The following is a 56,118-nucleotide window of genomic DNA, read 5'->3' on the forward strand; positions in this document are numbered from 1 at the left end:
CTTCGCAGCGGCCGCCCTTTACATTGAAGGAGAAGCGGCCTGGTTTGTAACCGCGTGCCTTGGATTCCGGGAGTTCGGCAAACCAGTCCCGGATAGGGGCGAACAGGTCCGTGTAGGTGGCGGGGTTGGAACGGGGGGTACGGCCAATTGGAGACTGATCGATTTCGATGATTTTATCGAGGTTCTCTACGCCTTCCAGTCGGTCATAAGGGAGTGGAGACTGGCTCGATTTCATGAGCTGCCGGGACAGTGCTTTGTAAAGGGTATCCACGACCAGGGTGGACTTGCCGCCGCCTGATACACCAGTGACCGCAATAAAGGTCCCCAGTGGGAAATCCACGGTCAGATCCTTGAGATTGTTTCCCTTGGCTCCAACCAATGTGAGTGTTTTGTCCGAGGTGCGTCGATTTTCCGGAACTGGAATAAACTTCCGACCCGAAAGATAGGCACCAGTCAGGCTTTCTTTATTCTTGGCTACTTCCGCAGGTGTGCCGATTGCGATGACGTTTCCGCCCCGCGTGCCAGCACCAGGCCCCATATCGATAAGGTAATCAGCAGCACGGATGGCATCTTCGTCATGCTCGACGACGATGACCGTGTTTCCAAGGCGTTTGAGGCGCTCCAGTGTGCCGAGAAGGCGCTCGTTGTCGCGCTGATGCAGGCCGATGGACGGTTCATCAAGCACATACAGAACGCCTGTCAGACCCGAGCCAATCTGGGACGCCAGCCGGATACGCTGGCTTTCACCGCCAGAAAGTGTGGCGGATCCGCGGGAAAGGGTGAGGTAGTCCAGGCCAACATCATCGAGGAAGTGTAGGCGATCCGTGATTTCGCGAAGAATGCGGCGCGCGATTTCGGCACGTTGTGGGGTGAGGGTAACTTCAACACCGGAAAACCAGTCCAGTGCCTTGCGGATCTGCATATCTGATGCTTCGGCGATGTTCAGGTCATTGACCTTTACGCAGAGGGCTTCAGGTTTCAGGCGTGCGCCATGGCAGGTGTGGCAGGGCTTTTCTGACTGATAGCGCGACAGTTCCTCGCGGACCCACATGCTGTCTGTCTGCGCCATGCGTCGGCGCAGGTTTTTGAGCACGCCTTCAAAGGGTTTTGTAACGGTATGGACCTTGCTGCCATCACGATACGGAATGGCGATGGGCTCTTTGGAACCGTACAGGATCAAATCCCTGGTTTCGGCTTTTAGGTCTCGCCATGGCGTGTTCATGGTGTCCCCGCAATGGCGAGCAAGAGCTGCAAGAGTCTGGTCATACCAGTCCGTGCTGGCACCACTCCAAGGGGCAATCACACCTTCAGAAAGTGTCAGGGTGTCGTCACTGACGATCAGGTTCTCGTCAAAATGGGTTTCCGTACCGATACCATCGCAGGTCGGACAGGCGCCCATTGGTGCATTGAAGGAAAACAGACGGGGTTCGATTTCCTCAATCGTAAAGCCTGAAACAGGGCAGGCGAAACGTGAGGAGAAAACGATGTGGGCGGGGGCAGCTGTTTCTCCCGCACGCCTGACTTCTTCCGCGTAGGCGAGACCGTCGGAGAGTTCGAGGGCTGTCTCAAAGCTGTCTGCCAGACGGGATTCGAGGTCAGGTTTGACGACAATCCGGTCCACCACGACTTCGACATTGTGGCGGGTCTTGCGATTGAGTTCGGGGGCTTCGGCAATTTCGTAAAGCTCACCGTCAATTTTGACGCGCGTGAAGCCCTTGCGAGCCAGGTCTGCCAGTTCGCGTTTGCAATCCCCTTTACGGTCCCGGACGACCGGCGCCAGCAGCATGAGGCGCGTGCCTTCAGGAAGCGCCATGACGCGATCTACCATTTGGCTGACCGTCTGGGCTTCAATAGGAAGGCCGGTTGCGGGTGAATAAGGAACACCCACGCGCGCCCAGAGAAGGCGCATGTAGTCATGGATTTCCGTGATGGTGCCGACGGTGGAGCGGGGGTTCTTTGAGGTCGTTTTTTGTTCGATCGAGATGGCCGGGGAGAGACCCTCAATGGAGTCCACATCCGGCTTGCCCATCAGTTCAAGGAACTGGCGGGCGTAAGCGGAAAGACTTTCCACATATCGGCGCTGACCTTCGGCATAGATCGTATCGAAGGCGAGAGACGACTTTCCGGAGCCGGAGAGACCCGTGATGATCGTCAGGGAGTCACGGGGAATCGTGACATCGATATTCTTGAGATTGTGGGCGCGGGCACCACGGACACGGATCGAATGATTGTCTGGAAAGCTCACGAAAACCCCGGAATGTGCAGAAAAGCGATTGTTAAAAATCGGAACGCGCCTGAACGGCGCTGGATCAATTATAGATGGGCGTTTAGGATCATATGAAAAGAACAATTCGAGAAAATTGGTTGGTACGGAATGGCAGGCAGCGTCAATAAGGTGATTCTGGTCGGGAATCTGGGCAAGGACCCGGAAGTCCGGAACACGCAGTCAGGCGGGAAGGTTGTCAATCTGACGATCGCCACGTCTGAAACATGGAACGACCGTCAGTCCGGTGAGCGCCGCGAGCGTACGGAATGGCATCGCGTCGTCATTTTCAATGATCGCCTGGGCGATGTGGCTGAGCGTTTTCTGCGCAAGGGGCGCAAGGTTTACCTCGAAGGTGAACTGCGGACCCGTAAGTGGACCGACCAGTCCGGCCAGGAGCGTTACACGACGGAAGTGACGATCGATCGCTTCCGCGGTGAGTTGGTGCTCCTCGACAGTAACCGCAGTGGCGGTGATGAAGGCGGTGGCTTCGACGGTGGTGGTTCGTCCTACGGTGGCGGAAGCAACAACGGCGGTGGCTTTGGTGGTGGAAGCCGGAGCGGTAGCAGTGAAGGCGGCTTTGGCGGCGGCTCTCGGAGTAGCGGCGGTAGCGCAGGTGGCGCGTCGGGCAGTCGGGGCGGTGGCTGGGATGCTCCGCCAGATAACGATCTGGATGACGAAATCCCGTTCTAAGGGATTTTCCGGAGAACCGGGCTGGCTAGTGTCAGTCCGGTTTTTTTATGCGTGAAAGGCCCGTTTCAGAGCGCCAGATGAAGGAACTGGTTGAACTTAGAGGCCTGATAGTCAGCGAAAGGTTTACCGAGTTGAAAGCCTCGGGCCTTGTAGAGCTTTAGTGCGGGTTCGAAAGAGGAATTCTGGCCGGTTTCAAGGTTGAGCTTTTTCAGGCCCAGAGAGCGTGCTCTGTGAATGAGATGATCCAGAAGACTGCTGGCGATGCCCTGTCTTAAAAAATCCGGATGAGTCCGCATGGATTTGAGCTCACCGTCCTGAGCACGCAATCGTTTTAGCGCACCAATGCCAGCAACGTGGCCCCGGTGGTGGACAGTCCAGACCTCGATATCTGATGAGGTGAGAGCAGCCAGATCCAAGGCGAAGACGTGTCCAGCAGGGGTGTTTTCGTGCATTCCGGCAAGATGAAGGGCCAAAAGGTCGCGTGTTTCTTGGTCGGAAAAATCGGCTGGGCGGAGAGTGTAGTTCGGGTTCATAAGGTGGAATCCGGAGTGGCCGTGCTTCTGGACAGAATGACAAGTTTATAGCCCGCATGAGCTGTCGGGATGAACGTTGTTTGATCGTAGTGGAGAAGGCCTTGTGTTGGATGTTGAAAGCTCCGCTGCCCTCCTTCTCTGGGGAGGACGCTTTGGTCTTCCCAGAAACGGTTAAATTCCGGACTTTCTCTCTGAAGGGTTGAGACAAGTGTCTGAAAAAGTTCGGTACGGGCACTCGAAACTGTATCGGCCCGAAACTCGGCCAGAAGCCGCTGAGCGCGGGTTAGCCAGTCCGTAAGGAAAATTCGGGCATGGGGGTTCAGAAAAACATAGCGCAGCTGATTGGTCTCTGAGCTGTTCAGCCAGACATCGAAAAGGATTTTGGCTGCGGAATTTGCGCTCAGAACATTCCACATGGGATCGAGCAAATAAGCGGGGTTGGAGATCTGTTCCGGGAGGCTGAGAAGTGTGGCTGGTGCAGTTGGTGCGGTATGATCCCCGTGAGGGTCTCGCAGTTCTGCCAAGGTGAAAAGGTAGCGTCTTTCCGTCATGGACAGTTTTAGAGCCGTGGCAATGCGCGACAGGGTAGCGGCCGAGCATGAGACGTCGCGTCCCTGTTCCAGCCACGTGTACCATGTCGTGCTGATCCCGCAGAGTTGAGCTGTTTCCTCGCGGCGTAGCCCTGGGGTGCGTCTGCGATGTAATGGAGTCAGCAATCCTGCTTCTGATGGGGCAAGCCTTTCCCGGTGCGTGCGAAGAAACAGACCAAGAGTTTTGCGGCTGGACGTAGGCATGGTGCAATTTATACCATGATAAAATAGGATCTTATACCTGACTGTTTGTTGCCTGATGATGATCTCCAAGGGAGAAAAATCAGATGATTAGGCAGGCAGGACAATTTGCTGCGAAGCATTATGAAGACAGGGCATCATCTTACGTAAATAGCGTGGTGCATAATCAGGGCGATGATCTGGATGTGATGGTTCGGGCTGTTCAGGGTCGCGGGTTTGAACGTGTGCTGGACCTTGGCTGTGGCGGGGGGCATGTCAGCTATGCTGTTGCGCCACATGTCGGGCAGGTTGTCGCCTGCGATGTCACGGCCGGAATGTTGGCTGCTGTAAGCAGGTCCGCTCAAGACCGTTGCCTTGGCAACATTGTTGTTGAACGGGGCGCCGCAGAAGCACTTCCATTTGATGATTGTGTGTTTGACGCTGTTTTATGCAGGTTTAGTGCCCATCATTGGGAAGGCTTTGAGGCTGGTCTGAGAGAAGTGCGTCGCGTTCTGAAGCCAGGAGGTCTGGCTATTTTCGGCGATGTTACGGCTCCTGAAGACGCTATGTCCGATAGTTGGCTCCAGACGTTGGAATTGATGCGGGATATCTCTCATGTGAGGGATTATGCCGTGACAGAATGGGTATCTGCTCTCGGAAGATCCGGTTTTGTTGTGGATGGCCTGAGACGCAGCCGTTTGCGGATGGAATTTAAGAGCTGGGTATCGCGAACACGAACGCCGACGGAGCGTGTAGAGGGCATCGGGTCGTTGCAGCGTGGTGCGCCTGTAGCTGTCCGTGAAAGACTGGGGTTGGAAGAAGACGGCAGTTTCCTGCTGGACGTGACCGTTTTTCAGTCTCACAGGCCATAATGGGGTGGGTGTGGCATGTAGGCCGCGCATGGGCTATGCTGTGCGGACTGTATTTTAGCGTGGTGGACCTGTCTTGACCGAGCTGAACGAGCCGACCGATATTGTACCTTCCGATCGTCTTCCGGTGACGATCGAGGAGGAGATGCGCTCCTCCTATCTGGCCTATGCGATGTCGGTGATCGTCTCGCGTGCCTTGCCGGATGTGCGTGACGGCCTGAAACCCGTCCATCGCCGCATCCTGTACGCGATGCGCGAGAGTGGGTTTACGTCTGATAAGCCTTACCGCAAGTCTGCGCGTGCGGTCGGTGACGTGATGGGTAAATACCATCCGCACGGTGACAGCTCGATTTACGATGCCATGGTTCGTATGGCGCAGCATTGGTCAATGCGCGTCAAGCTGATTGATGGACAGGGTAACTTCGGTTCGGTCGATGGCGATAGCCCGGCTGCCATGCGTTACACCGAAGCCCGTCTGGCCAAGTCTGCGTCGTTCCTGCTGGATGATATTGAGCGGGACACGGTTGATTTTCAGCCGAACTACGACGAGAGCGAGCACGAGCCTAAGGTTCTGCCAGCGACGTTCCCAAATCTTCTGGTGAATGGCGCTTCGGGTATCGCGGTCGGTATGGCCACGAACATCCCGACGCATAATCCTGGCGAAGTCATTGATGCCACGCTGGCGATGATTGCCAATCCGGCGATTGAGCTGGATGAGCTGATGCAGATCATCCCCGGCCCGGATTTCCCGACCGGCGGAATCATCATGGGCCGCAGCGGTATCCGCAAGGCGTTTGAGACAGGGCGTGGATCTGTTCCGGTCCGGGCTCGTGCTGAGATCGAGGAGATCCGCAAGGATCGCCAGGCGATCGTCATCACCGAGATCCCATATCAGGTGAACAAGGCAACCCTTCAGGAGAAGATTGCCGATCTCGTTCGTGCGAAGGAAATCGAAGGCATCTCCGATATCCGGGACGAAAGTGATCGTTCTGGAATGCGCGTTGTCATTGAGCTGAAGCGCGATGCGACGCCGGAAGTGGTGCTGAACCAGCTCTATCGCTTCACGCAGCTTCAGACGTCCTTCAGTGTCAACATGCTGGCCCTCGATGAGGGCAAGCCGCGCACGATGGGGCTGATGGACGTCCTGCAGGCGTTCATTCGTTTCCGCGAAGACGTCATTCTGCGTCGCGCACGCTTCGATCTGAACAAGGTTCGGGATCGTGGGCATCTGCTGGTTGGCCTTGTGCTGGCTGTTGCCAACATCGACGAAGTAATCGCGCTGATCCGCTCTGCCCCTGATGCCTCGACAGCGCGTGAGCTGCTTATGGCGCGCGAGTGGGATGCGAGCGAAGTTGTGCCGTTGCTGGAGCTGATCCAGGACGAAGGCAATGTCATCTATGATGGCAAGGTTCGCCTCACAGAAGCGCAGGCTCGCGGTATTCTCGAACTGCGTTTGCAGCGTTTAACCGGTCTGGAACGTGAGAAGATCCAGGGTGAGCTGAGCGAAGTTGCGGCCAAGATTGCTGACCTGCTCGATATCATTGGCAGTCACAGTCGTCGCATGGATGTCATGCGCAATGAATTGCTGGCGGCTCGGGCTGAAATTGCCACCCCACGTATGTCGGAAATCTCCGATGCGCTGGGCGATCAGTCTGACGAAAGCCTGATCGAGCCGGGGCAGATGGTTGTGACCATCACGCGTGACGGCTTCATCAAGCGGACGCCGCTTGAGATGTTCCGTTCGCAGAACCGCGGTGGGCGTGGTCGTACGGCGTCTGGCCGTCGTGGCGATGACGTCATTATTCGTAGCTTCAATGCTCATACCCATCAGTGGGTGCTGTTCTTCTCTTCGGGCGGCAAAGCTTATCGCACCAAGGTCTGGCATCTGCCGGAAGCATCTCCGACGTCCAAGGGGCGCGCACTGGTCAATCTGCTGCCGGAACTGGGTTCGGATGCCATTACAGCGGTTCTTCCGTTGCCGCAGGACGAGGAGCTGTGGGAAGATCTGCACCTCACCTTTGCGACGGCCAGCGGCAATGTTCGTCGTAACCGCCTGAATGATTTCCGGAATATCCGGGCGTCCGGTCTGATTGCGATGAAGCTGGATGAGGGCGATTCCCTCATTGGTGTGGCGACGTGTCGTGAAGGTCAGGACGTGTTCCTGGCCACGAAGAACGCGCGCTGTGTCCGCTTCCAGATCACCGATGATACGCTGCGTGTGTTTGCCGGCCGTGGCAGCTCGGGCGTGCGTGGTATCCGCCTTGGTGATGGGGATGCGGTGATTTCACTGTGCATCCTCAACCATGTGGATGCCAGCGTTGAAGAGCGTGCGGCCTATCTGCGGATGGCCAATGCAAAACGTCGCGCCGAGAATGCTGTGTTGGCAGAAGGTGCTGAAGAAGAGGTGGTGTCCGGTGACGAAGACACTGTGGAGATCGCTGGCGATCTGACACAGGAGCGCTTCGAGGAGCTGGAACAGCAGGAAGAAATTCTTCTGACCGTGACGGATGGCGGGTTTGGCCGTCGTTCCTCCGCCTATGATTATCGTGTGTCGGGCCGTGGCGGTCAGGGCATCACGAACATGACCTTCTCGGCCAATCGTCGTGGCAAGGAAGTGGTTGGAACGCTTCCAACGCTGGATGGTACGGATGTCATGCTTGTGACGGATACGGGCCGTCTGATTCGTCTTCCGGTATCGCAGGTGCGTGTCATGGCGCGTCAGGCCAGTGGTGTGACGCTGTTCCGCCTGAATGACACCGAGACGGTGATCTGTGTCTTCCCGGTTGTGGAAGATGACGGGGAAGAAGGCGACCTGATCGAAGGGGATGTTGTGGCAACGCCGGACGGTACAGCGCCTGTTGATGGCACTGTGACGGACGGTGAGGCTTCTGTGGGTGATGCAGCCCCTGATGCCTGAGTGGCAGACTGATCCGCGTGTCGGGTTTTATCCCGGCACGTTTGATCCGGTGACGTTCGGTCATTTGGATATTATCGATCGTGCGTCTGCTCTTTTTAATCGTCTACTGGTTGGTGTGGCGGTCAATGAAGGTAAGCATCCGCTCCTGACACTGGAAGAGCGTCTGAAGATGATGCGGCATGAGGTGTCGAAATTGCCTCATGCTGACCGGATTGAGGTTCTGGGGTTTGACACCCTACTGGTTGCTGCGGTGCGTAAGGCTGGCGCGGGGACAGTTGTGCGCGGTCTTCGCTCTGCGGGGGATTTCGACTTTGAGAGTCAGCTCTCTGGGGCGTTGCGTCGTCTGGCGCCGGAAATTGAGACGGTTTTTCTGCTGTCTTCCGAAGGGCATCGCACGACGGCCAGTCGGATTGTGAAGGAAATTGCCCGTCTTGATGGCGATATTTCCTCCTTTGTCAGCGAAGATGTTGCAAGTCTCGTCTTGTCGAAACTGGGTCGAGGGGCGACATAGGAACCTTCATTGATTTCTGGAAGGTTCCAAGATGTCTGAGACCGCAGTACCCGACGGCAACAAGCTGGTTTTCGAACTCAAGAACGGCAAGGTCGTCATTGAGCTGCGCCCTGATCTGGCGCCGCTGGCTGTGGAGCGTCTGAAGCTTCTGGCGAGCGAAGGTTTTTATGACGGTGTGAAGTTCCACCGTGTAATCGAAGGCTTCATGGCACAGGGCGGCGATCCGACTGGCACAGGCACCAGCGGTAGCAGCTACCCGGACCTGAAGGCCGAGTTCACGGACAAGGCAAAGTTCGAGCGTGGCACACTTGGCATGGCCCGTACGATGGCTCCGCACTCTGCAAACAGCCAGTTCTTCATCATGTTCCAGGACGTGCCGTCTCTGAACGGTCAGTACACGATCGCTGGCCAGGTTGTTGAAGGCATGGAGTATGTCGATCAGATCAAGCGTGGCGCTGGCTCGTCAGGCGTCGTCAAGGATCCGGACACCATCGTTAAGGCCTACGTCGAAGCCTGAACTGCTTAGGCAGCGCTGAGCGCCTCCTTAAAAGGTGTTCAGGCGGCCTTTTGATTGTTCCCTGGTGCGCGCAGGACCGTAGCTCTTGCCGCATCATGAGGATAGGGTGTCCCGCACTGTGCGGTATAGCGCTCTGAAAAAGCCTCTCGTTCAAGGCGTTCACAATAATCCAGATATTTGATCAGGGCTCGCTCGGCACGCGGAGTGCGGCCGTAAATGCGCTTGTAGTGCTTCCACAGGATCAATGCGTTGACGGACCAGGCATCATAGACGTGTTCGTTCAGGCGTCTGCGAATGGATGCTGGAAGCTGGTCGAATGCATCCCACTCGTTTCCCTCAAAGCGTTGCCAGATTTCATGCCGTACAGTGCGATCGTTTAAGGCGCAGTGATTGGTCAGGTTGCTGTTTTTGGAGCACATACGAGGGCTTTTTCAGGCTCTGAATCGGTAATGTTTAATACGTTATAACATAACAAAAAAAATTCTAGTGCTGTTTTCCGGCTGCTGGAGGTTGACCTCCCTAGTGGTTGTGGGGTAGCCATCCGCTCGGATGAACCGGTAGCTCAGTTGGTAGAGCATTCGACTTTTAATCGAATGGTCCTGGGTTCGAGTCCCAGCCGGTTCACCATTTTCCCCAGAGATCGAATGTGTTTGGAAACCTTCGCCTAGGGCGAGGCAGATCCGCATCATTAGCGCGGAAAGCCGTCAAGCTAATATGATCGCCCTATGCCGATATGGGCCGGCTACCTTACGGAACGAAAATCGAAGATTTGTCACGAAGCAGGTTTGCAGAGCGTGGTTTCATCTTTTTTCGAATACTCAGGGCTTTGTCGAGGTGCGTAAGATGCGCATCCATGATCTTTACGGCATCCTTTACCCTATTCTTACGCAGGGCATTCACCAGCCGCCTGTGATTGTCGCAGGATTGCTGCGCGTCCGCCTTGGATTGATACAAGGTAGCGATCAGGACGATTCGGGTTGTTAGTTCTTCAAGAATGTTGGCCAGAATAGAATTGCCGAGTGCTGCGGCTAGGTGGACGTGAAAGTGGCCTAGAAGGTAGCTGCGACGACCCAGATCATTCTCATCAATGGCGCGCTGTTGCTCCAGAACGTGTGCTTCAAGCTGTTTGATAGTCTCGGCACTGATATTTTTCTGTGTCATGAGAAGACCGATTTCTACGGATCGGCGTGCTTCAATTGTTTCGCGAGCCTGTTCAACGGTGGGTTCAATGACGAACCACCCCCTCCGAGGGGAAACCGCAACGATGCCCCGACTGCTGAGGCGCATCATTGCCTCCCGGACCAGTGTTCGTGAAACCCCGAAGATCTCTCCCAGATCTTTTTCTCCGAGCCGCTCTCCGGGGGAGATCTGTTCGGAAAGAACGGCCTGAATAATTTTGTTTTCGATGACATTGCTGCTGGCGGGCTGCATCGATTTTTTCCGTTCTTCCATGTCAGCTTTTATGCGCCTCCTTCTTTTGAGGGACAAGCGCGACATAAGATGTGGAAAAGGAATATTCCGGATTCGATCATTTTTAATGTGGAACAAACATGCTTTGTATTCTATCTGGTATACAAGATTCGCCAACATGGTGAATTGCGACACATCCTGACTGCTTCACATCGCTGATCTGGAAATGCCCGATGTCCCCTGTTTCGCCCTGTCGACCCCGTTTTATTCTCTCTCTGCGCGTGACGCTGCTGTCCACCGCTCTTCTGTCTTGTGTTGGAAGCGCTGATGCCGCTGCAGTGGCAGCGAAGCGGAACGTGCATCCGATCGCCAAGCATGGGGCTGGAGCAGCAAGGCATCGTACAGTTGATGCTTCAGCGGCGAGTAATGAGGTCGTTCACGTTAATGCCCGACGCGGTGTGACGGGCGCAGGTCAGCACGAGGCGCATTCTGAAACGGTACTGTCCCGTCAAGAGCTTCAGAACCGCAACGTCCGTCAGTTGACAGACATCGTTCGTGTTGCGCCAAATCTGACTATTCAGCCATCTTTTGGAAGCTCTGCACTGAACTTTGCATTGCGCGGCGTCGGGTTGATGGATTTCACCCAAAACAACACCCCGTCCGTCATGCCGTATGTCGATGGTGTGGCCTATCCGGTGAGTATCATGACGTCGGGTATGCTGTTTGACATGGATGACATTTCTGTCGCGCCTGGTGCATCTGGTTTCACGCATGGACAGTCTACCACCGGGGGTGAGATTAATTTCCATACCGGTGATCCTACCCCTGAGTTTCATGCGGGCCTGACGGAAGACATTGCCAGCTATGGTCGCAATCGGGTCGAGGGGTTTGTCTCCGGGCCAATTTCCAAGTCGGTTTCGTTCCGTTTGGCAGGGCAGTCCATGACGGGGGGCGGCTTCCAGCACAATTCGCTGGGCGAAGGGTACGGCAACTCCAATATCGGAGCGCTTCGCGGCAAGCTTCGCTGGAAAATTGACGCAACATCGACGCTGGACATCGGTGGGCACTGGACGACGGATCAGTCCGAGACGTCTTCAGGGCATAATTTCTATAACAGCTACGGCGTTCCTGTGACGTCGGATATCATGCAGACCGAATGGGGACTTGATCCGCGGTTTGCGAAAATTATCGGTATCAACGGAGCCAATCAGAAGCCAAGGGAAGACAATATCTTCTGGGGGGCGAATGTCCGCTATACGAAAGACTTTAGCTGGGGCCGGTTGTGGACGCTGAGCGCTTTTGAAGCCGTTGACGAGCACGAACTGACCAATCAGACGAACTCGGTCGCGTCCTATGGCAATATGTTCCGCAATAACCAGACGAATGTCTTCTCTCAGGAAGTCAAGCTTGAGTCCCGGGATCCGCATGCTCGCTTCCACTGGGAAGTCGGCATGTATTACAGCCGTGCACGGATGGCGCAGAATTTCTGGTATGATTCATCAGACCGGCCTGGGACGACGCCGCTGAATGAGACGTCCTATCGTCAGAATCAGCAGAACTTCAATCAGTATGTTCAACTTTCATATCGCATTCTGCCGAAGCTGACCCTGATCGGAGCGATCAGCCATGAGTCGGACGACCGGCAGATGCTGAATGTTGTCAGTGCTGATTACGATCTGAATACGGGTGCCAGAACGCATGTTCAGAACTTCGGCAATTCAGGGGCACTGACAAATCAGTTCGCTGGACGTGTCGGAGCACAATACCAGTTCAATCCCAGTGTGATGGGCTATGTCATGTTCTCCCGTGGCTTCAAGCCAGGAGGATTCTCGGCCAACATCACCCAGCAGGCCAGCCAGCTAAAGCCTTTTAAGGCCGAGCAGGTTCTGACGTATGAGGGTGGTTTCAAAACGATGCTGTTCAACCGGCGTCTGCGCTTTAATGCCGCCGGTTTCTATTATGATTATCGGGACCAGCAGCTGCTCGGGACCATCCTTGTGCCACCGTATGGTGTGCTGGGTGGCTACGTGAATGCGCCGCGTTCCAACATTTATGGTGCTGAGTTCGATATGGAAGCACATCCGTTTCATGGGCTCGTGCTGACACAGAATTTTGGATACCAGAACGGATCTTACTCTCAGTTCCAGAGCCTGAATCGCAGTGCCACAACCGCTCAGTTTGCCTCAACGGGTGTCTGGTCGCCTGTGAATACGAATTATAATGGCTACAACATGGGGCTGGCCAATCTGACCCTTTCCGGAGCGGCCACCTACACCTGGTCCATGTTCCATGATTACAAGATGACTTTTGACGTCGATTATAATTATCGTGGCGCACAGACACAGCCGCAGCATATCGGAGATGGTGGGTTCTACCGTGCTCCAGCCTACTTCCTTGTGAATTCTTTCCTGACGTTTGCGGCGCCGAAACAGCATTGGTCCGTAACGGTTTACGGGCAGAATCTTGCAGATCGCCGTTACTGGCTTTCTGGCGGGACGCAGGCCACTTTCTATGGCGTCATGCCGGGTCTGCCCCGTTTCGTAGGCGCAAAAATGAACGTAACGTACTGAACGAGTAATCAGGACCTGAGCCGGAGTGCAGAACCTCTAGCCGGCGTCAGGTTTTCTGAAGGAACGACGGGAAGAAGGTCTGGATGACGAGCAATACGAGCCTTTCGACAGATGCGAAACGCAGGTTTCGTCCAGGGATTTTCTCTCAGGTTGTGGTTGCAACTCTGATCGGGATTTTGGTTGGTCTGTTCGCACCGCATGTTGCAGGGCAATTCCGATGGCTCACCGACCTGTTCCTTCGTCTGATTCTGATGGCGGTCGGCCCGCTGCTGTTCTGTATTGTCGTGACGGGTATTACGGGTGCGGGATCGCTAGGTGCTGTGGGACGACTGGGGTTTCGGTCCCTGATTTATTTCGAGGGTATGACCACGCTCGTCCTTCTGCTGTCGGTTGGGGCAGCAATGCTTATCCGGCCCGGACAAGGACTGACTTTTACGCCCAGCCCTGAGGATGCCCATATCGTGGCATCCTACGCTGCGAATGCTCACCTTCTGCACGGGCAGGGTTTTACCGGTTTCATTCTGAGTCTTGTCCCACGGTCTCCGGTTGCCGCTTTCGCCGAAGGGAACATTCTCCAGATCCTGTTTTTCGCCATTCTGACAGGATGTTGCCTGAGCCGGATTGGAGACGCTGGTGCACCTGTTACACGCCTGATTGAAAGTCTTTCGACGCTTTTTTCAAGAATGATGCGCCTGATTATCGCTCTGGCACCGCTAGGAGTTTTCGGGGCTGTTGCGACGACGGTAGCAGAGTACGGACTGGATGCCATCGGCCGGCTTGCGTCGTTCGTCGTGCTCTATTTTGCGGCTATTGCAGTTTTTATCGTTGTGCTTCTGGGTGGCTGCCTTTTGGCGTGCGGTGTTCATCCGTGGCGCTTTGCCCGTTATTTCCGTGAAGAGATCCTTATTGTCACGGCGACGACCAGCTCTGATTCAGTTCTGCCAAGCATCATGGCAAAGCTCGAAGCCATGGGCGTTTCCAGGCAGGTGGTCGGGTTGGTCGTTCCTGCGGGGTATTCGCTCAATCTGGATGCACTATCGATCTATCTCGGCTTTGCCATTGTGTTTCTGGCCGATGTGACTGGAACGCCTCTGACGCTGACGCAAATGCTCTCCATGTTGGCGACGGCACTGATTACGTCCAAAGGGGCTCATGGGGTTCCGGGGATTGCGATTGTCGTTCTGGCTGCCACGTTGGCTGCGGCTCCTTCCATTCCGCTCTCCAGTCTTGTGCTTCTTTTGGCGGTAGACTGGTTTATCGGAATTGCACGGGCTGTTGGTAACCTTGCAGGAAACTGTGTTGCTCCTGTTGTTATGGCGGCCTGGACTGGGGCGCTGGATCGTGAGCAGGCCCGACATATTCTGGCTCCTCGTGTGAAAATGGAGCTTCCGTCATGAGCAGCATGACAAAGCTTTTGTATTATCCGGAAGCGTTGCTGTCTCAGCGTGTTCACGCGTGTCTGGTGGAAGCCGGAGCTCAGGATGCAGACGCCGAAGCCACGACCCGGGCCTTGCTTCATGCATCTCGTATCGGGGTCGATAGTCATGGTGTTCGGCTGGTAGGCCATTATGTAAGGCTTCTGCGGTCTGGTGGTGTGAATTCCCAGCCTGTTCCTGTCTTCACCCGAACAGGGCCGGCAACTGGGCAGTTGAATGCTGACGGCGGGCTGGCTCATTCTGCGGCCTATCGCGCCATGGATGAAGCTGTGTCGTTAGCTCGGGGCGCTGGAATTGGCGCGGTTGGAGTGCATCATTCCTCGCATTTCGGAGCCGCTGGCGCGTATGTCGTTGAGGCTGCGAGGCAGGGAATGATCGGTTTGATCATGAGCAACTCTGACGCAGCCGTATCCTTGTTCGGGGGCGCCAGGCCATTTCACGGAACAAACCCTATTGCGATGGCCGCCCCGACCAGTGGTTCTGATCCGTGGCTTATGGACATTGCGACGTCTTCAATTCCATTCAATCGCGTCAAACTCTACCGCTCCCTTGGCTTGTCGTTACCATTAGGTGTGGCTGCGAGTGATGACGGACTACCCACACGGGATGCACAGTCAGCTGCGTTTCTTCAGCCGCTTGGTGGGGAAGAGTTTGGTTTCAAGGGGGCTGCACTGGCTGGGCTTGTTACCATACTGGCAGGCGTTCTGACGGGGGCGGCACTGGACCCGGTTATGGTGGGCACTGATGAAGAGCAGAGCGACCGGAAGCGACAGAACGTTGGTCACTTTACAATCGCCATAGATCCAGCAAGGTTTATTGGCCAAGCGGCCTATGATCTTGCGATGGGCTCTTATCTTGATCTTTTAAGAAGTGGCCCGTCCGTTAATTCGCACAATCCTGTTATGGCGCCGGGTGACCGGGAGTGGCAGGAAGCTCGAAAGCGTGCCGAGACAGGGATTCCGGTTGACCCCGATACACAGCGAATTCTCGGTTTGATCTGAGGGCATAATTTATTTCCGAAGAAAAGTGATCGGCACGTCTTGGTTAAGATGTGCCGTTTTTTTTTTGGTTCGGAGAGGAGGCAATCAAACCGAAGCACATACACCTCTTCTCATGTCATCAGTTTGCGCCCGTGCTACTTTTTTCCTGCTCTGTTTGTCCTTTCGGTGGAGAAGGGGACGAGATTGTGAGAAGGAGACACCATGGTTGCGCTCACCCCTTCTCAGAAAACGGCTCTCGATGAAATCATCAAGGCGCATGCTGAAAAGCGGCCTACCCATTTACTGACGGGGTATGCCGGGAGCGGTAAGACGACCCTGATGCAGGAAGTGGCCAGGCATTTCCTTCGTCTGAATGTTGTGACCGTGATTACGGCGCCGACACACAAGGCCACAGCTGTACTGCGAAGCAAGGTGGACAAGACCGTCGAGTGCCGGACCATCCAGAGTCATTTGAGCCTTCAGCCGTCATCTCAGGGTGGTAAAACCACTCTTGTACGCGCGAAGCGTCCGCAAACTATTCCGGATGGCGTGGTGATTGTGGATGAGTGTTCCATGATTTCGCGTGAGCTGATGGGGTGGATCCGGGATCTGCTCAAATACTGCTTCGTGCTGTTTGTGGGTGATCCGGCGCAGCTTCCGCCGGTGGGGGAAGATGCTTCCCCATCCTTTTCTGTTCCGTCGACATCGCATCTTGAGACAGTGGTTCGGCAGGCTGCGGGTAATCCCATTCTGGAGGCTGCTACGATCATCAGGCAGAGTCAGGGGGGCGGTGTGGACTGGAGCTGGGTTCAGGACGCCCGGAAAGGCTCCTCCGGGTTATTCGTTCCCAAGGATGTGGAAAGCTGGGTTCGCAAGGCCTTCACGTCTGATGCATTTGACGCGGACAATGATAGTTTTCGTTACCTGTGCTGGACGAATGATCGGGTTCATCAAGTGAACCAGATGGTTCGACAATGGCGGTATGGGGAGACGATTGATCGTCCCTTTATGCCGGGGGAGCGTGCCGTCGCGCGCGCGCCTTTTAGTCGACAGAACGAAGACAAGAGCCGACAGCAGATTGCGACCAATGAAGAAGTTCTGGTCATGGATATTCAGGCGTCTCGTTTGTCGTACCGTTTTGAAGCATGTGGATCTCTGGCGGCATGGACAACGGATTTACCAGCGTGGGAACTGACTGTGCTTACGCTGGCAGGAGAAGAAATTACCGCGCATCTAGTGCAGGATCCGTGGGATCTTCAGAGTGTGGACCGTCGGCTGGTTCAGGAAGCCAAACAGGAGCGCAAACGCTGGCAGCAGCGGTTTGCGTTTCAGAGTGCGCTGCTTAATTTGCAGGCCATTTATGCCATGACGGTGCATACGTCTCAGGGCAGTACGTTCCGGAATGTTTTTGTGGATCTGGGTGACATCCGACGTCGGGCAGGAGGAAACCCTCTTGAGACCCAGCAGCTTTGTTATGTAGCCCTGACCCGCGCGACGGATATGGTCTTTCTCGTCAATACTGGCTCTGCGAACTGAAGACTGACGGTTGATTTACTGAGATTTCCGTTGGTGAGCTCGAACGAAACAAGGAATAGGGCGATGCGGGTAAAAGTTGGTTTGGCTCTGGCACTTCTGGTGGCTTTGGCTGCTTGCGGGCCAGATTATGGTGGACAGGGTTCACGCCAATATCGGGGAGATGGGTTCGGTAATACGGGTTCAGGTCGGAGCAGCTATGGATATCAAGGCGGCCCAACCTGAAAAGCGTTTGCTGGCCTGAGCGTCAGGCCAGCGCGTCCTGCACCAGTTTTTCCTGCTGCGCCGCATGTGCACCAGGAAGACCGGTCGCAGGAGAGGCAGCACTTTCACGGCCCACATAATCAGGGCGCTGTACCTTGTGACCGCACTCCCGAAGAGCGCGCTCAATCCGACGATCAACAAAAATCCAGGCACCATTATTCTGGGGCTCTTCCTGGCACCAGATGATCTGTTCAGCATCCGGATAAAGCTCCAGTTGCTGGATCAGGGCGTGATGAGGGAACGGATAGAGCTGCTCCAGTCGGATGATGGCCACGTCCGTGCATGACTTCCGCGCCCGCTCGGCAGTCAGGTCATAGAAGACCTTACCGGAACACAGGATAATTTTTCTGGGGTTGGTAATGGTTTGCGGGTCTGCCAGGACTGGTTGGAAACGCGTGTGCGGCCCCATCTCAGCAAGCGCAGAAACGGCTTCCTTATGGCGAAGCAAAGACTTGGGCGTGAAGATGATCAGCGGCTTGCGGCAGCGGCGCGCAATCTGGCGGCGCAGAGCATGAAAGTAATTGGCCGGGCTTGTGATGTTGCAGACGCGCAGATTGTTTTCTGCACACAACTGAAGAATGCGCTCTGGTCGCGCGGATGAATGTTCAGGGCCGCCACCTTCATACCCATGAGGGAGAAGGAGCGTCAGGCTGGATGTGCGAAGCCACTTGGTTTCCCCTGAGGCGATGAACTGATCCAGAATAACCTGTGCGCCGTTGGCGAAGTCTCCGAACTGGGCTTCCCAGAGAACCAGTGTGTCCGGGTCGCCGAGGGAATAGCCGTATTCGAAGCCTAGCACCCCGAACTCGGAGAGGGGGGAATTCCAGAGGTGCAGCGGGGCCTGATGGGGGGCGATATGGGCGAGGAGCGTTTCTTCCCGTCCCGTTTCCTGATCAAACAGGACAGCATGACGCTGGCTGAAAGTGCCGCGTCGGCTATCCTGACCTGACAGGCGCACAGGATGCCCGTCCATTGAGAGCGTGCCAAACGCAAGGGCTTCGGCTGTGGCCCAATCGAGAGGGCCACCCTCCGCGACGGCCTTACCGCGGGCGATAATCTGCCGTGCAAGGCGGGGGTGAACGTTCAGGCCCTCTGGAATAGTGCCGATGGCCTCCCCGATCATGCGCAGACGTTCCATCGGAACGCCGGTCATGGGTTGGATGCGTTCAGGTTCATCCTGGAGGCGGGTCGAATCCTGCGGTCCGTCCAGCCAGTCAGTTGCGTTTGGACGGTAATGCTCGGAGGCTGAGAATTGTTCTTCCAGTCGTCTCTGGAAGTGCTGCCACATCTCTTCAACCTGATCCGACGTCAGAATGCCTTTACGGACTAGGGTATCGGCATAGAGACGACGCGTCGTGGGTCGGGACTGGATGGCATGGACCATGGCAGGCTGGGTGAAGGCGGGTTCGTCGGTTTCATTGTGGCCATGGCGACGATAGCAGACGACATCCAGTACGACGTCCGCATGAAAATCGCGGCGCCATTCATGTGCCAGCAGGGCCGCCCGCGCGACAGCGTCCGGGTCATCGCCATTGACATGCAGGATGGGAGCCTGAACGGATTTTGCGATATCCGTATTGTAGATGCCGGAATGGGCGTCTGACTGGACTGTCGTGAAGCCGATCTGATTGTTGATGATAACGTGGACGGTTCCGCCTGTGCGGTAGCCTTCAAGCTTGGAAAGGCCCAGCGTTTCATAAACAACGCCCTGCCCGGCGAACGCAGCGTCGCCATGAACAAGAATGCCGAGGTGGCGATTGCGATTTTTGTCTTTCTCGCGATCCTGGTCAGCGCGGACGCGACCGAGCACAACAGGGTCCACGGCTTCCAGGTGAGACGGATTGGGCAGGAGCGAGATACGCAGTGTGTGGCCTGCGTGTTCCATCGTGGTAGAGGTGCCGAGATGGTATTTAACGTCGCCAGACCCCTGGATGTCATCTGGTTTGAAGGATGTGCCCGCGAATTCACTGAAGATTGCCGCAAAGGGCTTCCGCAGAATATTGGCCATGACGTTTAGTCGGCCACGATGTGGCATACCTAGGGACACAGATTTTGCACCATCGCGTGCGGCAGCATCGATCAGGGTCCGAAGGGCGACAATAACACTCTCTCCACCTTCCAGTCCGAAACGGCGCATTCCCATGAAGCGCTTCTGACAGAATCCTTCAAACCCTTCCGCACGCGTCAGGGCCAGAAGGATCCGTTCCGGTTCCATCGCGGGTGTCGAGGAGGGGGTCTCAAGCCGGTCAATCCACCACTGTCTCTGTTGTGGATCCTGAATGTGCATGAATTCAGCGCTTAGGGTGCCAGAGTAGGCACGGCGCAAACGAGCGAGCAGATCCCGGTCTGCGTCGGGTGGGCTGAGTTCCGGGATGTGTGGAGTTGGGGCGAGGCCCAGCGGGTCCAGACGTGCGAGTGCATGGCCGCGCAGACGGTAGGCATTTTTCAAAGTCTCAGCGCTACTATCCGACGTATCAGTTAGTGGACGTTCAGCACCAAGGGTTTCGAACAGTGCGGCGAACGCTGGGTCCACAGACGCAGGGTCGGTCTGCCAGCGGGCATGAAGCTCGGCCAGATAGACAGTGTTTGCGCCATTAATGGCATCGCGGTCGTCGCGGTGATCGCCCATGAAAAATCAGTCTCCAGTCACAGGGGCGCGAACTCTAGCCCATCAGAGCATGTGGGGGAACGCATTTGGATAATGCATTCCGTGTCAGTCTCTAGATGGGGTGAAGAACCGCTTCATGGAAGTCACTCGTTTGTCGAGAGTGCGTTTTGCCACAGGAGTTTCCGTCACATCAAAGGCGTGAAAGGCTCCGGAGACGATTTCCAGTTCCACGGATACGCCGCTTCGGATCAGTCGTTGGGCGTAAAGCAGGTCTTCTTCAAGAAACAGATCCAATGAGCCGATCGTCATAATGACAGGGGGCAGCCCTGAGAGATCGCTGGCGCGGGAGGGCGCGGCATAGGGAGAAATATCGTCAGTGCCGGGCAGAGCGGGAGTGAGCAGAATCTCCCAAGCGTAAGTGTTACTGGCGCGTGTCCAGACGAATTCGCCTGCAACAGGGGAGGGGTTTGCCTCGTCGTTGATCGTCCGGTCATCCAGCATGGGGTAGATTAGGTTCTGGAAGAGGATGGCTGGCCCGTTGCGGTCTCTGGCCAGGAGGCAGATGGCGGCCGCAAGGTTTCCGCCTGCGCTTTCTCCAGTAACGGCGATCTGATCGCGGCGGATATTCAGGGTGTCAGCATTGTCATGGATCCAGCAGAGGGTCGCGTAGGCATCCTCGATGCCGCCTGGGAAAGGTGTTTCCGGTGTGAGGCGGTAATCCGGGGAAATGACAAGGCAGCTCAGATCCTGGGCGAAGCGGCAGAGTTCGCCGGTGTTCTGTTCGGGACGTCCAGCGCAGTGACCTCCCCCATGGAAGTGCAGCAGAACTGGACGCGGGGTGGAACTCTTTTCTTGAGGTTGGATGGTTAGGAGGCGGATGGTCCGGTCGTCGTCTTGGGGAGCGGGGATGTGTCGTTGTTCAATGGTGACCTGAAAATCTTCGGCTTTCTGAAAAGCCTGTGCAGCACGGTTTTCAAGGGCGTTTCGTAGATCCGGAAGTGTTTCTGCCGACAGGTCAGTAGCGGGGAACTGGTTGAGAGTAGGAAGGAGTTCCGGAAGGACAAGCGGCGCTGTGTTCATGAGGACAGTCCTGGAAAGATGAGAAACCTAATCTGTGGTGGCTTCAACGTCTGCCTGAAGAGGAGGTTTAAGGGACCATGTTTTCAGGTGAAGCAAAGTTTGCCATAAAATTGCCGCAACTTTTAAGCGCCGCGTAGCGTCATAGACACAGTGCCTTCTGGCAGTTTCTCGAAATTGCGAAGGACGTGTCGAGGAGTTCAGCTCATGCGTGCTCTGCTTGTCTGTCTTTTTTTAGCTGTTACAGCTTTGATAACGCCTGATGCCTCCGCTCAGGGGCCGGAAAGCGGTATGTTGTCCGTACGGATGAGACTTGCTGAAGATGCAGGGATGTCTGGTGTGGACAGGCGATTGATTGTCTGTCGGATCAATCCGCGCCTGTTGCATACGGTCTGGGTTCCGAACGTGAAGGAACCGCGCCAGCCGCAGCTTTGCACGGGTGGAGCTAACCGGCTTGGGGCAGGATATGTCCGCTATCTGTCAACCAGTCGCGTTTCCAAATCGCAGAAACCACTTCGTGGGTAAGTTTCTTTCGTCGGAGTTGGCGCTGGCATATGTGGAATAGGTCTTGCCGGGCCGTTGGGGCAGGGCTAGCCTCGATCACTATGTCCGACATTTCTCTCGATTATGATGCTTTGGCGCATACGCCGATTGCGGAGAAGCCTTTCCCGCATGTGGTTGTGCCGCATTTCATCAGCAATGATGATCTTCAGTCCATTGTGGCTAATCTGCCGGAGATGCAGTCCGGCGGGTCGTTCCCACCAGAGGCATTGAATCTGACGCCTCGTGTGAGAGGCATGATCGAGGAATTGCAGGGGCCTTTGCTTAAGGACCTGATAGCGGAGAAGTTTGGCCTGGACCTGGCGGATGCACCGACCATGCTGACGGTTCGTGGTCGGACGCGTGAAAAAGACGGACGTATTCACCGGGATTCTGAAGCCAAGCTGGTGACTGTGCTGTTGTACCTCAATCCGCGTGGAGAAGACTGGTCTTCCCGGGATGGGTGCCTGCGTCTGCTGAATGGCCCGGATGATGTCGAGGACTATGACGTCGAGGTCACGCCTGCTGAGGGAACGCTGCTGGTGTTTCCCAATGGTCCTACAACGTGGCACGGACATCGGCAGTTTGTCGGGACGCGGTATGCGATCCAGCTCAATTATATGGCAACGGGCCGGAAGGCTCGGTACGAACTGGGGCGGCATCGTCTTTCGGCGCTGGTCAAGCGCCTGCCTTTCGTAGGCTGATTTTTTACAAGGGAACGGAAAACATCATGGGTTATCGGGTTGCGGTTGCGGGCGCCACGGGAGCGGTGGGGCGCGAGCTGCTGCGGATTCTGGCAGAGCGTAATTTCCCTGTGGACGAGGTTGTGGCATTGGCGTCGCCGCGCTCTGTCGGCCGGGAAATTTCCTTTGGCGACAAGGCAGTGCTGAAGGTTCAAAACCTTGAGACGTTTGATTTCAAGGGGTGGGATCTGGCGCTGTTTTCGCCGGGCGGAGAAGTATCGGCGATTTATGCGCCGAAGGCTGCTGCTGCGGGTTGTGTCGTGATCGACAACACGTCCCATTTCCGTATGGAGCCTGGTATTCCTCTGGTGGTGCCAGAGGTGAATGCGTCTGCGCTGAAAAAGGCGCGTCGTGGCATCATCGCCAACCCGAACTGCTCCACGGCGCAGATGCTTGTAGCGCTGAAGCCGCTTCATGATCTGTTCAAGATCAAGCGGATTGTCGTCTCGACCTACCAGGCCGTTTCCGGTGCGGGCAAAGACGGAATGGACGAACTGTTTGGGCAGACCAAGGGCACCTTCGTGAACGACCCGCCGACGGTGGCTCAGTTTACCAAGCAGATCGCCTTTAACGTCATTCCGCACATTGATCGTTTCATGGAAGATGGAGCGACCAAGGAAGAGTGGAAAATGGCGGTTGAAACCCGCAAGATTCTGGATCCGGACATTCAGGTTCTGGCGACCTGTGTCCGTGTTCCGGTTTTCATCGGCCACTCCGAAGCGATCAGCATTGAGTGCGAGAAGCCGATTGACCTGAAGAAAGCTCGTGAGGCTCTGCGCAAGGCTCCCGGCGTCATTCTGCGCGATGTACGTGAAGACGGCGGCTATGTGACGCCGATTGAATGTGTCGGGGAGGATGCAACGTATGTGTCTCGCCTGCGCATTGATCCGACAGTCGAGAATGGTCTGGCACTCTGGTGTGTCTCGGACAATCTTCGCAAGGGTGCAGCACTAAATGCCGTGCAGATTGCGGAAAGTCTGGTTGAACAGGGTCTTTTGAAGAACGGAGCCTTGTTTCCTGTAAAGGAATAAGGGAGTTTTCTGAAGTTCTGGCGCGTCTGAAGGGAAACTTTCAGACGCGTTTTTTATGTCGAGATGAAAAGGGTCATTCGTGACTGTTCCCCGCACAGAAACGGTTCTTGAAGCCAATCAGACTATTGAACTTCTGCCTTTGAATTCGCTTCTGGGGCGGCTGTTGGACTCTCAGAAAGAGGCTTTAGAGCGGGTCGGAGAGGCACTCCCGTCCATTGAAGCCGCAGTTGAGGCGAGTGTGCCCCGTCTTCAGGGTGGCGGTCGGTTGATTTATGCTGGGGCTGGAACGTCTGGTCGTATCGGGGTTCAGGATGGGGTGGAACTGACACCAACGTTTGGACTGCCGCCTGAGAGGCTGGTTTTGTTGCTTGCTGGTGGGGCTGGTGCAGGGACGCAGGCTGTCGAAGGTGCAGAAGACAGGGAAGATCAGGCGCGCGTTGATCTTGGAGCATATGGGCCAACGGCGCACGACGTGGTCATTGGTGTCGCGGCGAGTGGCAATACGCCTTACACCTGTGCTGTTGTTGAAGCCGGGCGTGAGGTCGGGGCTTTGACAATTGGGGTGAGTGGAAACGCGCATTCGCGTCTTCTACGCAGTGCTGAAATCGGGATCAGTATTCCGACGGGCGCTGAAGTGCTGGCTGGCTCCACGCGGATGGCAGCAGGGACGGCCCAGAAGGTTGCGCTTAACCTGTTTTCTACCGCTTTGATGACACGCCTTGGGCATGTCTATCGCGGGCGTATGGTCGACATGCGAATTAGCAATGACAAGTTGCAGTTGCGTGCCGAGCGTATGGTGTTCGAACTTGCTGGGGGAACGGACGAGGAAGTTCGTGACGCGTTGCGGTTGGTTGGCGGTAATGTAAAGCGGGCAGTTCTTGTGAGAAAGGGTGTGTCTGTCGAGAAGATTGAGACACTTCTTCAGGCGCATAACGGCAATCTGCATACGGTTCTGGCCTCTCTCTGAAGGTAAAAACCTGATGTCTTTCGAGAATATGCAGTGGGCCATTGGTCTCATGAGCGGCACGTCTCTTGATGGGGTGGATGCGGCTCTGGTGCAGACGGATGGGGAGCGGATTGCTCAGTATGGGCCAGCCGTGACGGTTCCCTACGACTCTGCTTTGCGGGCTCGGCTGCGCCATTTGCTGGATCATGCTGCACATCTGGCAGAAGATGATCCGGATATTCTGGCTGCCGAACGGGACGTAACGCTACGGCATGTGGATGCTGTTCGGGAGCTTATGACGCTGGCTCCAGATATTCGCCCTGATATCATTGGTTTTCATGGGCAAACTGTCCTGCATCAGCCCGAAAAAGGGCGAAGCTGGCAGATTGGTGATGGAGCGCTTCTTCAGGCGGAGTGTGGCGTCCCGGTTGTTTATGATTTCCGTGCACGGGATCTGGAATGTGGTGGTGAGGGTGCGCCATTGGTGCCAGTCCTGCATGCCGCGCTTTTGGAAAGTGAGACGCAGTCTGTTGCTGTTCTGAATATTGGTGGCGTGGCAAATGTCACCTTGCTCGGGCCGAATACAGAGGGGCAGCGTCAGGTCTGGGCGTGCGATACCGGGCCGGGAAATGCTCTTCTGGACGACTGGGCAGAACGACATACTGGCGTTGCGTGTGACGTCGATGGCGCGTTAGCGAAAAAAGGGATGGTAGACAGAGCTACTTTAGAAAGCTTGCTGGCAATGCCGTATTTTCAGCGTGAAATGCCAAAGTCGTTGGACCGTTTGAGCTTTCACGCTTCTGCCATGCAGGCCGTTGAAACGCTTTCTGCTGAAGACGGCGCGGCGACACTGCTGGAGTTTACGGTTGAAGCGATCGCTCGAACACCCATGCCAGTCAAACCCGCTAAGTGGTTTGTCGCTGGAGGGGGACGCCACAATCCAGTTTTGATGGAGCGTTTGCGCTCACGTTTGGGATGTCTCGGGTCCGTCGATGATCTTGGATGGGACGGAGACGCACTTGAGGCTCAGTGCTTTGCGCTTCTGGCCGTTCGTTATGTACGTGACTTTCCTTCGTCGTGGCCACAGACGACTGGGACGGAAAAGCCTTGTGTGGCAGGCCGATCAGCACGCTGAGCGGTCTGCCTGTTCGATCAGATTTCAGACTGATGCAAGTTCTGACCAGCCGGTTTCCGGACGGTCCAGATGCTTCAGAAGTTCATGATCCGGGGTGTTCGTCAGATCTTTTGTCAGGCTTTTGAAAAGCTTCTTGGAGGTTGGTTTGTCCAGGTTCTCACGGATGTCGTGAAGAGACTGAGCCGACGCAACAAGGAAGATCCCTTCGACATTGCTATCCTGTGCAGCCTTGTTGATGTGAGCCGCCAGATCTTTCGCGAAGTGCGTCTTGAGCTGCTCCTTGGGGCTTGTATGAGCAGCCTTGAGCGAACCTACATCCTTGGCTGCGTCTGAGCCCTTATGGATATCGAAGTTTTCAATGGTTCTGAGCTGTGAGCCTTCCAGACGAAGGAAACGAGCCTTTTCACCATCAGCGACGACGTAGATGACGGGGTCTTGGGTTGCCATTGTATCAGATCCTTTCCCGATCAATCAGATTGGTCAGGATCTAAACGTGGGCGGAGCGCTGGGGTTGCCCTTCCAGAAGGGCTCACCTCGATTCTTCAAGGCTTAGGATCATGATAAAAAAGGATATTTTTCAGTGGAGGTTATTTTTTTGACGTTTGGATGAATTTTTCTCTTGAATACCGACGGCGATATGATCACTCTCAGTATTGAGCCCACGGAAAACTTTCCCAGAGGGTTCAAGGAGGCAAATATGGCTCTGATGAATACTTTCATGCCGTATATCGGATCGATCGGTGCTGTAATGGCGGTGATCTTTTACAATGCTTCCCGTCGGGTTGAGCAGCCGAGTCTTTCCTATGCACGTGTAAAGCGCCGACGATAGCGTCCCGAAAGGGACGCGTATCCCTCGGTTAAGGTGTTTTTTCTCTTTCGCCATTTGTAGCCCTGTTTCACACTGAAGGGTACTATGGCCTTTCTTTTCAAAAAACCACGTCATGCCTCTCCTCCTCAGGGACGGACAGGCATCCTGCTTCTCAATCTCGGTACACCTGATGACACCAGCTATTTGGCGGTGCGTCGGTACCTGAGTGAGTTTCTCTCCGATCGGCGCGTTATCGAAAGTTCGCCGCTGATTTGGCAGCCCATCCTGCAGGGCATCATCCTCACCAAACGACCTTTCGCCAGCGGTGCAAACTATGCACGAATCTGGGATCGGGACGAGAATGCCTCTCCATTGCGGGTCTATACCCAGCGTCAGGCTGAAAAGCTTCGCCTTCGTCTGAAAGCAGACGGTGTCCCTGTTGAGTGGGGCATGCGCTATGGCCGCCCCTCTGTTGCACAGGCTGTTGAAAGCCTGATGGACCAAGGATGTGACCGTATCGTCAGTATTCCGCTATATCCGCAATACTCTTCAGCAACGACCGCCACGGCTAACGATCAGCTTTTCCGGGCATTGATGAGGCTGAGAAAGCAACCAGCTGTTCTGACGGTCCCGTCTTTTCCAGACCATCCGGCCTTTGTGCGGGCGTTGGAAACATCTGTGTTGAAGACGCTGGAAAGCCTTTCCTTCAAGCCACAACGAATTGTGGCGTCGTTTCATGGATTGCCAAAAGTCTGCATTGAAAAGGGCGACTCGTATCAGGACGAATGTGTTCGTACGATCGTTGCCTTGCGTCAGCCGTTAGGGCTTTCTGAAGAGCAGATGCCGCTGACGTTCCAGTCGCGCTTCGGGCCGCTTGAATGGATTCAGCCTTATACGGCCCCTTATGTAAGTGCTCTCCCGAAGCAGGGCATCACGAAAATTGCAGTTATCATGCCGGGCTTTATGGCGGACTGTATTGAAACGCTGGATGAAATTGGGAATGAGCTTCGAGAAGAGTTCATGGAAGCGGGCGGCGAAGAGTTTGCGCTTGTGCCCTGTCTGAATGATTCAGACGAGTCGATTGACCTTCTGGAGGCATTGTCTCGTACAGCCCTAAGAGGGTTTGGAGTGGCTTGAGACTGTTTCGATACTTATGAAAAAGGCCCGGCTGGTAACAGCCGGGCCTTTTTTGTTTTTAGTGCTGCGGCCCCTGAGGAGCTGGCGCATTCGTGCCTGGCTCGGGGTGTTCTGCGTCGTACCACTGAGCCTTCTGGTTCACGGACGTCGCATCGTGGTGGCTCTGCCACCAGCCACCGGTATTCGGGGCAGCTGGATGCTCTTTATCCCACAGAGCAGCCTTTTCGCGCAGATCCTTGCGATACAGATGGCGGCGATACATGCCAGCGGCGCACCCACCAACGGCGCCAATAACACCATGGTGGTTGGCCAGATGTCCGCCTACGGCACCGGCAGCACCATACTTGATGCAGCCGCCCGGTTCGGCGAGGGCCGGGGTAGCGGTGAGAAGGGCGGCCAGAGCCAGAGCAGAACGCATTGAGCGTGTCATGGAAGTTTCGTCTCTCTTATCGGTCTCTTGGGAGAAAGAGACTTTCTGAATGTCGAAACTAGGTATGTGGGGGGAAGGTTTCAACTCTCTGGCGAGCAGAGATGGTTTTTTAGGGTTGTGTTGCGGCCAGGTTTTTCATATAACTGTGGCATTGAGCCATAAATCGCTAAGCAGATGGCTCAATCATCAATATTAAAAAATGATTTTTAGAAGAGGCTGACTCCATTAGGGGCAGCCTCTTTTTTTATGAGCCTATTAGGATTTCAGGCTGTGGATATTTCGGGTTTTGATCTTTCGGGTCTGCTTGCTGACATTCCGGCCCGCTATGAACTTTGGGTGGCTCTGCTGATTATTGGCTGCAAGCTGGTAACGGTTTTCTTGCCTCCTCCACAAAATACATCACGGTTCGGCGGAATTTACCGCGTCATTACCCTTCTGGGGCTGAACTTTGGTTGGGCTGCCAATCGTCTCGAGCGGCAGGTCGGCAAGGTTACTTCAGCTTCTGGAAGTGGAGAAAGTGTGAAGAAGGGCGTTTCTCCTAAAGCGTAAAATACTCTGGCTCCTGAATTACTAGGAATTTTTTCCTGAGAGCCAGGAATTTTTAAATACTTATTCAGTATGGATCAGTAAAATTATGAATGCTATTTCCTCCCAGTCTCTGGTGCAGGCCAATTTTTCGCGTCCTGTTCCTGCCAAATATCCTGTTTCTCGCTGGACGATTGCGGATGCGCTGAAGGTTCGTACAGACGATCCGACGACGACCATGCCGCTGATCGATTACCAGTTTCCACTTATGTCCAATGACGTGATGATCTGGGACAGTGGAGCGCTGCGTGACATGCACATGCGTACCGTCACGTTCAAAGGCTGGTTCGTCCTGTGGTCGCTTGCCGTGGACAAGATCGACAAGACCAACGCCAAGATTTACGACGAATGGCACTCCCGCAATGACCGCGCTTATATCGGGTACTGGTATAGCCGCGATGGTGTGGAGTGGACCTGGGGCGGCCGACTGTTCCAGACCTCTGCCGATCTGCGCCCGTGGGAATGGTCCGGTTCTCTGGTGATGCGTGAGGGCACCGAGAATAAGGTGGACATGTTCTACACGTCCGTCGGCGCGCCTGATGGCAATTCTGTTCCGGCGGTCAGTTCCGGCACTATCCATGCGGACGACAAGGGTGTCTGGTTCGAGGGCTTCGCCACGAGCACGGAAATGTTCAAGGCGGATGGTGTTCATTACGCCAATGCGTCTGAAGATCCATACTTTGATTTCCGTGATCCGCAGCCGTTCATCAATCCGGGCGATGGCCAGCTTTATACGCTGTTTGAGGGTAACGTCCCGGGTGCGCGCGGCCAGTTTGTTATCGGCACGGATGAAATGGGTGCTGTTCCGCCAGGATATGCGGTGGATGCTGGCGCACAATATGGTGCAGCAGCGATCGGTCTGGCCCGGTGTGTCTCCGGCTGGCGCAAGGGGGATTATTCCCGGTGGGAACTGATGCCTGCTCTGGTAACGGCTCTTGGCGTGAACGATCAGACCGAACGTCCCCATTTCGTTTTCAAGGACGGTCTGACCTATCTGTTCACGATCAGCCATCATTCCACGTACACGGGCAAGAGCACGGGGCCTGATGGCGTTTATGGCTTTGTGTCCGAGAAGGGTATTTTTGGCCCATACAAGCCCCTGAATAGCTCAGGGCTTGTACTCGGTAATCCATCTTCGCAGCCGTATTCGACGTATTCGCACTTTGTGGATGCAGAGGGCTATGTTCAGTCCTTTATCGATACCATTCCGGCTGCCGGTCAGAATGCGGAAAATCCGGATACTTACCGGATTGGTGGTACGCTGGCACCGACGGTTCGTCTGGTTCTGGACGGTGATCGGACATTTCTGACAGAAGTCCATGATTACGCGCAGGTTTTTGCCCAAGCTTCGTGGCCGGCCTCTCTGGCGTATGACGTCAGAGCCTGATTGTCAGAGGCTCAGGTTAAAAAGACCTGAGATTTTTTGATAAGGCGTTGATGAAAGCCACTCCTCTACGGGAGTGGCTTTCATTTTTTTCGGAGCGTTTTGGCATGTGCCTTGGCTTTGCTTCGATCAGAACGAAGAACTCCCTGCAAATACGGCATGCCGCTCTGGTTTCTTCATTCTCTGTTCGTGGAGTGTTGATGAATGATTGAGCGTAGACTGGGCAAGTTGCCTCCGCGTCATGATGTACGAACCTATCGGCTTTCGCCCGTTCTGACGGCGCGGGTTCCCGAAGTTCCAGAGCACCAGGACTGGTCCCAGGGGGTGCCCTATCAGATGTGGGGCAATGATCAGTTCGGATGCTGTGCTTTTGCAGCTCATGCGGCTTTGACAGCAACCTGGACAAAAGTGGCCCAGGGGCTGGTGTTGCTTTCTAGCGAACAGGTTCTCCAGAACTATGGCGCTGTCACGGGATTTAATCCGGTAACGGGTCAAAATGATAATGGCACGATTTTGCTGGAGCAGCTGAAATACTGGAAGAGCAACGGATTTATTCGTCCGGGACAGACACGAGATTATCTGACGGCTTACGGTATTATTGATTCCCATTCAGTGAGCGGCATCAAACGCGGTATTTCCTATCTGGGCGGCGTTTTGGCAGGGGTGCAGGTTCCGCGCGGGTTCATGAGTCTTCCATTAGGTACCGATTGGGATTGGGATGCTGTGCAGGACCACGTTTTTGTCGGAGGGCATGCTATCGCCCTGACGGGGTACGCACCTGATGGTGTATTTTTCAATACGTGGGGCAGCCGGACCTTCATGCCGTGGAATACGTTCCTGAAGATTTGTGATGAGGCCTATGGGCTCGTTAGCAGACAGAACTGGCTCACGGTGCGAGGTCTTTCGCCAAAATCCGAAGACGTACAGGCCCTTGTTGCGGAAATGAGCGCAGCATGAAGCCGATATATTTTTTGCCTGTATGGTTGCTGCTTTCAGGCTGTGTCTTTGGTTCTAATGAACAGACTTCGGTGAGTGCAGCACTGGCCGGTGTTCAGAAGGATCTGGCCAAAGCCGGTGTCGTCAGTGTTTCCGAGGTTCAGGATTGGTCCGCAGAGCAGGCTCATCGCTTTGATGGGAACGTGCGTGCTTTACAATGTTCGCAACACACGTTGGACCCGGTTGTTGCGCTTGTTTCCGGGCCAGTGACAATGCAGCTAAACGGTAGTCTGACGCAGTCTGGCTCATTCTCTGTGTCTGCGCTGACAACTGTGCCTGTCATTGGCATTGCCGCAGATGCCAGCCGTTCAAAGACGCAACAGTTGAGTTTGCCTGTTCAGTTCGTGCCATTGTCTGCTCTTCCTGACGCGGAGATGCAGCGTGAAGTCGAATATGCCGGCGCTCTGCTCGGGCAACCCGGCGATGTTCGCGATAAAGAGGCTGGCAGAATTCTTAATGCGCGGCAGGCCTTGTACACGCATATTCACGGCCTTCAGACTCCGGAAATTCTAGCGGAATGTCAGCCGAACCAACCTTTGCATCCCTTTGTCGGGCTGAAACCGCTTTGAAATCAGGGGAGGTGGCCTGACATCGCCGTGGTTAGGAGCTCGAGCAGACGTTCCGGGAAAATGATTTCGGTCGTCTGTTCCAGCTCACGTCTAGACCACCAGTGATGGCCCTTGAGAACGTTCTTTTCGTTGGGCGTCCAGCCGGAAGAGGAGAGCGTGGTCTCTGGTGCACGAAGGGCAAAAAAGCGCTCGTCAGCTAAAACAGTTTCACCATTGGCGAGCGTTAAGGCGAATGTTCTCTGACCAATCTCAGAGCTGAGAAAGGGCGCGTTTAATCCTGTTTCTTCGTGCAGTTCGCGTTTTGCCGCCTGAACAAAATTTTCTCCATCCTTCAGGCTTCCGCCGGGGGTGGACCAGTAACTTCGCCCAGCCAATGCGCCTGAGGAGTGAAAAAACCTGAAGAGAAGGACGCGATCCTGCTGATCCAGAACCAGTAATCGGGCAGCGGGGCGTTGACGCATAGCAAACCTCCCGAGAACTGTTCGGGCTATGATTTTTGTATATGAAATTACGACACGGTTAGAGCGTCAAGTAACTACGCTCTGATCAGATTTTTCTGATAATCCGCTTATCGGCTGGTCGGAGTGAGAGGATTCGAACCTCCGGCCCCTGCGTCCCGAACACAGTGCTCTACCAGGCTGAGCTACACTCCGGCCGACGGCGCTTCTCCTACCGGGAATTTGCTTTCGTGGCAAGAGGATGGAGTGAAAAATCAGATGGAAAGCAATATTCTCTTGATGCTTCTCCACGAGAATAGAACAGTGATTGCGTGACCCTGAAGATTCCAGACTGGAAGCAGCCCTACACCACCTTCTGTTACGGGAACACGAGAGTCAGCTGAATTATCCCGGTTGTCCCCCATGACGAACAATCTTTCTGCCGGGACCGCAAATTCGGGGATGTTATCAAGTGGCCCATGGGCGGCCAATTTGATGATGTCATGGCGTACTCCGTCAGGAATCGTTTCTTCATAACGTTCACCGGAATGCGCTTGAGCACGATCTTCCTGATCAGAGCCCTCGTCTTTCCAAGGCAATATTTTCCCATTCAATACAATTCGGCCGTTTGTTAGTGCAATTCTGTCTCCGGGCAGGCCGATGACGCGTTTGACCCATGTTTCATGAAGATTTGCAGGGGCTCTAAAGACAACAATGTCGCCCCGGTGCGGCAAGTGACCAAAGATGCGTCTTTGCGTAACTTGGGCGAATGAGGAGCCAAAGGGTAGGGATGCTGTGCTCAGGCCATAAGAGGGTGCAGAAACAATAATTTCGTCACCGATCCTCAGGGTCGGTTCCATCGACGCTGATGGAACAATGTAAGCTGCACCGAGCGCGGTATGGATAAATAGCACACCCATAATTGGGGGCAGCGCAGCTAGAATTTTTTGGAAGATCTGACGGTATTTCATTGCGGTCTCTCCATGGCCGGAGAGTGCCATACGGCAGACGTTCCGCAACTTAAGCCTTGGGTAGGCTATGTCAGGAAAATTGCAGGTGACCTGTCATAATGGTCACCTGCAAAGACGTGTTAGAGAGCTTTTTCGAGTGCCGGAAGCACTTCAAACAGGTCGCCCACGATACCATAATCGGCAACGCGGAAGATCGGGGCTTCCGGGTCTGTGTTGATGGCCACGATCACGCGGCTGTCCTTCATGCCAGCCAGATGCTGGATTGCGCCAGACAGCCCGACAGCGATGTAGAGTTCTGGTGCCACGATCTTGCCGGTCTGCCCGACCTGCATTTCGTTCGGAGCAAAACCAGAGTCCACCGCCGAACGGGACGCACCAATTGCGGCATTCAGCTTGTCGGCAATTGGCTCAAGCAGCTTGAAGTTGGCTGCATCCTTCATGCCTTTACCGCCTGAAATAACCACCCGGGCGGATTCCAGTTCCGGACGATCGGACGCTGACAACTCAACCTTCACGAAAACTGACTTTTCGCTGGTTGGGGCTTCCAGTGTTTCGACTGCTGCAGAACCGCCATCCTTTGGAGCAGGATCAAAGCTGGAACTGCGAATGGTCAGAACCTTGATGCTATCGGCAGAACGAACCGTTGCCAGTGCATTGCCCGCGTAGATGGGACGCACGAACGTCTCGGCGTCCTTGATCTCCACAACATCCGGCACAGGTTGTACGTCAAGCAGGCCCGCCAGGCGCGGCAGAATATTCTTTCCGCTTGCTGAGGCAGACGCCACGATGTGGCTGTAGTCCTTTGCAATGGACGCCAGCAGGTCGGCGGCAGGCTCCGCCAGATCCGTGGCCAGAGCTGGCACGGACAGAACCCGCTTTACCCCAGGAAGGGCTGCGGCTGCGCTGGCACCTTCACCAAAAACGATGGCGTCTACATCGCCAAAGCGTGCGGCGGCTGTCAGGGCTGAACGTGACGCCTGACGAACTTCACCATTCTCGACTTCGAGCAGAACAAGAGCGGTCATCAGATCACCTTCGCTTCTGTCTTGAGCTTTTCGACCAGTTCGGCCGCGCTCTCAAGCTTGATACCTTCCTTACGTTCTGCCGGCTCTGCGACAGATATGACGGTCAGGCGGGAGGCCAAATCAACACCGAGATCGGCAGCCTCAAGCGTTTCAAGTGGCTTCTTGCGAGCTTTCATGATGTTCGGGAGGGACGCATAGCGCGGCTCGTTTAGGCGCAGATCGGCCGTCACCACGGCGGGAAGCATCAGGGAGACAACTTCCGTACCACCGTCGATCTCACGAGCGACTTCAATACGACCGTCCGCCACAGTGACTGCACTAGCGAACGTGCCTTGAGGCCAGCCGAGCTTTGCAGCCAGAATCTGGCCGGTTGCGTTCATGTCATCATCAATGGCCTGCTTGCCCATGCAGACAAGACCCGGCTGTTCACGTTCGACAATGGCTTTCAGCGCATTGGCGACGGCGCGAGGCTCAAGGGTGTCATCTGTTTTGACCAGAATGGCCCGGTCTGCACCCATGGCCATTGAGGTACGCAGAATGTCCTGCGCTGCTTGAACACCAATGGTCACCACAACCACTTCGGTTGCCACGCCTTTTTCGCGTAGGCGGATGGCTTCTTCCACCGCAATTTCATCGAACGGATTCAGGGACATTTTCAGTCCCTGCGTTTCGACACCACTACCATCGGCCGCTACACGTACCTTGACGTTGTAATCGACCACCCTTTTGACTGGGACCAGAATTTTCATCGTGATCTTTCGCTGCTGACGCCGCTGGAAAAACGGCCGCCACCGTAGCGGAAATGGATCAGGAAGTCACATTCCGGTCAGGAAGCGGCCCGTCTGTTTAGAGGATTTACATCCCGACAGGGTAGTTTGGGCCGCCACTGCCTTCTGGCGTGCACCATTCAATATTCTGCGTGGGGTCCTTGATATCGCAGGTTTTGCAATGGACGCAGTTCTGCGCATTGATGCGCAGCGACCAGTCATTGTCTCCACTCTTTTCCTGCTCATACACACCTGCGGGGCAGTAACGGCTTTCCGGTGCGTCAAACACGTCATGATTGACGGTGCGCCAGATGGCTTCGTTACGCAGCTTCAGATGGACAGGCTGGTTTTCTTCGTGATTTGTCGCACTTAGGAAAACCGAGCTAACACGATCAAAGGTCAGGACATTGTCTGGCTTCGGATAGTCGATCTGCTCGCACAGCGCCGCTGGACGTAAAGTCTCATTGTCTGCGTGCGGATGATGTAGCGTCCAAGGTGCGCGGCCGCGCAGAATCATGCTGTCGATGCCAGCATAGAGCGCGCCAGCCTTCATGCCCCACTTGGCGAAAGCCGGACGGATATTGCGGACATCGCGCAATTCGGACCAGAGCCAGGAATTGCGGACGCGCTCTGTCAGGCTTGAAGCTTCAGTACGCTCGGTCTGGAGCGCTTCGGCTACAGCCTCGGCGGCCAGCATGCCGGACTTCATTGCTGTGTGCGTTCCCTTGATTTTAGGAACATTCAGGAAGCCTGCCGAATCGCCAGCCAGAACACCGCCGGGGAATGTCAGGCGGGGAATGGACTGAAGCCCACCTTCCGAGAGCGCACGGGCGCCGTAGATCAGGCGCTTTCCACCTTCAAAATGTTCCCGGAATGCCGGGTGCAGCTTCGTACGCTGCATTTCCTCAAAGGGGGAGAGGTAGGTGTTGCTGTAGTCGAGGCCGGTCACGAAACCGTAGCTGACCAGATTTTCCCCGAAATGATAGAGCCATGCGCCACCGTAGGTGTGGTCGTCCAGTGGCCAGCCAAAGCTGTGTTGGACGAGGCCGGGGCGATGCTTCTCCTTCGGGATTTCCCAGACTTCCTTGATGCCAAGGCCGTAAGTCTGGGTATCGACATCCTTGCGCAGGCCAAAACGCTTCATGGCGTGGGCGCTCAGGGAGCCGCGTGCGCCTTCGGTCAGGATTGTCTGTTTGGCACGGAGAATCATGCCGGGCGTGAAGTTGGGACCATGCGTGCCATCGCGCTCGATGCCCATATCGCCCGTAATGACGCCAGCAACGCGATTGTTCTCAATGAACAGCTCAGCGCCTGCAAAGCCAGGGTAGATCTCAACGCCAAGGGCTTCGGCCTGTTCACCCAGCCAGCGGCAGACTTCCCCCAGAGACACCACATAATTTCCGTGGTTCGCCATATGAGGCATGACACGATCCAGATAGGGAATCTGAATGGCGCGCTTTTCCGTCAGGAAAAGCATACGCTCTTCCGTGACTTCCGTATTCAGGGGCGCACCAAGTGAGCGCCAGTCTGGCAGGAGTTCCTCAAGCGAACGCGGTTCGATGACAGCACCAGACACGATGTGCGCACCGATTTCGCTACCCTTTTCGATCAGGCAGACCGAGGCGTCCGGAGCAATCTGTCGCAGGCGGATTGCCGCGGACAGACCGGCGGGGCCACCACCGACCACCACGACATCGAATTCCATTTCTTCGCGTTCGATCTGGGTCATGATGTCAGGAACTCACTGTAGTCAGATAAAGGGACGGCGCCTCAAGGGCGCCGGGTAAATGTCCAGTAGAAAGGCTGTCGACCTTCCCGGAAGGCTTTGGCCTCATATCGGGTTGGGGACCATCCTTCGGGACGTTCCGTTTCCGGAGGCGGTGCATCAAACAGATCCTGTTTGCCCATCACTTCCGTCACCCATTCCTGATAGACCGGATGATCGCTGGCGACGCGCCAGATTGCTCCGGGTTTCAGAACGCGGTGAACCTCCTTGAGGTTTTCCGGGTGGATGAAACGGCGCTTCGCATGGCGTGACTTGGGCCATGGATCCGGAAACATCAGATAGGCCCGATCCAGAGAATTGTCCGGCATATCCTTCAGGAGTTGCCGAGCGTCTTCTGGCCAGATCCGGAAATGAGGCGGAGGCTCGGCTGTCTCGTCCTGTCCTTCGGGAACAAGGCGCGACATAAGCGAGCATAAGCCGTTCTCGAAAACTTCAGAAGCAATGTACCCGACATCCGGGTTCATTTCAGACTGGGCAGCGGCATGCTCGCCGCCACCAAATCCGATTTCGAGAAAAACGTGCGATACAGGCGTGGAAAATCCGGCTGTCGGATTTTCAGCAGACGCAAATGTAAAGCGCGGCAGCACGTCTTCGAGAAGGCGCTGCTGTCTGGCCCGGAGCGGATGGCCGCGTTGGCGGCCGTAAAGCCGCTCCGGCTGGGGTTTGAGAGACTGTGTCAGGGTCTTACCTGTTCAGTGCGTTACGGAGGGTGTCGACCAGATCTGTCTTTTCCCACGTGAAGTTGTCCAGAGCCTCATTCGGCACACGACCGAAGTGACCATAGGCAGACGTCGGAACATAGATCGGGCGGTTCAGGCGCAGGTGCTTGCGGATGCCGCGCGGGGACAGATCCACAACTTCATTGAGGAGCAGGCCAAGGCGTGCTTCGTCGATGTCCTTGCCTGTGCCATCGAGGTCCACATAGACTGAAAGCGGCTTGGAGACGCCAATCGCATAGCTGAGCTGGATCGTGCAGCGATCTGCAAGGCCAGCAGCCACAACGTTCTTGGCAAGGTAACGCGCAGCATAAGCAGCCGAACGGTCAACCTTCGTGGGGTCCTTGCCGGAGAATGCGCCACCACCATGAGGGGCTGCACCGCCGTAGGTGTCCACGATGATCTTACGGCCGGTCAGGCCAGCATCGCCATCCGGGCCACCGATGACGAAGTTGCCGGTCGGGTTCACATAGAACTCGTCTTCCGGGCAGCTCCAGCCATTCGGCAGAACGTCATTGACCACGCCGCGAAGCGTTTCGCGGATCGTGTTCTGGCTCATGCCTTCAGCGTGCTGCGTGGAAATCACGACAGACGTGACGCCAACCGGCTTGCCATCGACATAACGCAGCGTGACCTGGCTCTTCGCATCCGGAAGAAGGCCAGCGCCACGGGCGTCGCCGTTCTTGCGGTAGTCGCGGATACGCTCAAGGATTGTCTGGGCGTAGAATAGCGGAGCCGGCATCAGGTTTTCGGTTTCGCGCGTGGCGAAGCCAAACATGATGCCCTGATCGCCAGCGCCTTCGTCCTTGTCGCTGCCACTGTCCACGCCCTGGGCGATGTCAGCAGACTGTGCGTGAAGGTAAGACGTGATGTCAGCCGTCTTCCAGGAGAAGCCAGCCTGGTCGTAGCCGATGTCCTTGATGGCCTCACGGACGCGGTCGATCAGCGTGTCTTCGACGGCCTCGGGGCCACGGACTTCACCGGCCAGAATGACACGGTTCGTGGTGACCAGCGTTTCACAGGCAACGCGGGCTTCCGGATCGGCTTCAAGATAAGCGTCCAGAACTGTGTCGGAGATACGGTCTGCCACCTTATCGGGATGGCCCTCGGAAACAGATTCAGAGGTGAACAGGAAATCGCCGTGATTGCGCACTCAGGGACCTCGCAGGGAATGAGTGGTGAAAAGGGCTGCAGGCGTCATGACGAACGGATGCAGCATTCAGGAGAGGCACGGCTTGGCGGAATTGAACGCAGGGGTCAAGGGGCTTAGGAAAACTTGGACATTTTTTCTGTGAAATCCAAAGAGAAGTCCTTGGAAAATCAGGAAAACCAACAGGGGTATTCACGTTTTCTCATGGTGCGAAATCAGGGGGAGACGACCGCCTTCGATCTCGATATTGTGGGCCGCAGGTGAAAGCACCGTATTTTCATGAGGCACCAATGGCATACGTCGTAAGTTTCTTTAGCGGTAAAGTTTGTCTCGTTACGGGCGCTGGGGGCAATATTGGCCTTGCGACTGCACTCCGGTTGGCAGAAATGGGCACGGAAATTGCTCTGCTCGACATGAATCCGGACGCTCTGGCCAAGGCAGAAGCCGCTGTGCGGGAGAAGGGCGTGAAAGCTGCGTCCTATGTCTGTGACGTCACATCCGAGCAGTCAGTAATTGATGTCGTCGGCCGCGTTGTCGAAGAGTTTGGAAAAATCGATTTCCTCTTCAACAACGCCGGGTATCAGGGTGCCTTTGCCCCGGTTCAGGATTATCCGTCCGAAGATTTCCCGCGTGTTCTGAGCATCAATGTCACAGGCGCCTTCCATGTGCTGAAGGCTGTCTCACGGCACATGATCGAGAACGGTTACGGTAGCATCGTGAATACTGCCAGCATGGCAGGTGTAAAAGGACCGCCGAACATGGCGGCTTACGGGGCATCCAAAGGTGCCATCATCGCCCTGACGGAAACTGCAGCCCAAGATCTGGCGCCCTACAACATCCGCGTTAACGCCATCAGCCCTGGTTATATGGGCCCTGGTTTCATGTGGGATCGACAGGTGGAGCTGCAGGCCAAGGCCAACACGCAGTACTTCTCCACCAATCCTGAAGAAGTTTCCAAGCAGATGATCGGTAGTGTGCCGATGCGCCGTTATGGCGATATCAGCGAAATCCCAGGCGTGGTGGCGTTCCTTCTGGGCGACGACTCCAGCTTTATGACGGGTGTGAACCTCGAAATCTCGGGCGGCTGACCACCTGGTTCTTCGTCGGAAAGATCAGTCTTTCCGACGAAGAACATCTGCCATGCCGTAAAGGCCAGGAGGCTGATGGGCCAGCCAGCGTGCAGCCATCAGTGCACCGCGGGCGAAAACCCGTCGATCCAGCGCACGATGAGACAAAGTGATCTGCTCGTCGGCTGCCATGAAGAGAAGATCGTGCTCACCCACAATCTGCCCTCCCCGCAGTGAGGCAAACCCAATAGCTTTATCCGGTCGCGGGCCGTTCTGATCCAGGCGAGCAACATCCTCGAACGCTACGTTTCGTCCTTCTGCAACTGCGCGTCCAATGGCCAGAGCGGTGCCGGACGGTGCATCAACTTTCTGCCGGTGATGAATCTCTACAATCTCCGCATCATAACCTGGCAGCCCTGCGCCAAGCTGCTTCGCGAGCTCCAGAAAGAGCGTTAGGGCCGGGGAGAAGTTGGCAGCCTGTAAAACCGGAATATGTTTCGCAGCCTCGCCCACGGCAGCTTGTGCCGTAGCGTCCAGACCGGTTGTTCCCAGAACCCAAGAGCATTTCGTAGCCGTGAAGGCCTCTGCGTGGGCTGCTACGGTTGAAGCGTGGCTGACGTCGATAATGACGTCGCAGCGTGTTGCTAATTCTGCCGGGTTAGTGGTGATGCTGCGTGCTGCATCTGCGTGACGGGACAGCCCGCCAGCCAGGGAGTCTCCCGCTTCTTCGGCGCAGAGAGCGCCCAGACGTCCAGTGATGCCAGCAATACCGATGCGGGGAGAAGTCGTCATAATCCGTGCCTGACCGTCAGAAACTATTGGGCGCAACCTAAGGGATTATTGGCGTGCGTCAAAACGGAGGCGGGCATTTTCAATCTGATCCCGGTGTGTGACAGCCCAGCGCCCAAAGGCTTCTGTGATGCTTTGCAGGGAGTGGCCAAGATCCGTCAATTCGTAATCCACGCGGGGCGGAGTAGTGGGGGTGACGGTTCGGGCGACCAGTCCATCGCGTTCCAGATTTCGCAGGGTCAGCGTAAGCATGCGTTGCGAAATGCCTTCGATGGATCGTCGGAGTTCACTAAAGCGCATGGAGCCGTCTCCCAGCATCCGCACGATCAAGATGCTCCACTTGTCTCCAATACGCGCCAGAATGGCACGGACAACAGCGCATGTGTCGCTTTCATGAGCTTCCGGAGGGGGAAGGGTACTAACATCCATGTGCCTATGATCCCTGAATGTGCCGTCTTGCGGAGGTGCAGAAAAGGTTTCTTATCATGTGCTAGTTACGATCAGGAACCGAAAGAAACTCCAATGAAACTGCTGCATATCGATTCCAGCATTCTTGGCGGATATTCCGCAACCCGCCAGCTGAGTGTGGCGATTGTGGACCGCTACCGTCAGAAGCATCCGGATCTGGAGGTTACGCCCCTTGATCTGGCGGTGAACCCGCTTCCTCACCTGGACGGCGAAGCTCTGTCTTTTCTGGGCAAGGACCTTACGGAAGACGCTGCCTCCAACAAGGATCTGGTAGCGGGCGCGAAAGCTCTCTCCGATTTTAAAGAGGCCGACATTCTCGTACTCGGTGTGCCGATGTATAACTTCGGCATTCCAAGCCAGCTTAAAGCCTGGATTGATCGCATTGCCATTGCCGGACAGACATTCCGCTATGGTGCGGATGGTGTTGAAGGGCTTGCTGGCGGTAAGACCGTCATTCTCGCTGTTGCTCGTGGGGGCATCTATTCGGAGGGTACGCCGCAGGCAGCCTTCGAGCATCAGGTGGCCTATCTCAAGGCCGTCCTCGGCTTCCTTGGTGTCACGGACGTGAAGGTCATCGAAGCGGAAGGCCTTGCAGTCAATAGCGGCAATGATCGCCCTCGCATCCTTGCGGAAGCGGAAAGCGCCATCGCCGCCCTCTGACAGATCAGTCTGTTACGCCGGTATCCGGTCCAAACGTCTCATAACGCAGACGATCGGCTGGGATGCCGGCCTTTGAAAGACCCTGAATCATATCACGCATGAACCCGGTCGGGCCGCACAGATAGCAGATGGCTCCCTCCGGAATGCGGGCTGCGACCCATGCCGCATCCGGGCGACCCTCAACAGACGTCAGACGCGTATGAAGCGTAATTGGGCTTTTCGCTTCCTTGGCGAGGCTGTTCAGTTTCCCTGGAAACGGTACGGCCGTTTCGGAATGGGCAATCTGAATAATACTGACCGCTGGTGAGCCTGACTGCGCGGCCAAAGACGCGATCATTCCAATCATGGGCGTGATCCCAATCCCTGCACAGATGAAGGCGATCGGCGCATCGTTTTTCTCCGGTAGGACAAACTCACCTGCCGGCGGCGATAGTCGAACCTGATGACCTTTGCAGTCCGGACTGTTGAGCCATGTGGAAACTGCACCGTTCGGAACGTGGCGCACGCTAATGGCGTAGGAATCGTGGTTGGGGCGCGATGTGATGCTGTAGTTACGTCGGGTCTGCCCATGTCCCGGAATATTTAGGTCCACACCCAGATATTGGCCGGGGATAGCCTGAATGACGGTTTTGCCATCCACAGGCTTCAGTTCCAGCGTCGTGACATTGTCGCATTCGCGCGTTGCATTGATGATCGTGAAGTCGCGCCAGCCTGCCCAGCCACCCTCGGCATGTGTGCTGGCGTCATAAAGCTGGCCTTCCCGGCCCATCAGAATGTCGGCCAGAGACCAGTAAGCACGGCCCCATGCATCCAGAATTGCAGGTGTCGCGGCGTCTCCCAGAACATGTTGAATCGCGCCGATCAGGGCAGTGGCAACATGTGGGTAATGCTCTGGCAGAATTTCCAGGCTGACATGTTTCTGGGCAATGCGCTCAACCGCTCCACCCATCACTCCGAGATTATCGATGTTCCGGGCATAGGCCAGGACGGCCATGGCGAGCGCGCGTGGCTGCGTTCCTTTGGATTGATGGGTCGGATCAAACATCTCAGCAATCGCCGGATCAGCCAGAAGGCGGCGGTACATCTCACTGGTGATGTCGAGACCATGCGCTTCGAGGGCCGGAATGGTCGCCTTGATGGTGGCAATGACGTCTGGCGTGAGGCTGCGGTCGGAAGAGGACATGATGGGTCTTCTTAAAGGTGTATAATAAATACATCTTTAAGCGCGTGACTTCTGACTGTCAATCTGCCAGAGGACTCGTATGCGCCTGACCCTGCATACCGACTATGCCTTGCGGACCCTGCTCTACATCGGGGCACGCCCAACTGTGCGCGTCTCCATCCGCGAAATTGCCGAGGCGTACGGCATCTCGGAAAACCATCTGGTGAAGGTTGTGCATCGTCTGGGGCAGGGGCGTTTCATCACCACCGTACGAGGTCGTGGCGGTGGCCTGACGTTGGGCCGCCCGGCACGGGACATTGGTGTGGGAGAGGTCGTCCGGTTTACGGAAGACGATATGATGCTCGTAGACTGTGAGGGCCGGGCAGATGGAAGCCGCGCCTGTGTTCTGTCTCCTTCCTGCCGCTTGCGTGGCGTGCTGGGCGAGGCGCTTTCCGCATTTCTGGGCGTGCTCGATCGCTACACTCTGGCAGATCTTCTTCAGCCTGCGGATCTGGCCAGACTGTTTCCAGAATTAGCCGAACCGCCGTCCGTAAATATTGAAAAAAACTGATTTCCCTGCCGCTCCAGCAGGGTTGAACCGCGTCCTTAGGGGTGATCCGTGCAATGTGATTGGAAGAGTCTCCAATCCCGCGCGAAGGTCAGTCGTTACTTCTGGTCATGTGACTGAAGAAAAGGATGTAGTGTTCATGCCTGATGCAAAAATGGCCGAGCAGGTGTCAAAAACTCCCGGATTTATCGCCGCTCTTGATCAAAGCGGCGGATCGACTCCCAAGGCTCTGGCACACTATGGCATCGGGCCGGATGCCTACTCGAACGACGCGGACATGTTCCGTCTGATGCACGAAATGCGCGTTCGCATCATTTCCTCTCCTGCTTTCCAGAGCCACGAGATCCTTGCGGCAATCCTGTTTGAGAAAACAATGGATGGCACGGTCGACGGCACGCCAGTGCCGTCCTATCTGTGGAAAACCTGCGGAATCGTCCCGTTTTTGAAGATCGATAAAGGTCTGGAAGACGAAAAGGACGGCGTTCAGCTCATGAAGCCCATTCCGGGCCTGGATGAGCTTCTGGAACGAGCGGCGAAGCTGGGCATATACGGTACCAAGGAGCGGTCAGTGATCCGTCTGGCCAATCCTGCTGCCATTAAGAGCATTGTTCAGCAGCAGTTCGATATTGCGGCGCAGGTGGCATCGCACGGACTCGTCCCGATCCTTGAGCCGGAAGTGCTGGTGAAGAGCCCGGAAAAGGCTGAGGCTGAAGCGCTCCTCGAAGACGCTGTTCTGAGTGGACTGGAAGCACTTCCGGGAGATTATCCGGTTATGCTGAAGGTGACGTTGCCTGAAAAGCCGGACCTGTATGCCCGCGTGATGAAGCATCCGCGCATGCAGCGTGTTGTCGCGCTTTCAGGCGGTTATCCTCTCGATGAAGCGTGCCAGAAGCTCAAAGCCAATCATGGCATGATCGCCAGCTTCTCGCGGGCCCTTGTGGACGATCTGCGCGTTTCACAGTCCGATCAGGCGTTCAACGAAACCCTGAGCAAGGTCGTGGACAAGATTTACGACGCTTCTGTTCACAAGATCTGAACAGCGGCTTGAGAGGCGGGTGAGCATACGAAATCCGCGCGCCATTCGCCTCTGATCCAGAAATTTCAGCAATCCAGCTTCGGACTGGCAAAGGGCTTTCATTTACTGAAAGCTCCTAGGGAAGGCATGCGTCATGAGCACCACCCTCTGGCTAATTCGCCACGGCGAAACAGAATGGACCATAAGCGGCCAGCATACGGGCCGTACGGATATTGCCCTGACGGAAGACGGACGTAAGCAGGCGCTGTCTCTTAAGAGCCGTTTAGAACACCAGAACTTTGATCAGGTGTTCACCAGTCCGCTTCAGCGTGCGCATGAAACCTGCGTTCTCGCCGGGCTGGGCGAGCAAGCTCAGATTGAGCCTGACCTCATGGAATGGAATTACGGCGTTTATGAAGGGCTCACCACGCCAGAGATTTTGAAAGCCGAGCCCGACTGGTCTTTATGGACGTCTGACGTGGAGAATGGCGAAACGGCCGCTCAGGTTCAGAAGAGGGTCAGTGGCTTGCTGGAGCGGCTGACGGCACAGGGAGGAACGATTGCCCTGTTTGCGCACGGTCATATTCTCCGCAGCCTGATTGGTGTGTGGATCCATAATGATGTGCGACTTGGGGAAAATATGGCCCTGGATACGGCATCAGTGTCCGTTCTCGATATTCATCGGGGCGCACGGGTTTTACGCAGACTAAACGCCTGATTGGCCAGAAGGAGGAGTTGCCGCCACGTCATTGTTTGTATGGTGTTGTGCAACATAATGTCAGGGCACGAGATAGCCTCTTGGTTGTCTTCAAACAGACTGGCAGTCTCCTCCTCATTGAATACGATGGACATTGATGGAGCTGCCAGATGATTATTTCCTCAGCCACTGATTATCGTGAGGCAGCCCGCCGTCGTCTGCCGCCTTTTCTTTTCCAGTATATTGATGGCGGTTCCTACGCAGAGCAGACAATGCGGCGGAACATTACTGACCTGGCAGATATCTCCCTGCGGCAACGCATCTTGAAAAACGTGTCCGGTTTGACGACTGGGACAGAGTTGTTCGGGCGCAAACTGAATATTCCTGCGGTTCTTGCCCCTGTCGGACTGACGGGCATGTATGCTCGCCGCGGGGAAGTGCAGGCAGCAAGGGCTGCGGCGCGTAAGGGTATTCCTTTCACGTTGTCCACAGTATCGGTGTGTCCCATCGAGGAGGTGCAGGGTAGAAGCCCGGTGCCCATCTGGTTTCAGCTTTATGTGCTTAAGGACCGGGGATTCATGAAGAATGCCCTGGAGCGCGCGAAGGCTGCGGGCATTACGACTTTAGTGTTTACCGTAGACATGCCAACGCCGGGCGCGCGTTATCGCGATGCCCATTCGGGAATGTCCGGCTCCCATGCCAACATCCGGCGTTATCTTCAGGCTGTGACCCATCCCATGTGGGCTTGGGACGTGGGTCTGCGTGGCAGACCGCATGATTTGGGCAATATTTCGCGCTATCGCGGAAATCCAACCAAACTGGAAGATTATATCGGCTGGCTCGCCAATAATTTTGATCCGTCCATTAGCTGGAAAGATCTGGAATGGATCCGGGAATACTGGGATGGCCCCATGATTATCAAGGGTATTCTTGATCCAGAGGATGCAAAAGATGCTGTCCGCTTCGGTGCGGATGGCATTGTTGTTTCCAACCATGGTGGTCGCCAGCTTGATGGCGTCCTCTCCAGCGCCCGCGCACTTCCTCCTATTGTGGATGCCGTGAAGGGAGACCTGAAAATTCTGGTGGATTCCGGCATCAGATCGGGATTGGATATTGCTCGAATGGTCGCTATGGGAGCAGATGCCGTCCTGCTGGGCCGTGCCTTTGTCTACGCCCTCGCTGCGGGTGGGCAGAAGGGCGTGGAGAATGTGCTCGATATCATCGAGAAGGAACTCCGTGTCGCTATGACCCTTACGGGTGCGAGTGCTATTTCGGATCTGACGTCAAAAAGCCTGGCTCATTTGGTTCCGGCATCTGATTGAGCCTTTGCCACAAGATATCGGCTAAGGCGCAAGGCTATTCCCAGTAGGAGTTTCCTGTAGGTCAGTATGTCTTATAATAATCAAGAGCTGTGTTGTAAGGAGAACGGCACAGCTTCTATCTGTGCTCAAACATAAGTATAGTAGACATTTTCATTCGTCTAAACGGTATGCCGAACGATGTTGAAACCATCCTTTGGTGTAAAAATTTAAAGATAGAGTGTGATTGGTGATAATCGCACGGCACTATCCAGCGACAATCCGACCTTACGAAAGTCATCGAATGTTTGATTCAGGGAAGTTTGTGTCCGTTGGCGATACGAATTTGTTCGTTTCTGAAGCTGGAAATCCACAAGGAAGAGTCATCGTTCTGCTTCATGGCGGCTTGCAAAGCCGGCGCGATTTTATTCCGCTCGCACAGAACCTGGCAAAAGATTACAGGCTGATTGCTATTGATACGCGCGGGCATGGTCGATCTGGTCTCGGGACGGCCTCTCTGACCTATCGGCAACTCCAGGATGATTTTACTCTACTTCTCACCACGTTGGGGCTGCAAAAATTTGGTATCATCGGACATAGTGACGGCGGCATTGTCGCCTTGCGTCTGGCTGCATCGCGTGCCGTACAACCGGAGTTTGTCATAGCGGTTGGCGCGCATTGGGTGTTGCCCGAGAATGATCCTGCCCGGCAGATTTATCAGACGATCAATCTTGAAAAATGGCGTGGCATGTTCGGGAGTCAAATTGCAGTTTACAATACGGAAAATCCCAAGCCAGATTTCGGAAAGTTATTCAAGGCAGCGACGCAGATGTGGCTTGGCTGCGACGAAAATGCCTATCCCGGGGCATCTGTAAAAAACATTCAGTGTCCTTTGCTTGTAGTGCATGGTGACGACGATATGCTGGTGTCGCGGCAACAGGCGTTCGATCTTGCTGAGCAGGTCAAAGGTGCCAGGTTACTTAACATCCCCTTCGCGAGCCACACGTTACTTGAAGATATGCCTGAACGTATTTTTCCTTTTCTACAGGATTTCATGAAGCTCGTCCCAGCTTAAGGACCATGTCGTTGCATCTCCCTAAAAAATGTTTGGCATGCAGGTGGAAGCGGTCGATCAAATATTCATCTTGCTGGAGAGCAGGCTGTAAGTGAGCGTCAGAAAATCGACTCTGGTAGACCACTTCGCTATAGGAAAAACATTCTTCAACGTGGTCTTCAAAAGGGCAGTTTGTGCAGTACGAATGGCGTCGATCTTACGACAGACTGGTTCCGATGCTGATCAAGGAACACTTCGGTGATCCGGGTGTGCTGACTCGGCAGTTCCCCTACATGAAATCGACGTTCCCCGGGAAAAGCGACGACTTCATCCTCACGGCAGAGACGCTTACCAATCCGAATAACAAGTACCACGGGCTTGAACGGCTCGCCTTGCAGCATCATCAGGCTGGATCCTGGCAACTTGCTGGTGAGTATTGGCTGATTGCAGCAGGCTGGCGTCGTAACACAATGGATGCCAGTAACGAGCGTCATGTAGAAGCACTGCAGTTTGTCCTGTGTCACGTCGAATATAACAGGGCGCTGGCTGACTGGAAAAAGAAGAAGCTAGGTAGAAACGCGATGCCGTACCCCGAACAGTTTGGGCTTTCTGACGACTGAAGTGTGAGATTTTTAGAGATATAGAGGTCTATTGCAGGCGCACACTCTATTTAGGGCGTAGAAAAATACTCCGTCTGCTTCAGATGAAGACGAAAGGTCTGTTCAAGAAGATAGATCGTAGTGAGTATGTCAAAAAAAATACCCCTCCGTTTCGGGAGGGGTATTTTTAAAATCAGCGACCTTCGAAGAAATCACGGACCTTGGCAAAGAAGCCGCTGTTTTCAGGGCTTGCCTTGGCGTGATCGTCGCCCGCTTCTTTCTCGAACTCTTCAAGAAGTTCGCGCTGGCGCTTGGTCAGGTGATGCGGTGTTTCCACCGAGACCTGAATGTACATGTCACCACGGGCCGAAGACCGCAATACGGAGAAGCCCTTGCCGCGCAGGCGGAAGGTTTCACCTGTCTGCGTCCCTGCAGGAATGCGGACACGGGTGCGACTGCCGTCAATGACAGGAACCTCAACCTCCGTCCCCAGCGCAGCCTGCGTCATGCGCAGCGGAACGCGGCAGTAGATATTGGCGCCATCACGCTGGAAGATGTCATGCGACAGGACCGAAACGTGCACATACAGATCGCCGGGCTGTACACCTTCTCCCCCAGCTTCACCGCGGCCTGCCATGCGGATGCGCGTGCCATCCTCAACGCCAGCCGGGATTTCGATCTGGAGGGTCTCAGTCTTTGCCTGCGTGCCTGTACCCTGACAGACCTTGCACGGATTGCGAACCGTACGGCCTGACCCATGACAGGTCGGGCAGGGGCGCTCGACAAGGAAGAACCCCTGCTGTGCACGAACCTTGCCCGCGCCATGACAGGTGGCGCAGGTCGTGCTGCCGCCACCGGCATCAGCGGAACCGGACCCATGACAGGATTCACACGCAACGCGCGTGCGGACTTCAACGCTCTTGGTCACGCCAGAAAAGGCTTCGGTCAGACTGATTTCAACCTGAACCTGAACGTCAGCACCTGTACGACGTCCACCGCCACGGCGGCCGCCCATCATGTCTCCGAACATCTGGTCAAAGATGTCCCCAAGACCACCGGCGCCGAAACCACCAAAGCCTCCGCCGCCGCCCATTCCACCCATGCCGCCATCAAAGGCTGCGTGTCCGTACTGGTCGTAGGCTGCGCGCTTCTGCTCGTCCTTCAGGACGTCATAGGCTTCGTTGATTTCCTTGAATTTCTGCTCGGCAGCATCATCACCAGGGTTGCGATCCGGGTGATAGCGCATGGCCTGCTTGCGGAAAGCTTTCTTCAGCTCATCTCCGGAAGCAGTACGCGAAACTTCGAGGCTTTCGTAGTAATCGATCTTCGTGGCCATGATCGGTCCTTGTCTGAGGGCCGGAAACAAGAATGGCGCCCACCCCCTTGCGGGAACGGGCGCCCTTCGGAAAACAGGTCAGGCGGGGCGGGAAGCCCCACCTGGGGAAGTCACCCGATCAGTGCTTCTTGCTGTCGTCAACGTCTTCAAAGTCGGCGTCGACAACGTTTTCGTCCTTGGCTTCCGCACCCGCAGCTTCACCACCCTGCTGGGCCTGATCTGCCTGATACATGGCCTGACCGACCTTCATCGCAACCTGCGTCAGACGCTCGCTAGCGCTCTTCAACGTCTCGGCATTGTCGCCGCCCAGAGCTTCACGGGCTGCTGCGATAGCGGCTTCTGCTTCAGACTTGTCTGCAGCCGGAACCTTGTCACCACCTTCCGTGAGGGACTTCTCAGTCTGGTGGATCATGCTCTCGGTGCTGTTGCGCAGTTCGACCAGTTCACGCTTGGCCTTGTCAGCAGAAGCGTTCGCTTCAGCTTCCTTGACCATGCGATCGATGTCACCGTCTGACAGACCACCAGAAGCCTGGATCTTGATCTGCTGCTCCTTGTTTGTCGCCTTGTCCTTGGCGGACACATTGACGATACCGTTGGCATCGATGTCGAACGTGACTTCAATCTGCGGAACGCCACGTGGTGCCGGAGCAATGCCCTGCAGGTCGAAGTTGCCAAGCAGCTTGTTGTCCGCTGCCATCTCACGCTCGCCCTGATAGACCTTGATGGTCACGGCGTTCTGGTTGTCTTCAGCCGTGGAGAAGGTCTGGCTCTTCTTGGTCGGAATCGTCGTGTTGCGGTCGATCAGACGGGTGAACACGCCACCCAGCGTTTCGATACCCAGCGACAGCGGCGTCACGTCGAGGAGCAGAACGTCCTTCACGTCACCCTTCAGGACGGCGCCCTGAACGGCTGCACCGATAGCGACCACTTCGTCAGGGTTGACGTTGCGTGCCGGATCCTTGCCGAAGAATTCCTTAACCGTCTCGATGACCTTCGGCATACGGGTCATGCCGCCAACGAGAATGACTTCGTCAATCTCGCTCGTGGATACGCCGGCATCCTTGATGGCCGAACGGCACGGACCAAGCGTACGCTGAACCAGATCGTCAACCAGGCTCTCCAGCTTGGCACGGGACAGCTTGACGACAAGGTGCTTCGGGCCAGACGCATCAGCCGTGATGAACGGCAGGTTGATCTCGGTTTCCTTGGAGGAGGAAAGCTCGATCTTGGCCTTTTCAGCGGCTTCCTTCAGACGCTGCAGGGCAAGCTTGTCGCCACGCAGGTCGATGCCCTGGTCCTTCTTGAACTCATCGGCCAGGAAGTCGATCACGCGGTTATCGAAGTCTTCACCACCCAGGAACGTATCACCGTTCGTGGACTTTACTTCGATCACGCCGTCAGAGATCTCGAGGATGGAAACGTCGAACGTACCACCACCAAGGTCATACACAGCTACCGTGCCGGAATCGCGCTTGCCAAGGCCATAAGCCAGTGCAGCTGCGGTCGGCTCGTTGATGATACGCAGGACTTCGAGGCCGGCAATCTTGCCAGCGTCACGCGTCGCCTGACGCTGTGCGTCGTTGAAATAAGCCGGAACCGTGATAACGGCCTGTGTAACCGTTTCACCGAGATAGGACTCGGCCGTTTCCTTCATCTTGCCGAGAACGAATGCAGCGATCTGGGACGGGGCGTAATCTTCGCCACGTGCGCGAACCCATGCATCGCCGTTGTCGCCCTTGACGATTTCATAAGGGACCATGCCCTTGTCCTTGGCGACGGTCGGGTCATCGTAACGACGACCGATCAGACGCTTGACGGCATAGAGTGTGTTGGATGGGTTTGTAACAGCCTGACGCTTCGCGGCCTGTCCGACGAGACGCTCACCGTTTTCGGTGAAGGCGACCATGGACGGCGTCGTACGTGCGCCTTCGCTGTTTTCAATAACGCGGGTCTCGTCGCCTTCACGCACTGCAACGCAGGAGTTGGTCGTGCCGAGGTCAATACCGATGACTTTGCTCATAATATGTCCTTTCAGCGGCTCGCTTCGGCCCTGTCAGGCACCGGGGCGAGCCCTTGTGACGTAAAATCCGATCCATCAAGGGATCGTGTTTCCGAGACCAGATTTAGGCGGGGCAGCAAAGTGTTTCAAGCCTTGGCAGTCACATCTTTCATGAAAAATATGCGTTCGCCTCATTCAGGAAACGGTTGTGACTTCCGCTTGGCCACGGAATGGTCCACTTTGAGATAAGTCATGAAAATTAATCTGATATTCCGGGCCGCGCCCCTGGCTGCACTTACCTGTCTTGCTGCCTGTGGGCCGATAGGGCCATCCAGGCTTCAGCATGACGAGCTTGAATACTCGCGCGCTCTGGGCGAATCCCAGAAGCATGAGATGCTCCTGAATATCGTGCGCCTGCGTTATGCCGATCCGCCGACGTTTCTGGATACGACGCAGGTCATTGCCGGATACAGCGTATCCAAGAGCGTGAGTGGCGGGTTCTATGCCTATCCTGCCACTGCTGTTGGCAATTATCTCTTCGGAACGGGGACAATGACATCGGGTGAAAGCCCGACCTTCACCTATCAACCGGTGACGGGGCAGCAATACGCCGAGAATATCGTGCGGCCGATTTCTCCCACCGTTATCATGCCCCTTAGTCTCGGTGGTCTTCCCATTGACACCCTCTTGCGCCTGACAGCGCAGTCGATCGATGGGCTGTCCAACGTGCGAGGGTTGGGAGCAGGGCCGTTTGGTGGAGGTTCTGTCCGCTTCTATCTTTTGCTGCATGATCTGCGTCAGCTTCAGATTGCAGGCGCGATGACAATCCGCATCACGACTGATGCGCCGCCTCCGACCGATGACAACAATAACAAGAAGAATTCTTCAAAGCCGGAAAACGGCAACGGCCAAGAGCATTCCTATCTGGTGCTGTCTTCGACATCTGATAGCAGCCTTCTCTCGACGCAGGCGGAAGTGCGCCGCCTCCTGCATCTGGACGCCCAGGCTGAAGAGGCGGAAATTGTTTACGGCCCCTATCCGAAACATCCTGGGCAGATTGCCATTCTGACGCGCTCTATGCTCGCGATGCTGACACAGTTGGCTTATGAGGTTGAGGTTCCGGAAGAAGACATCAAGGTAGGCCGGACACCGCCGACGATCGGGCAGGTGGGTATCGAGAACCGCCCGGAAGTTGTTATTCATTCAGGACACAAGGTCCCCGACCGCCGATATGCTGCGGTAGAATATAACGACATGTGGTTCTGGATTGATGAGAAAGATTTCCAGAGCAAGCTTGCCTTTACAATGGTTCAGGTCCTCAGTGCCTTGGCGGCCACGAACCATACAGGTGGGGCAGTGGTCACAATTCCAGCTGGATAATCCCAATATTTGCAGAAATATTCATTTTTCAAATAGTTCCAAGCACGTTTTTGTTACCGCAAACACGCCTTTGTTAAAGGATATTCAGAAGAACTCTAATGGACCTCGCTGGATAATCGACATACCGTCCCGGGTATTCAGTCTGGGAGGCATCCGGTTATGCCGAATATTAACGGCACGAAGACTCTGACGGAGTGGCTGACGCTGCTTCTGGGGGTCGTTATTCTTCTTGTGGGCCTGATCTTTGTCATCATGGGGGCAGACCTCGCGATGCTGGGTGGCTCTGTTTACTACGTCATTTGCGGCATCGTGTTGGTTGCCAGCGGGGTGTTCATGGTGATGGGACGCACGCTTGGCGGGTTCCTGTACCTTGGCGCGCTGGCCTACACATGGGTGTGGTCCTTGTGGGAAGTCGGGTTCAGCCCCGTTGATCTTCTGCCGCGTGCTTTCGGTCCGACCATTCTCGGCATTCTCGTGGTCCTGACCATTCCGGTTCTTCGCCGCCTGGAATCCCGCCGTACACTCAGAGGAGCCGTCTGATGCGTCGGTCTCACCTTCTCGCAACAGCCGCAGGCCTCGCGCTCGCCTGTTCGCCTCTCGCCGCACACGCTCAGTTCGCTCCCGCAGGCTCGGGTGGTTCTCCGACCGCCGCAGTTCCTGGTCCAGGCAATGCGAATGAGCCTACTGAGAGCGGTCCTAAAGAGCAGAGCTATTTTGCCGGACCGTCTCCGTATGCCCCGCAGGCTCCCGGCGTAAATGCTGCAAACCTGCCGGATATCGAGTCAATTGATCCGTCAGAAGTGCCTGCCATGGCACCCCAGCAGAGCGCAAATCCGGCTCCTGGAGACTGGGTTGCTTATGGCCGTGATGATCATCAGACGCGTTATTCGCCGCTGTCTGAAATCACGCCTGAGAACGCTGGCAACCTGAAGGTCGCATTCACCTATCATACGGGCAGCTACCCACGTCCGGGTCAGACCAACAAATGGGCAGCTGAAACCACACCGATCAAGGTGGGTGACGGCCTCTATATGTGTTCGGCCATGAACGACATCATGAAGCTGGACCCGGTCACGGGGAAGCAGATCTGGCGTCGGAATGTGGATGTGAAGTACCACTCCATTCCCTATACGGCAGCCTGTAAGGGCGTGACGTATTTCACGTCGTCCGTTGTGCCTGAAGGGCAGCCCTGTCACAATCGGCTTATCGAAGGCACGCTCGATATGCGCCTGATTGCTGTTGATGCGGCAACGGGTGAGTTTTGTCCGAATTTCGGTCACGGTGGTCAGGTCAACCTAATGCAGGGTCTTGGCGAGTCCGTTCCGGGCTTCGTTTCCATGACCGTACCGCCACCGGTCGTTGATGGCGTTGTCGTCGTCAACCACGAAGTGCTGGATGGTCAGCGTCGCTGGGCACCGTCTGGTGTGATCCGCGGTTACGATGCTGAAAGCGGCAAGTTCGTCTGGGCTTGGGACGTCAACAACCCGACAGATCACAGCCAGCCAACGGGCAATCGCCATTATAGCCGTGGTACGCCGAACTCATGGGCTGCACTGACGGGCGATAGCGCTCTTGGTCTTGTTTATGTGCCGACCGGAAACTCCGCTGCCGACTATTACAGCGCCCTGCGTAGCGATGCCGAAAACAAGGTTTCTTCCGCAGTCGTGGCGATTGACGTCAAGACAGGTGAAGAAAAGTGGGTTTTCCAGACCGCCCATAAAGACGTCTGGGATTATGATATTGGCTCTCAGGCAACCCTGATGGATATGCCTGGCCCTGACGGCCAGCCCGTTCCAGCCCTTATCATGCCGACGAAGCGCGGTCAGACGTTCGTTCTGGATCGCCGGACAGGCAAGCCAGTTCTTCCCGTCGTAGAGCGTCCGGCTCCGTCACCAGGCGTCATTCCTGGCGACCCACGGACCCCGACGCAGCCCTGGTCTGTCGGGATGCCTGCTCTGCGCGTGCCTGATCTGAAAGAGACGGATATGTGGGGTATGTCTCCCATTGATCAGCTCTTCTGCCGGATCAAGTTCCGTCGTGCGAACTACGTCGGTGAATTCACGCCGCCGAGCGTTGATAAGCCATGGATTGAATACCCGGGCTACAATGGTGGCAGTGACTGGGGTTCCATGTCCTATGACGAGAAGAGCGGAATCCTGATCGCGAACTGGAACATCACCCCGATGTACGACCAGCTCGTCACCCGCAAGAAGGCCGACAAGCTTGGTCTGATGCCGATCGACGATCCTAACTTCAAGCCAGGTGGCGGTGGCGCCGAAGGTAATGGTGCCATGGACGGAACGCCTTATGGCATCGTCGTGACGCCGTTCTGGGATCAGTACACCGGCATGATGTGCAACCGTCCGCCTTACGGCATGATCACGGCCATCGACATGAAGCACGGTCAGAAGGTGCTCTGGCAGCATCCGCTGGGAACGGCTCGTGCTAATGGTCCATGGGGTCTGCCGACAGGCCTTCCCTGGGAGATCGGAACACCGAACAACGGCGGTTCCGTCGTGACAGGTGGCGGTCTTGTGTTCATTGCAGCGGCTACGGATAACCAGATCCGTGCCATTGACGAACACACCGGCAAGGTCGTGTGGAGCGCAGTGCTCCCGGGTGGCGGTCAGGCCAACCCGATGACCTACGAAGCCAATGGACATCAGTACGTTGCCATCATGGCAGGTGGTCATCACTTCATGATGACGCCAGTCAGCGATCAGCTCGTGGTCTACGCTTTGCCTGACGCCGTTAAGTAAAGCTGACGACTGTGGCGGATGTGCTGTGCACATTCGCTACACTCCATCGTCAAAGGGGGACTTCTGTGCTAGCAGGGCATGGACGTCTCCCTTTTTCGTTTCTGCCTGTTTTTTATTCTGAAAACCTCAGGCGCAGACCGATCAGGAAGGCTTCTCGTTCGGATCAAATTTTCAGAATGGCCCGCCGAAACGCTCATGACTGACCGTTCTCCCGTGATCCTCCAGGTCCTTCCTGCACTCAGTACTGGGGGGCTTGAGCGCGGTGCCATCGAAATCGCCGCTGCCATCACTCAGGCGGGCGGGAAAGCCATTGTTGCTTCAAAGCCGGGGCCGCTGCTGATCCAGTTGAGGCACGCTGGCGCAATTCATGTGCCGCTCAACCTCAAATCCAAATCACCTGTTGCTGTACTGCGCCGGGCCCGTGATCTTCAGAAACTGATCCGCCAGCAGGGAGTGGATCTGGTGCATGCCCGCTCCCGTATTCCGGCATGGGCGGCCTGGCTGGCCTGTCGTCGTGAAGGGATCCCGCTGGTCACGACATGGCATGGTGTTCATGGTGCGGGCTGGTGGGGCAAGAAGCTTTATAATTCTGTTCTGGCCCGTGGCACGCGCGTGATTGCCATTTCGAATTTCATCGCCGGCCGTCTGTCCGGGCAATATGGTGTTCAGTCAGACCGCCTGCGGACTATTCCCCGTGGTGCCGACCCCTCTCTTTTTGACCCGCAAAAGGTCTCCGGCGAACGGATCCAGCGGCTTGCCGAAGCTTGGTCAGTCCCCCACGGTGCCCGCGTGATCCTGATGCCTGCACGTCTAACGGCGTGGAAAGGGCAGAGGGTCCTGATTGAAGCACTGAAGTTTCTCAAACAGGCCTCTGCTGCACCCTGGATCTGTGTTCTGGTTGGCCCGGAAACGGATCATAAATTTGCGCTCTCTCTTGGGCGAAGAATTCAGGAGCTGGGTCTGGAAGACAGGGTTCGCTTCGCAGGGACATGCCAGGACATGCCAGCGGCCTGCGCTCTGGCGTCCGTTGTCGTCGCGCCGTCTCTGCGGCCTGAACCCTTTGGGCGCACGCTTGTGGAGGCGCAGATGATGGGCAAACCCGTTATCGGCACGGCACAGGGCGCCATGATGGAGACGGTCCTGCCCGGACAGACAGGTCT

The 56,118-nt window shown here is 55.7% G+C and carries 53 protein-coding genes and 2 tRNA genes (2 of these 55 cut by a window edge); 33 read left to right on the forward strand and 22 right to left on the reverse strand.

Annotated elements, in window-relative coordinates:
- A protein-coding gene (uvrA, locus tag KP702_RS05040; protein WP_202206990.1) for an excinuclease ABC subunit UvrA crosses the window boundary here: on the reverse strand, positions 1 to 2,245 show its 5' portion. 788 nt of this gene lie to the left of the window's left edge; 2,245 of the gene's 3,033 nt are visible here — the first part of the coding sequence; the start codon lies at positions 2,243 to 2,245; its stop codon lies off the left edge, out of view.
- A gap of 129 nt (positions 2,246 to 2,374) precedes the next feature.
- Here uvrA and ssb point away from each other — a divergent pair, with 129 nt between their 5' ends.
- The gene (gene ssb, locus KP702_RS05045; RefSeq protein ID WP_086634612.1) at positions 2,375 to 2,956 is read left to right on the forward strand and encodes a single-stranded DNA-binding protein; all 582 of its coding nucleotides are present in this window, start codon (positions 2,375 to 2,377) and stop codon (positions 2,954 to 2,956) included.
- A gap of 65 nt (positions 2,957 to 3,021) precedes the next feature.
- Here the strand turns inward: ssb and KP702_RS05050 are convergent, their stop codons facing one another.
- Both KP702_RS05050 and KP702_RS05055 read right to left on the reverse strand, forming a co-directional pair.
- Positions 3,022 to 3,489: a GNAT family N-acetyltransferase gene (locus KP702_RS05050; protein WP_215768603.1), complete on the reverse strand. Its 468-nt coding sequence runs from the start codon at positions 3,487 to 3,489 to the stop codon at positions 3,022 to 3,024.
- Positions 3,486 to 4,283: a helix-turn-helix transcriptional regulator gene (locus KP702_RS05055; RefSeq protein ID WP_215768604.1), complete on the reverse strand. Its 798-nt coding sequence runs from the start codon at positions 4,281 to 4,283 to the stop codon at positions 3,486 to 3,488. The genes KP702_RS05050 and KP702_RS05055 overlap by 4 nt, the downstream gene beginning before the upstream one ends.
- An 83-nt stretch (positions 4,284 to 4,366) precedes the next feature.
- On the opposite strand from KP702_RS05055, the gene KP702_RS05060 reads away from it, so the two are divergent.
- The 4 genes from KP702_RS05060 to KP702_RS05075 all read left to right on the forward strand — a co-directional run bounded on the left by KP702_RS05060 (position 4,367) and on the right by KP702_RS05075 (position 9,073).
- Entirely contained in the window at positions 4,367 to 5,131 is a 765-nt protein-coding gene (locus KP702_RS05060) for a class I SAM-dependent methyltransferase (RefSeq protein WP_215768605.1), read from the forward strand.
- Between the two features lie 73 nt (positions 5,132 to 5,204).
- On the forward strand, positions 5,205 to 8,045 hold the full coding sequence (gene gyrA, locus KP702_RS05065) for a DNA gyrase subunit A (RefSeq protein WP_215768606.1): 2,841 nt from the start codon (positions 5,205 to 5,207) through the stop codon (positions 8,043 to 8,045).
- The gene (coaD, locus tag KP702_RS05070; RefSeq protein ID WP_202207254.1) at positions 8,038 to 8,556 is read left to right on the forward strand and encodes a pantetheine-phosphate adenylyltransferase; all 519 of its coding nucleotides are present in this window, start codon (positions 8,038 to 8,040) and stop codon (positions 8,554 to 8,556) included. Before gyrA ends, coaD begins: the two co-directional genes overlap by 8 nt.
- A gap of 31 nt (positions 8,557 to 8,587) precedes the next feature.
- Positions 8,588 to 9,073 carry a peptidylprolyl isomerase gene (locus tag KP702_RS05075; protein WP_202206995.1) on the forward strand — a complete coding sequence of 162 codons (486 nt, stop codon included), beginning with the start codon at positions 8,588 to 8,590 and terminating at the stop codon, positions 9,071 to 9,073.
- A gap of 38 nt (positions 9,074 to 9,111) precedes the next feature.
- On the opposite strand, the gene KP702_RS05080 is transcribed toward KP702_RS05075, so the two are convergent.
- Complete coding sequence (locus KP702_RS05080) at positions 9,112 to 9,492, reverse strand: DUF6525 family protein (RefSeq protein ID WP_202206996.1); 381 nt, start codon at positions 9,490 to 9,492, stop codon at positions 9,112 to 9,114.
- A gap of 132 nt (positions 9,493 to 9,624) precedes the next feature.
- On the opposite strand from KP702_RS05080, the gene KP702_RS05085 reads away from it, so the two are divergent.
- Positions 9,625 to 9,700 (forward strand) — tRNA-Lys (locus tag KP702_RS05085).
- A gap of 120 nt (positions 9,701 to 9,820) precedes the next feature.
- Here KP702_RS05085 and KP702_RS05090 read toward each other — a convergent pair.
- On the reverse strand, positions 9,821 to 10,504 hold the full coding sequence (locus tag KP702_RS05090; protein WP_237389883.1) for a GntR family transcriptional regulator: 684 nt from the start codon (positions 10,502 to 10,504) through the stop codon (positions 9,821 to 9,823).
- A gap of 212 nt (positions 10,505 to 10,716) precedes the next feature.
- On the opposite strand from KP702_RS05090, the gene KP702_RS05095 reads away from it, so the two are divergent.
- The 5 genes from KP702_RS05095 to KP702_RS05115 all read left to right on the forward strand — a co-directional run bounded on the left by KP702_RS05095 (position 10,717) and on the right by KP702_RS05115 (position 17,227).
- Positions 10,717 to 13,053 carry a TonB-dependent receptor gene (locus KP702_RS05095; protein ID WP_202206997.1) on the forward strand — a complete coding sequence of 779 codons (2,337 nt, stop codon included), beginning with the start codon at positions 10,717 to 10,719 and terminating at the stop codon, positions 13,051 to 13,053.
- A gap of 83 nt (positions 13,054 to 13,136) precedes the next feature.
- On the forward strand, positions 13,137 to 14,450 hold the full coding sequence (locus KP702_RS05100) for a cation:dicarboxylate symporter family transporter (RefSeq protein ID WP_215768607.1): 1,314 nt from the start codon (positions 13,137 to 13,139) through the stop codon (positions 14,448 to 14,450).
- Positions 14,447 to 15,490, forward strand: coding sequence for an Ldh family oxidoreductase (locus KP702_RS05105; RefSeq protein ID WP_215768608.1), 1,044 nt, complete (start codon positions 14,447 to 14,449; stop codon positions 15,488 to 15,490). The genes KP702_RS05100 and KP702_RS05105 overlap by 4 nt, the downstream gene beginning before the upstream one ends.
- 201 nt (positions 15,491 to 15,691) lie before the next feature.
- The gene (locus tag KP702_RS05110) at positions 15,692 to 17,005 is read left to right on the forward strand and encodes an ATP-dependent RecD-like DNA helicase (protein ID WP_215768609.1); all 1,314 of its coding nucleotides are present in this window, start codon (positions 15,692 to 15,694) and stop codon (positions 17,003 to 17,005) included.
- A gap of 63 nt (positions 17,006 to 17,068) precedes the next feature.
- The gene (locus KP702_RS05115; RefSeq protein WP_167386119.1) at positions 17,069 to 17,227 is read left to right on the forward strand and encodes a hypothetical protein; all 159 of its coding nucleotides are present in this window, start codon (positions 17,069 to 17,071) and stop codon (positions 17,225 to 17,227) included.
- A 22-nt stretch (positions 17,228 to 17,249) separates the two neighbouring features.
- Here KP702_RS05115 and KP702_RS05120 read toward each other — a convergent pair whose 3' ends face one another.
- Together KP702_RS05120 and KP702_RS05125 are read right to left on the reverse strand one after the other, a co-directional pair.
- Positions 17,250 to 19,895: a 2-oxoglutarate dehydrogenase E1 component gene (locus KP702_RS05120; protein WP_215768610.1), complete on the reverse strand. Its 2,646-nt coding sequence runs from the start codon at positions 19,893 to 19,895 to the stop codon at positions 17,250 to 17,252.
- Between the two features lie 84 nt (positions 19,896 to 19,979).
- Positions 19,980 to 20,954: an alpha/beta hydrolase gene (locus KP702_RS05125; protein WP_202207002.1), complete on the reverse strand. Its 975-nt coding sequence runs from the start codon at positions 20,952 to 20,954 to the stop codon at positions 19,980 to 19,982.
- Between the two features lie 204 nt (positions 20,955 to 21,158).
- Between KP702_RS05125 and KP702_RS05130 the strand changes: the two genes are divergently transcribed.
- From KP702_RS05130 to KP702_RS05150, 5 genes are all read left to right on the forward strand, one after another.
- On the forward strand, positions 21,159 to 21,476 hold the full coding sequence (locus KP702_RS05130) for a hypothetical protein (RefSeq protein WP_202207003.1): 318 nt from the start codon (positions 21,159 to 21,161) through the stop codon (positions 21,474 to 21,476).
- Between the two features lie 80 nt (positions 21,477 to 21,556).
- Positions 21,557 to 22,195 (forward strand): 2OG-Fe(II) oxygenase, encoded by a 639-nt coding sequence (locus tag KP702_RS05135; RefSeq protein ID WP_202207004.1) that lies wholly within the window; start codon positions 21,557 to 21,559, stop codon positions 22,193 to 22,195.
- A 26-nt stretch (positions 22,196 to 22,221) separates the two neighbouring features.
- Positions 22,222 to 23,265, forward strand: coding sequence for an aspartate-semialdehyde dehydrogenase (locus tag KP702_RS05140; RefSeq protein WP_064275290.1), 1,044 nt, complete (start codon positions 22,222 to 22,224; stop codon positions 23,263 to 23,265).
- A gap of 79 nt (positions 23,266 to 23,344) precedes the next feature.
- Positions 23,345 to 24,232 carry an N-acetylmuramic acid 6-phosphate etherase gene (locus KP702_RS05145; protein ID WP_202207005.1) on the forward strand — a complete coding sequence of 296 codons (888 nt, stop codon included), beginning with the start codon at positions 23,345 to 23,347 and terminating at the stop codon, positions 24,230 to 24,232.
- Positions 24,233 to 24,245: 13 nt separating this feature from the next.
- The gene (locus tag KP702_RS05150) at positions 24,246 to 25,346 is read left to right on the forward strand and encodes an anhydro-N-acetylmuramic acid kinase (RefSeq protein WP_237389884.1); all 1,101 of its coding nucleotides are present in this window, start codon (positions 24,246 to 24,248) and stop codon (positions 25,344 to 25,346) included.
- 24 nt (positions 25,347 to 25,370) lie between these two features.
- Here KP702_RS05150 and KP702_RS05155 read toward each other — a convergent pair whose 3' ends face one another.
- A complete protein-coding gene (locus KP702_RS05155; protein WP_202207006.1) occupies positions 25,371 to 25,793 on the reverse strand; it encodes a host attachment protein in 423 nt (140 codons plus the stop codon).
- A 466-nt stretch (positions 25,794 to 26,259) separates the two neighbouring features.
- Here KP702_RS05155 and hemH point away from each other — a divergent pair, with 466 nt between their 5' ends.
- Positions 26,260 to 27,291, forward strand: coding sequence for a ferrochelatase (gene hemH / locus KP702_RS05160; protein WP_202207007.1), 1,032 nt, complete (start codon positions 26,260 to 26,262; stop codon positions 27,289 to 27,291).
- A gap of 58 nt (positions 27,292 to 27,349) precedes the next feature.
- Here hemH and KP702_RS05165 read toward each other — a convergent pair whose 3' ends face one another.
- Positions 27,350 to 27,721, reverse strand: a complete 372-nt coding sequence (locus KP702_RS05165) for a hypothetical protein (RefSeq protein ID WP_202207008.1) — start codon at positions 27,719 to 27,721, stop codon at positions 27,350 to 27,352.
- Between the two features lie 246 nt (positions 27,722 to 27,967).
- Here KP702_RS05165 and KP702_RS05170 point away from each other — a divergent pair, with 246 nt between their 5' ends.
- The 4 genes from KP702_RS05170 (at position 27,968) to KP702_RS05185 (ending at position 31,255) form a co-directional block, all read left to right on the forward strand.
- On the forward strand, positions 27,968 to 28,270 hold the full coding sequence (locus KP702_RS05170) for a hypothetical protein (RefSeq protein ID WP_237389885.1): 303 nt from the start codon (positions 27,968 to 27,970) through the stop codon (positions 28,268 to 28,270).
- A gap of 85 nt (positions 28,271 to 28,355) precedes the next feature.
- Positions 28,356 to 29,693, forward strand: coding sequence for a glycoside hydrolase family 68 protein (locus tag KP702_RS05175; RefSeq protein WP_237389886.1), 1,338 nt, complete (start codon positions 28,356 to 28,358; stop codon positions 29,691 to 29,693).
- Positions 29,694 to 29,894: 201 nt separating this feature from the next.
- Positions 29,895 to 30,647: a hypothetical protein gene (locus KP702_RS05180; protein WP_202207009.1), complete on the forward strand. Its 753-nt coding sequence runs from the start codon at positions 29,895 to 29,897 to the stop codon at positions 30,645 to 30,647.
- Positions 30,648 to 30,718: 71 nt separating this feature from the next.
- Positions 30,719 to 31,255 (forward strand): hypothetical protein, encoded by a 537-nt coding sequence (locus KP702_RS05185; protein WP_237389887.1) that lies wholly within the window; start codon positions 30,719 to 30,721, stop codon positions 31,253 to 31,255.
- Positions 31,256 to 31,257: 2 nt separating this feature from the next.
- On the opposite strand, the gene KP702_RS05190 is transcribed toward KP702_RS05185, so the two are convergent.
- The 8 genes from KP702_RS05190 to metK all read right to left on the reverse strand — a co-directional run bounded on the left by KP702_RS05190 (position 31,258) and on the right by metK (position 38,110).
- Complete coding sequence (locus KP702_RS05190) at positions 31,258 to 31,716, reverse strand: NUDIX hydrolase (protein ID WP_202207011.1); 459 nt, start codon at positions 31,714 to 31,716, stop codon at positions 31,258 to 31,260.
- Positions 31,717 to 31,831: 115 nt separating this feature from the next.
- A tRNA-Pro gene (locus tag KP702_RS05195) sits at positions 31,832 to 31,908 on the reverse strand.
- Positions 31,909 to 31,967: 59 nt separating this feature from the next.
- The gene (gene lepB, locus KP702_RS05200; RefSeq protein ID WP_202207012.1) at positions 31,968 to 32,663 is read right to left on the reverse strand and encodes a signal peptidase I; all 696 of its coding nucleotides are present in this window, start codon (positions 32,661 to 32,663) and stop codon (positions 31,968 to 31,970) included.
- Between the two features lie 119 nt (positions 32,664 to 32,782).
- Entirely contained in the window at positions 32,783 to 33,688 is a 906-nt protein-coding gene (locus tag KP702_RS05205; protein ID WP_202207013.1) for an electron transfer flavoprotein subunit alpha/FixB family protein, read from the reverse strand.
- The gene (locus KP702_RS05210) at positions 33,688 to 34,437 is read right to left on the reverse strand and encodes an electron transfer flavoprotein subunit beta/FixA family protein (RefSeq protein ID WP_202207014.1); all 750 of its coding nucleotides are present in this window, start codon (positions 34,435 to 34,437) and stop codon (positions 33,688 to 33,690) included. The genes KP702_RS05205 and KP702_RS05210 overlap by 1 nt, the downstream gene beginning before the upstream one ends.
- Before the next feature lie 106 nt (positions 34,438 to 34,543).
- Complete coding sequence (locus tag KP702_RS05215) at positions 34,544 to 36,184, reverse strand: electron transfer flavoprotein-ubiquinone oxidoreductase (RefSeq protein WP_215768611.1); 1,641 nt, start codon at positions 36,182 to 36,184, stop codon at positions 34,544 to 34,546.
- Between the two features lie 41 nt (positions 36,185 to 36,225).
- Positions 36,226 to 36,921, reverse strand: coding sequence for a tRNA (guanosine(46)-N(7))-methyltransferase TrmB (locus tag KP702_RS05220; protein ID WP_215768689.1), 696 nt, complete (start codon positions 36,919 to 36,921; stop codon positions 36,226 to 36,228).
- Positions 36,922 to 36,925: 4 nt separating this feature from the next.
- Positions 36,926 to 38,110, reverse strand: a complete 1,185-nt coding sequence (gene metK / locus KP702_RS05225; protein WP_064275660.1) for a methionine adenosyltransferase — start codon at positions 38,108 to 38,110, stop codon at positions 36,926 to 36,928.
- 287 nt (positions 38,111 to 38,397) lie between these two features.
- On the opposite strand from metK, the gene KP702_RS05230 reads away from it, so the two are divergent.
- Positions 38,398 to 39,195, forward strand: a complete 798-nt coding sequence (locus KP702_RS05230) for an SDR family NAD(P)-dependent oxidoreductase (RefSeq protein WP_202207016.1) — start codon at positions 38,398 to 38,400, stop codon at positions 39,193 to 39,195.
- Between the two features lie 24 nt (positions 39,196 to 39,219).
- On the opposite strand, the gene dapB is transcribed toward KP702_RS05230, so the two are convergent.
- Positions 39,220 to 39,966 carry a 4-hydroxy-tetrahydrodipicolinate reductase gene (dapB, locus tag KP702_RS05235; protein WP_202207017.1) on the reverse strand — a complete coding sequence of 249 codons (747 nt, stop codon included), beginning with the start codon at positions 39,964 to 39,966 and terminating at the stop codon, positions 39,220 to 39,222.
- A gap of 45 nt (positions 39,967 to 40,011) precedes the next feature.
- Positions 40,012 to 40,392 carry a helix-turn-helix domain-containing protein gene (locus tag KP702_RS05240; protein ID WP_202207018.1) on the reverse strand — a complete coding sequence of 127 codons (381 nt, stop codon included), beginning with the start codon at positions 40,390 to 40,392 and terminating at the stop codon, positions 40,012 to 40,014.
- Positions 40,393 to 40,485: 93 nt separating this feature from the next.
- On the opposite strand from KP702_RS05240, the gene KP702_RS05245 reads away from it, so the two are divergent.
- Positions 40,486 to 41,091 carry an FMN-dependent NADH-azoreductase gene (locus KP702_RS05245; protein ID WP_202207019.1) on the forward strand — a complete coding sequence of 202 codons (606 nt, stop codon included), beginning with the start codon at positions 40,486 to 40,488 and terminating at the stop codon, positions 41,089 to 41,091.
- 4 nt (positions 41,092 to 41,095) lie between these two features.
- Here the strand turns inward: KP702_RS05245 and KP702_RS05250 are convergent, their stop codons facing one another.
- Positions 41,096 to 42,274, reverse strand: a complete 1,179-nt coding sequence (locus KP702_RS05250; RefSeq protein WP_202207020.1) for a globin domain-containing protein — start codon at positions 42,272 to 42,274, stop codon at positions 41,096 to 41,098.
- A gap of 79 nt (positions 42,275 to 42,353) precedes the next feature.
- Between KP702_RS05250 and KP702_RS05255 the strand changes: the two genes are divergently transcribed.
- The 6 genes from KP702_RS05255 to KP702_RS05280 all read left to right on the forward strand — a co-directional run bounded on the left by KP702_RS05255 (position 42,354) and on the right by KP702_RS05280 (position 47,505).
- Positions 42,354 to 42,824, forward strand: a complete 471-nt coding sequence (locus KP702_RS05255; RefSeq protein WP_202207021.1) for an Rrf2 family transcriptional regulator — start codon at positions 42,354 to 42,356, stop codon at positions 42,822 to 42,824.
- 136 nt (positions 42,825 to 42,960) lie between these two features.
- The gene (locus tag KP702_RS05260; RefSeq protein ID WP_202207022.1) at positions 42,961 to 43,857 is read left to right on the forward strand and encodes a fructose bisphosphate aldolase; all 897 of its coding nucleotides are present in this window, start codon (positions 42,961 to 42,963) and stop codon (positions 43,855 to 43,857) included.
- Between the two features lie 133 nt (positions 43,858 to 43,990).
- A complete protein-coding gene (locus tag KP702_RS05265) occupies positions 43,991 to 44,554 on the forward strand; it encodes a histidine phosphatase family protein (protein ID WP_202207023.1) in 564 nt (187 codons plus the stop codon).
- A 149-nt stretch (positions 44,555 to 44,703) separates the two neighbouring features.
- Entirely contained in the window at positions 44,704 to 45,855 is a 1,152-nt protein-coding gene (gene lldD, locus KP702_RS05270) for an FMN-dependent L-lactate dehydrogenase LldD (protein ID WP_202207024.1), read from the forward strand.
- Between the two features lie 280 nt (positions 45,856 to 46,135).
- Positions 46,136 to 46,906, forward strand: coding sequence for an alpha/beta fold hydrolase (locus tag KP702_RS05275; protein WP_215768612.1), 771 nt, complete (start codon positions 46,136 to 46,138; stop codon positions 46,904 to 46,906).
- A 173-nt stretch (positions 46,907 to 47,079) separates the two neighbouring features.
- The gene (locus tag KP702_RS05280) at positions 47,080 to 47,505 is read left to right on the forward strand and encodes a hypothetical protein (RefSeq protein WP_237389888.1); all 426 of its coding nucleotides are present in this window, start codon (positions 47,080 to 47,082) and stop codon (positions 47,503 to 47,505) included.
- A 172-nt stretch (positions 47,506 to 47,677) separates the two neighbouring features.
- On the opposite strand, the gene dnaJ is transcribed toward KP702_RS05280, so the two are convergent.
- Together dnaJ and dnaK are read right to left on the reverse strand one after the other, a co-directional pair.
- The gene (gene dnaJ / locus KP702_RS05285) at positions 47,678 to 48,820 is read right to left on the reverse strand and encodes a molecular chaperone DnaJ (protein ID WP_064275651.1); all 1,143 of its coding nucleotides are present in this window, start codon (positions 48,818 to 48,820) and stop codon (positions 47,678 to 47,680) included.
- Between the two features lie 118 nt (positions 48,821 to 48,938).
- On the reverse strand, positions 48,939 to 50,840 hold the full coding sequence (gene dnaK, locus KP702_RS05290; protein WP_202207026.1) for a molecular chaperone DnaK: 1,902 nt from the start codon (positions 50,838 to 50,840) through the stop codon (positions 48,939 to 48,941).
- Between the two features lie 231 nt (positions 50,841 to 51,071).
- Here dnaK and KP702_RS05295 point away from each other — a divergent pair, with 231 nt between their 5' ends.
- The 4 genes from KP702_RS05295 to KP702_RS05310 form a co-directional block, all read left to right on the forward strand.
- On the forward strand, positions 51,072 to 52,199 hold the full coding sequence (locus KP702_RS05295) for a hypothetical protein (protein ID WP_202207027.1): 1,128 nt from the start codon (positions 51,072 to 51,074) through the stop codon (positions 52,197 to 52,199).
- Between the two features lie 159 nt (positions 52,200 to 52,358).
- Entirely contained in the window at positions 52,359 to 52,739 is a 381-nt protein-coding gene (locus KP702_RS05300; protein ID WP_202207028.1) for a glycerol dehydrogenase, read from the forward strand.
- Complete coding sequence (locus KP702_RS05305) at positions 52,739 to 54,958, forward strand: pyrroloquinoline quinone-dependent dehydrogenase (RefSeq protein WP_099211551.1); 2,220 nt, start codon at positions 52,739 to 52,741, stop codon at positions 54,956 to 54,958. Before KP702_RS05300 ends, KP702_RS05305 begins: the two co-directional genes overlap by 1 nt.
- A 195-nt stretch (positions 54,959 to 55,153) precedes the next feature.
- Positions 55,154 to 56,118: the 5' portion of a glycosyltransferase family 4 protein gene (locus KP702_RS05310; protein ID WP_202207029.1), read on the forward strand. Its footprint extends 220 nt past the window's final position; only the first 965 of its 1,185 coding nucleotides appear in the window; its start codon is at positions 55,154 to 55,156; the stop codon falls past the right edge of the window.

Source organism: Gluconobacter sp. P5B12 (assembly GCF_018812035.1).
In the GTDB taxonomy this organism is placed as follows: Bacteria; Pseudomonadota; Alphaproteobacteria; order Acetobacterales; family Acetobacteraceae; genus Gluconobacter.

What these genes read in the sequence shown, in the direction of transcription:
- KP702_RS05175 (WP_237389886.1), top strand. Translation starts at nt 28,356, where the DNA reads ATGAATGCTATTTCCTCCCAGTCTCTGGTGCAGGCCAATTTTTCGCGT.
- KP702_RS05210 (WP_202207014.1), bottom strand. Translation starts at nt 34,437, where the DNA reads ATGAAAATTCTGGTCCCAGTCAAAAGGGTGGTCGATTACAACGTCAAG.
- KP702_RS05120 (WP_215768610.1), bottom strand. Translation starts at nt 19,895, where the DNA reads ATGGGCGATCACCGCGACGACCGCGATGCCATTAATGGCGCAAACACT.
- coaD (WP_202207254.1), top strand. Translation starts at nt 8,038, where the DNA reads ATGCCTGAGTGGCAGACTGATCCGCGTGTCGGGTTTTATCCCGGCACG.
- KP702_RS05060 (WP_215768605.1), top strand. Translation starts at nt 4,367, where the DNA reads ATGATTAGGCAGGCAGGACAATTTGCTGCGAAGCATTATGAAGACAGG.
- KP702_RS05155 (WP_202207006.1), bottom strand. Translation starts at nt 25,793, where the DNA reads ATGGCAACCCAAGACCCCGTCATCTACGTCGTCGCTGATGGTGAAAAG.
- KP702_RS05165 (WP_202207008.1), bottom strand. Translation starts at nt 27,721, where the DNA reads ATGACACGCTCAATGCGTTCTGCTCTGGCTCTGGCCGCCCTTCTCACC.
- KP702_RS05250 (WP_202207020.1), bottom strand. Translation starts at nt 42,274, where the DNA reads ATGTCCTCTTCCGACCGCAGCCTCACGCCAGACGTCATTGCCACCATC.
- KP702_RS05170 (WP_237389885.1), top strand. Translation starts at nt 27,968, where the DNA reads ATGAGCCTATTAGGATTTCAGGCTGTGGATATTTCGGGTTTTGATCTT.
- KP702_RS05100 (WP_215768607.1), top strand. Translation starts at nt 13,137, where the DNA reads ATGACGAGCAATACGAGCCTTTCGACAGATGCGAAACGCAGGTTTCGT.
- KP702_RS05245 (WP_202207019.1), top strand. Translation starts at nt 40,486, where the DNA reads ATGAAACTGCTGCATATCGATTCCAGCATTCTTGGCGGATATTCCGCA.
- KP702_RS05150 (WP_237389884.1), top strand. Translation starts at nt 24,246, where the DNA reads ATGTCTTTCGAGAATATGCAGTGGGCCATTGGTCTCATGAGCGGCACG.
- KP702_RS05115 (WP_167386119.1), top strand. Translation starts at nt 17,069, where the DNA reads ATGCGGGTAAAAGTTGGTTTGGCTCTGGCACTTCTGGTGGCTTTGGCT.
- KP702_RS05240 (WP_202207018.1), bottom strand. Translation starts at nt 40,392, where the DNA reads ATGGATGTTAGTACCCTTCCCCCTCCGGAAGCTCATGAAAGCGACACA.
- dapB (WP_202207017.1), bottom strand. Translation starts at nt 39,966, where the DNA reads ATGACGACTTCTCCCCGCATCGGTATTGCTGGCATCACTGGACGTCTG.
- lldD (WP_202207024.1), top strand. Translation starts at nt 44,704, where the DNA reads ATGATTATTTCCTCAGCCACTGATTATCGTGAGGCAGCCCGCCGTCGT.
- dnaK (WP_202207026.1), bottom strand. Translation starts at nt 50,840, where the DNA reads ATGAGCAAAGTCATCGGTATTGACCTCGGCACGACCAACTCCTGCGTT.
- KP702_RS05190 (WP_202207011.1), bottom strand. Translation starts at nt 31,716, where the DNA reads ATGCGTCAACGCCCCGCTGCCCGATTACTGGTTCTGGATCAGCAGGAT.
- KP702_RS05215 (WP_215768611.1), bottom strand. Translation starts at nt 36,184, where the DNA reads ATGACCCAGATCGAACGCGAAGAAATGGAATTCGATGTCGTGGTGGTC.
- KP702_RS05110 (WP_215768609.1), top strand. Translation starts at nt 15,692, where the DNA reads ATGGTTGCGCTCACCCCTTCTCAGAAAACGGCTCTCGATGAAATCATC.
- KP702_RS05130 (WP_202207003.1), top strand. Translation starts at nt 21,159, where the DNA reads ATGCGTGCTCTGCTTGTCTGTCTTTTTTTAGCTGTTACAGCTTTGATA.
- KP702_RS05205 (WP_202207013.1), bottom strand. Translation starts at nt 33,688, where the DNA reads ATGACCGCTCTTGTTCTGCTCGAAGTCGAGAATGGTGAAGTTCGTCAG.
- KP702_RS05180 (WP_202207009.1), top strand. Translation starts at nt 29,895, where the DNA reads ATGATTGAGCGTAGACTGGGCAAGTTGCCTCCGCGTCATGATGTACGA.
- lepB (WP_202207012.1), bottom strand. Translation starts at nt 32,663, where the DNA reads ATGAAATACCGTCAGATCTTCCAAAAAATTCTAGCTGCGCTGCCCCCA.
- KP702_RS05125 (WP_202207002.1), bottom strand. Translation starts at nt 20,954, where the DNA reads ATGAACACAGCGCCGCTTGTCCTTCCGGAACTCCTTCCTACTCTCAAC.
- KP702_RS05265 (WP_202207023.1), top strand. Translation starts at nt 43,991, where the DNA reads ATGAGCACCACCCTCTGGCTAATTCGCCACGGCGAAACAGAATGGACC.
- dnaJ (WP_064275651.1), bottom strand. Translation starts at nt 48,820, where the DNA reads ATGGCCACGAAGATCGATTACTACGAAAGCCTCGAAGTTTCGCGTACT.
- KP702_RS05050 (WP_215768603.1), bottom strand. Translation starts at nt 3,489, where the DNA reads ATGAACCCGAACTACACTCTCCGCCCAGCCGATTTTTCCGACCAAGAA.
- hemH (WP_202207007.1), top strand. Translation starts at nt 26,260, where the DNA reads ATGGCCTTTCTTTTCAAAAAACCACGTCATGCCTCTCCTCCTCAGGGA.
- KP702_RS05105 (WP_215768608.1), top strand. Translation starts at nt 14,447, where the DNA reads ATGAGCAGCATGACAAAGCTTTTGTATTATCCGGAAGCGTTGCTGTCT.
- KP702_RS05300 (WP_202207028.1), top strand. Translation starts at nt 52,359, where the DNA reads ATGCCGAATATTAACGGCACGAAGACTCTGACGGAGTGGCTGACGCTG.
- KP702_RS05095 (WP_202206997.1), top strand. Translation starts at nt 10,717, where the DNA reads ATGTCCCCTGTTTCGCCCTGTCGACCCCGTTTTATTCTCTCTCTGCGC.
- KP702_RS05295 (WP_202207027.1), top strand. Translation starts at nt 51,072, where the DNA reads ATGAAAATTAATCTGATATTCCGGGCCGCGCCCCTGGCTGCACTTACC.
- KP702_RS05255 (WP_202207021.1), top strand. Translation starts at nt 42,354, where the DNA reads ATGCGCCTGACCCTGCATACCGACTATGCCTTGCGGACCCTGCTCTAC.
- KP702_RS05055 (WP_215768604.1), bottom strand. Translation starts at nt 4,283, where the DNA reads ATGCCTACGTCCAGCCGCAAAACTCTTGGTCTGTTTCTTCGCACGCAC.
- KP702_RS05075 (WP_202206995.1), top strand. Translation starts at nt 8,588, where the DNA reads ATGTCTGAGACCGCAGTACCCGACGGCAACAAGCTGGTTTTCGAACTC.
- ssb (WP_086634612.1), top strand. Translation starts at nt 2,375, where the DNA reads ATGGCAGGCAGCGTCAATAAGGTGATTCTGGTCGGGAATCTGGGCAAG.
- KP702_RS05305 (WP_099211551.1), top strand. Translation starts at nt 52,739, where the DNA reads ATGCGTCGGTCTCACCTTCTCGCAACAGCCGCAGGCCTCGCGCTCGCC.
- KP702_RS05140 (WP_064275290.1), top strand. Translation starts at nt 22,222, where the DNA reads ATGGGTTATCGGGTTGCGGTTGCGGGCGCCACGGGAGCGGTGGGGCGC.
- KP702_RS05275 (WP_215768612.1), top strand. Translation starts at nt 46,136, where the DNA reads ATGTTTGATTCAGGGAAGTTTGTGTCCGTTGGCGATACGAATTTGTTC.
- KP702_RS05260 (WP_202207022.1), top strand. Translation starts at nt 42,961, where the DNA reads ATGCCTGATGCAAAAATGGCCGAGCAGGTGTCAAAAACTCCCGGATTT.
- KP702_RS05230 (WP_202207016.1), top strand. Translation starts at nt 38,398, where the DNA reads ATGGCATACGTCGTAAGTTTCTTTAGCGGTAAAGTTTGTCTCGTTACG.
- KP702_RS05080 (WP_202206996.1), bottom strand. Translation starts at nt 9,492, where the DNA reads ATGTGCTCCAAAAACAGCAACCTGACCAATCACTGCGCCTTAAACGAT.
- KP702_RS05135 (WP_202207004.1), top strand. Translation starts at nt 21,557, where the DNA reads ATGTCCGACATTTCTCTCGATTATGATGCTTTGGCGCATACGCCGATT.
- KP702_RS05090 (WP_237389883.1), bottom strand. Translation starts at nt 10,504, where the DNA reads ATGCAGCCCGCCAGCAGCAATGTCATCGAAAACAAAATTATTCAGGCC.